Origin of the sequence: Nostoc sp. JL31, assembly GCF_017114965.1 — a bacterium.
GTDB classification, from domain to species: domain Bacteria; phylum Cyanobacteriota; class Cyanobacteriia; order Cyanobacteriales; family Nostocaceae; genus Nostoc; species Nostoc punctiforme_A.
On sequence record NZ_JABXKO010000076.1, the window covers coordinates 1 to 42144 of the forward strand.

Below are 42144 nucleotides of genomic sequence, written 5' to 3' on the forward strand. Positions count from 1 at the left end.
AGTTTACTTTGACGCATTCATTGACCTTGCTACAATTCATATCTGGATTAACAAAATATTATTAGTGGGATAGGTTCATAGTTTCTACACGAACCGAATCGGCTCCATTGAAAGCCACTTCCCATCTGCTCAGGTCGAGGGTTGACCGCTCGGAAGGAGCAATTTTGCTTACACACAAGTCATAAGCAAAATTTGGGCCCCCACTAGTAGTAGCTTTGTAGTACGAAATTGCTTGCAACCAACGCAGAGGACGTTGCAAAAAAGCTATCGGAGACATGAGAATGCATGGCACACCCAAATACAAAGGCTGAAGCACATTGCCAATCAAACCCATGTCATGGTAAAGAGGCAACCAGCCGAAAAATATCGTTTCTTGTGTATGTTGAAATGCTTTCTGTATTAATAATTGGTTGTATAGTAAATTTTTATGACTCACCATCACTCCTTTCGGTGTTGCAGTAGAGCCAGAAGTGTATTGAATAAATGCTAATGTGTCGCTGCTAACCTTGGGAGCCTGCCAATCAGAAGCAAGGTCATAATTAATATTGTCAATAGCTATGCAATATAACGCTGATAATTCTGATTCTTCTTTTAAGCTACGTTCAATATTATTAGTGAAAACAGATGTTGTGGTGAGTACAAAAGTTGCATCTGCATCAGCCATAATAGCTTGCAACCGGGTCATACGCTCCTTGCGTTGCACTAAAGGAACAGGAACGGCAACAACTCCTGCATACAGACACCCGAAAAAAGCAGTAATAAATTCTAGTCCAGGTGGATAAAGCAAGATTGCTCTTTTTCCATTAGCTTTTAAATTGTGTAGTACAACAGCAATAGCTCGTGCCTTTTGGTCTAGTTCAGAGTAAGTCAAGCTGATTTCTTCAGTTTCTCCATCTACTAGAAAGGTATAAGCCTTCTGTTCTGGCTGAATTTGTGTTCTGTAACGTAGTAGTTCTACGAAAGTTGAAAATTTATCTAGAGGATTTTTTAAATTGTCTAAACAAACACTCATAAACCAATATTTGGTTTTAAAACCTTTAAATTACTGTTGCCCCGTAAGCTGGAGGTGATCGGGTGATTCATAATTTAATTCAGCAACGCCAAAAAATCTGTTATTTGGCAAAGTGTAGTACGCTGTCACTAATGCACCCAACACATTAACAATTCAAAATTAAAGACATTTTACCTATGGCACGCTATGCAAATAGATAGGATTTAAACCCAAACTGAAAATGATACTACGTGTAATGGTTGAGGTCTTAAACCCTTTGATTTACAAGAATTACCGCTTATTAAGCAACATTTTTATCCTATTTTTAGGACGCACAAGAAAGGGATTGCACAGGGTTACTTTTTGATCTGGCACTAGCTTCAACCGGAACTGCTGGGCAATCGTCGCTAGCAGCAAAACTAGTTCCATCATTGCGAAAGATTTGCCAATGCAAATCATTGGCCCTCCACTAAAAGGAAAATAGGCAAATGCTGGTAACCGTTTTATCAAATCAGCTTCCCAGCGATCAGGGTTAAAGGCTTCGGGATTATTAAAATAACGTGGGTCATGATGCATCACCCACTGGCTCATCATAATAGTGTCACCTGCATGCACAGGATAACCAGCTACTTCGCAGTTTTGCAAGGCTGTGCGACCTACTGTCGCAACAGGCGGATACAACCGCATCACTTCCATAACCACTTTCTCGGTATAACGCAATTGAGGCAGGTCAGCAATTGTCGGTGCCTGTCCACCCAAAATTGTCTGCAATTCTTCCAACAACTTCGATTCGACTTCGGGATGCTGTGATAACAAATACCACGTCCAACACAAGACTAGGGCAGTGCTTTCACGACCCCCTATCAACATGCCTATCATTTCATCCCGGATCTGTTTGTCACTCATTTTTGTGCCATCTTCATCCTGGATTTGCAGCAGCATCGAAAGCAAATCACCCTTATCCTGACCGCTGGCTCGACGTTGGTTGAGTGTGGTATAAATTACATTATCTAACGATCGCACTGCTTTGAGATAATTCAGGTTTTTAGAAGTGGGAAACCAATCTGGAAGTAAAAATAAGAGCAAGTTATTTGAGGGAGCCTCAAAATACTCAATACTATTTTTCAGCGCCTTGCCTATCACTTCTACTGCTTCTTTTTCGTCAACCTGAAACAGGCTTTTAGCGATAATTTCCAGTGTCAGCGCCAACATATCTGCATAAACATCACGAGTTTCGCCATCTTCCCAGGAATTAAGTAGCTGTTGGGTATAGTCAACCATAACCTGCCCATAAGCAAAAATGCGCTCTCGCTGAAAAGCTGGTTGTATTAGTCGTCGTTGGCGCTGCCAAAACTCTCCTTCACTTGTCAATATCCCGTTGCCTAATAGCCGCCGAGTCCATTCCCACCTGGGGGATTTGCCAAATTGATTGCTCTTTGTTCCCAGCACTTCCTGAATGTAGTCTGGATGGTTGAGCAGATAAAATGAAAACAATGAACCCTTGCAGAAGACTACATCACCGTACTCTTGGGCACACTTACTTAGAAAGTTTAGCGAATCGCTGTTGTACTCGAAAAGAGAACCCAAAAGGAAGTGACCTTTTGGCCCTGGTGGATAGCTGCCAGAGTTTTTAGCTTGAGATGCGGAAATTATAGTCATTTTTTATCAAAACCTTTACTAGACTGACATACCGATAAACCTATAAATTGGGACAATTAGATACCACAAATCTTATATGAAATTTCGACTTTCAACTAGTCTTTTCAAACCATTTAAAATAATAGCTGAATAATGAATTTAACCCTTATTAGACTCATCTTGATCTGTAATTAATATCTGTAATCAAGCAATTTTCTGCTCTCCATATTATCCGATATCAACATTAAAATAAAGGCTGTATTCTATGATTGCCATTGATTCTACATCACTCAATTTATTCAAACAGGATGATTTTAAATTCAGTAATTTTGATATTTGTTATAGCAATCCAATTTGATTTCTGAATCACTCTTAGAGGTAAGGGACTGGGGACTGGGAAGAAGGAATAAAGGTGTACTGAGTTTTTTTCAAGAATCAAATATGAGTCCTATATAAGTTTTCTGTTAATCAAGGAACCTTTATTATCTACCACTATTTGAATTGACCATCTACTAACCACTAATTTAAACCTTATTAACAGGATAATCAAGGGTTACTAGAAAAGATCATACTTTTCCCACTTTTCCCACTTTTCTCATTTGACCAAATAGCTCAAGGTAGGCGCATGTAATTTTGCCGCTAAAATTACAGATTATTTTGCATAATTGTAAACTTTTAGAGATAATTTAAGTATTCAAGGGTTTTGTTGCATGAAAGTAAAAACTAGAGCGGCAAAGTTTGCTAGATAAAATCAAATATTTCGGTAAACTAGGAAACGTATAGAATATGTGGTCTATGAATCGCAAGAAAAAGCCCTCAACCAAAAGCGACATTATTTGAAGTACTAGAATGCGTTCAAGCAGTGAATGAACTAGTAGGAAAAATCTCTATTAAAGAAACTCAGTTAAAAATAGCCCAAGAGTCGAATCTCCTTCAGACTGCTGAAGCGTTAGAAAATCAACTATCCCAATTGCAGCAAGAATTGGGAGATAATTCAGACACACAATTGCAGTCACTAATGAGCTTGTAAAATGCTTACGATGGTCACTAAGATTTGTAGAAGTGTGGGCTACACCTACGCTAAAATATAATGCCTGCATTTTGAAATAGTGGCAATTGAATTACTTGGGTTTGTTTGGCGTTATCCAGATTGGACAATGCAATTCCCAGCAACCTAATACTGCGATTCTCCAGGTCAATCGGCTCAAACAGCGCTTTGGCTATCTCAAAAATCATAGAGAGTTCACTGATGGGAGCAAGCATTGTCTTACTACGGGTTATCTGCTGATAGTCAGAAAACTTGACTTTCAGAGTTAATGTGCGGCCTCGCGTTTCCTGCTGCTCTAGGCGTTGCTCGACAATTTGAGCAATCTGTTCAAGTTCTTGCAACATCTGGCTGATATCGCTTAAGTCTTGTGCAAACGAGGTTTCTGCACCAATCGATTTGCGAACCCGATTTGCTTCAACTGGGCGATCATCCTCTGCCCTGGCAATTTTGTAGTAATAATGACCAGCTTTCCCAAAATGGTGTGTTAGCTCAGTCAGCGATCGCTCCTTTAAGTCTGCGCCAGTGTGAATGCCGAGTGAGTGCATTTTCGCTGCTGTAACTTCTCCTATCCCGTGGAATTTTTCAATCGCTAGCTGTTCTACAAAGGCGATCGCTTGCTCCGGTAAAATCACCGTTAGTCCATTCGGCTTATTCTGTCCTGATGCCATTTTTGCAAGAAACTTGTTAATTGACACGCCTGCGGTTGCCGTCAATTTCGTTTCCTGGAAAATCGCAGTTTTGATGTGTCTTGCGATAGTAGAGGCGTAGGGGATGTTTTGCTTATTCTCAGTAACATCAAGGTATGCTTCATCTAGTGCAACCCCTTCCACCAAGTCAGTATAGCGTTTGAATATGGCGTGGATTGAAGTGGAAATATCTCGGTAAACGTCGAATCTTGGTCTGACAAAGATAAGCCCAGGGCATTTTGCAAAAGCTGTTACTGAGGGCATTGCAGAGTGAATGCCAAATTTTCTAGCTTCATAACTGGCTGCTGCAACCACACCTCGCTGATTCGGACTGCCACCGACAACTAACGGTTTGCCTCGGTAGCTAGGGTTGTCCCTCTGTTCCACCGATGCATAAAAGGCATCCATATCAACGTGAACTATTTTCCTGGTTCTATCGACAGATTCTTGTCCCAAGGGTAGCTCCACCACAAACAGTCTCGCTTTTCACACCATCTTCAAGCAAATTAAATCCTAAATTAGAAATCCTATAGTACACTAGCACTAGTCTCTTGTTCTAAGTCCCTCACCATTTAGTAGAACCCTTTGGTGACAATTCTTTATCCCCCATTAACGCAAAAATAATTGATAATTTTTTAACAGTACTGTCTGTTTGCCCCATCTCCTCAATATTCTCAATATGAATATCGACCGATTGCAAGAACTTAAGCAGAAACTGACGAATGACGCAGACTTGTCCGATATATGGCTATTTTACATGGATCATTTTGCGGATCTGCCGGAATTCACTGACCTGGGTGAGCCTGCCGATAATGAATATCTAGATGCTGTCCTTCAAAAAACTTGTCAGCAGATGTTTGATAGCGCAATAAAGATTAGTGACTGTTTGCTAATCCACATTGCTCCGTATCATTTATTTCATGGAGCTTTTCAAATCAAAGGACGTATTGGGGGTGTGATTTATTTCGAAGATATCAAAATTGGGTTAATTGCAGTGTCGGCAGATTATCCCCCTACCAATGCGGTTAAGTATTCACGTTTTTCGGAGGTAATTCAACTGTCTGCTCCTAATCGCAACGATTACAATTGAGAGAAGCACAACTTATAGATGTTATCTTATGCTTTTTGCCCTGAGCAAAACTAGTAGTCTAATAGTAAAAGGCTGTTCAGACTGGAGACTGTTGCTAAAATAACGTGCAATTCTATGTCACAACTTTATATAATCCCTAGTAGAGGACTAACGAAAGTAATATGAGCGATACGCCTGAGTATTTCCCTAGCAGACTAGACCGACTTGAAGTTGGGGATTGGGGCTTGCTGAGAGACAATCCAATACTCAACAGCAATTAGACTCACTTATCGAAAATGTAAATCGTGTATTAGCCAGAAGTGCAATTTTAGATGATGTACTACTTGAGTTACGCGATAGCCACGAAATACATCAACGTAACTTTGAAGAACATCAACCCAGGGAGTTGACGAAATTGCTCCTTCTAGCATTAAAGGTCAGCCAGTCTTAGTCACATCAACAGGGCTAGCCGAGTATCCAGACCAACAACAAGTTGAACTTTTGGCTTGTGTTAAATGTGGCTCTGAAAATATAATTCCAAACGTTCGTATTGTCACCCACACAGAAGAGTTTAAAAAGGATCTGCAAGTAGAAATTTACGAGAATCCAAAAGCGCTCATATTTAAAGGAAGTCACATTGGGACATTAACAGCATATATTTGTGGTCAGTGCGGTTATACAGAGATGTACATCAGCAATCCCCAACACTTACTCAATCAGTACAGGAAGAATAAGAAAATTTAATTGCGACACATGCCCCTCGAAACGGGGGCGTAGTGTTAACGACTGACGGGATTCCAGATCAGCAATGTATTTACTACTGTCGTCAAGGGTGCTGGACTAGGCTGTTGACTCTGTACCCTTTAGCCCACAAGACTTCATGCAGAAATTGTGTTTTTTATTTTGGCGTAAAGATGGCTGTTGCGGGCGCTTTCACACAAGCAAAAACCAGCACAAATAATTTTTCGGTAATTCCCCAAAAAATAGCCAAAGTCAACAGCCTAGTGCTGGACTGCACCGTTGCTAGTTTGACAGGAACAGCAACGGGTTGTGCGCCGGCAGCAGAGTCAGTCTAACGGCAAGCGTTTAATGCAGTAATTTGTTTGTAAATCCACTCGCGTTCATCGTTACGCTCTTAATTCATGCGAATCAGAGTTAAGAGAACTGCAAACGATTTTGCCCTTGCTAACGCAATTCCACTGAATCACTTGTTCAGGGCAGGAGTCGGGGTAATGGCGTAGAGACCATCCTTGGTGAAGGCTTCCTTGTTGGCATTCACGTAGTCCTCGACGGTCATCGGAGTCCTGTTTCCGATGACCTCGATGAAGTTGTTAGTTCCGGCGAAGATCCCTTTCTGGTAGTCAATGGCGACATTGCTGAGGTGCTGGATGAGGTGAGATGGAAATTGCTTTGCCTTTAACCCTTCTGCAAACGTGGCAACATCGATAGGTTCATACCGCACGGGAATGCCGAGTGTCTGTGAGATCGCGTCGGCGATCTCGTTGTAGTTCATCTCGACTGGACCGTGGAGCGGGTATATCTGGCGATCGTGCGGCTCCGGGTTTTCCAGGATGGCAGCGATGACGTATGACTGGTCTTTTCCAGCGATCGGTGCGTGGCGACCGTTTCCGAGAGGAAGTCGCACAACACCCTCGTCACCACGGTAATTCCAGTACCAGGTCAACCATTCGGCAAAGAACGTCGGTCGTAGGTGTGTCGTCTGCATAGCGGTTCGATCCAATAGGCGTTCGCCAAGCCAGTGCTGGCGTGCGGCATCGCTATTCGCCTCCCGGCGTGCCGATATCTGGGACATGTTCACCACTGCCTTGACACCGGCTTCGCTGGCCGTCTGGGCGAAGATAGCGGTGGCGTCAAGCAGTCCGGGATTGATTGGGTAGCAGAAATACCCTCCTGTGACTCCTCGCATCGCGGCGCTGACGGCATGGAAATCGAGAAGATCACCGACAACAATCTCAGCCCCAGCTGCGGACAAGTTCTCGGAACGTGCATCGATACGGTGGACGAAGGCGCGGACACGGTGCCCCCGTTGAAGCAGCAGGCGCACCGTCGTCTCACCCGTGTTCCCGGTCGCTCCTGTGATTAGAAACAGCTTATCATTCTGCGTATTCATGAAAAAACCTCCTTGACGGCAGTTTGAGAAATAGAGTTAATCAAGACTTCTAAGGGTTGAGATCCCTTGAGCTTGTTCATGTGTTACCTGTTGAGAGTGCCTCGCTGCATAACAATGGAACCGACCTCACTCAATCACAGATGCATCTGTGATTGAGTGAGGTCCTCGGTCGAGTGGGAGTCCTTATGGATTAGCGCTGGCCTCCGGTAGCGAGCAGTTGTTCGCCTGTGAGCCAGCCAGCATCGTCTGATGCCAGGAAAACGGCAATAGAGGCAATGTCTCCGGGTCGTCCCGCGCGACCAAGCGGTGTCTGAGCAATGAATGCCTTCTCGAAATCAGAGCCGATGTAGCCAGCACTTACTGATCCCTCGGTTTCGACAATGCCGGGGTTAAGAGAGTTGACGCGGATCTGCCTCGGTCCGAGTTCCCTTGCGAGTACACCTGTGATAGCATCAACAGCGCCCTTGGTGCCGCTATAAACCGCGCTGTTTGCAGGTGTAATACGGCTGACACCAGAGCCGATGTTGATGATGCTGGCACCTTCGCCCAGGTGCTTGACGGCTGCCTGCGTTATGAGCAGAAGACCGAGTACGTTAATGTTGAATATCTTATGGAACTTGTCTTCGGTGATGTCCTCGAGCGGAGCGAACTCGTAGACGCCAGAGTTGTTGACGAGGATATCGAGATGTCCGTAGTGCTTGATGGCGGCGTCAATGATGCCCTGTGCCTCAGCAGTCTTGGAGACATCACCACCCACGGCGACAGCCTTGCCACCGGCTGCGGTGATCTCACTGACCGTTTTGTCTGCACCAGATTTGCTGGAGGCGTAGTTGACGACGACGACCGCGCCTTCGGCAGCGAGTGACTTGGCGATCGCAGCACCAATGCCCTTAGATGCGCCTGTAACGACTGCTACCTTACCTGTGAGCTTACTCATAGTCTTAATATCCTCAAATTAGTAAATTGCTTCTGCTTGGATTGGCGACTTTGATTAGCAACATTTGCTTATACTTCATTTTTTAGCGATCGCTCAATGCAGACCACTCAAGTTTTCTGATTTAAAACGCAATTTAATCGTGATGCATTAAAAGTAAGCAGCGGGAAGTGATTCGGGGACGGTTAAACCGATTTTCTTAATTGAGATGATTTGCTGATGCATTTGTATCAACAAAATCTTCGGTATGAGAACAACGCACGGTAGTATTGAGGGAAAGATTCATGCTGGCTTTTTGCACCATCAGCTTGCCTATGTATTCCGATGCGTCAAAATCTGGACAGGGGCGACCCGCTACTGGGCGAGTGCGAGGGGTCATCCTATCACCCCTGGGGTGGCAGCGGTTTCAAACGGCAAAACAGCAGGCGGAAACAAATGAAACCTGGGGGAAGCACTTCACCCAGGAAGATATCAGCGAGCGCACCGGACTCTCCCTCAATACCCTCATCCGAATTTTCAAGCGCGAACTGGGGGTTGATCGCCAGTCGTTGGAGCATCTCTTCCAAGCCTTTGGGTTGACATTAGCAAAAGCAGATTTTACATCCCCTGTTGCACTAAATGAAACGTCCCAAACCCGATGGGCAAATTTCCAACAGGACTGGGACACTGCGGTGGATGCCTCGGTATTTTATGGGCGCGAGGCAAAACTGACGCAAATGTGGCAGTGGGTCGTGTCTGAGCGCTGTCGCGTGGTTGGGGTGTTGGGCATTGGGGGCATTGGTAAAAGTACGATTGTGGTTAAAGCGGCGCTGCAAATGCAGATGGAATTTCAGAGCGTGGTGTGGCGATCGCTCGCCAACGCGCCACCATTAGATGAACTTCTCGCGAGTGTATTAAAATTTCTCATGCCTCTCCAGGGAGAAGATCCCGTCCTTCCCACCACGCTCGGTGAAAAGCTCTCGAAATTGATGCAGTCTCTGCGATCACGTCGGTGTTTATTGATGCTGGATAATGCTGAAATCATTTTGCACAATGAGCAGGTCGGGCAGTGGCGATCGGGCTATGAAGGCTACGGAGAGTTGCTCAGAACCATTGGCGAAACGCCGCACCTAAGCTGTTTATTGCTCACCAGTCGAGAAAAGCCACGAGAAATGGCGCTGATGGAAGGCGAACATACGCTGGTACGATCGCTGACATTGAGTGGACTCACACCCGCCGATGGACGTGCCATCTTTCGCCAAAAAGGAGCATTCACAGGTTCAGAAGCCGAATGGCAGAACTTGATCCATCACTATGGGGGTAATCCTCTAGCACTGAAGTTGGTGGCAGCCACAACTCAGGACTTGTTTAACAGCAGCGTTACAGAGTTGTTAACGTATCTCGATCAGGGGATTCCGGTGTTTGCCGACATCCGCGATCTGCTGGAGCGTCAGTTCAATCGCTTACCCCAGAATGAACAGCAGGTGATGTTCTGGCTGGCAATTTGTCGAGAGGCAGTCTCGATCACAGACCTACAAGAGAATGTGATTGATCCTGCTTGCCAAAAAGCTGTACCCAATCTGATCAACGCGCTGCTTCGGCGATCTCTCATCGAAAAAATGGATGGGTTATTCTTCTTGCAGCCAGTCGTGATGGAATATGTCACAGAACAATTTGTGCAGCAAGTTTGTGCCGAGTTCGAGACTGCTCAAATTAACTTTTTGCGAACCCATACCTTGATTCGAGTGCAGGCGAAAGATTATGTGCGAGAGATTCAAGCTCGATTAATTGTGCAACCCGTAATGGAGCAGCTTCTGTCTCGCTTTGGCAGTGTGGCAGCAATCGCGACGCAGGCACGGCAATTATTGACACAACAGGGAAAAAAGCCAGGGTACGTTGCAGGCAATCTGATCAACCTGTTGGTGCAGCTTCAGGTGGATTTGCGCGGCTCAGATTTTTCTGATCTCGTCGTGCAGCAAGCCGACTTACGGCAAGTTGATTTAGCTGGGGTCAATTTTCAGAATGCCAATTTAGCTAAATCCGTCTTTTCAGAAACACTCAGTCTTGCCATGTCCATCGACCTGAGTCCAGACGGTCAAGCGATCGCAGTGGGGGATTCCAGTGGCAGAATCTATCTCTGGAACATCACCACAACCCAACTCTTCGCCACCTTTGCCGGTCACACAGGCTGGGTCTGGTCGGTAGCCTTTAGTCCAGATGGCAAAATGTTAGCCAGCAGCAGTACTGATGGTTCGATACGCTTGTGGGATGTGCAGAACGGGCGCTGCTTGCAGGTGCTTACAGAGCATACAGACTGTGTTTGGTCAGTGAGTTTTAGTCCCGATGGTCAGCAACTAGCCAGCAGCAGTGAAGACAAAACCGTGCGCTTGTGGAATTTGGAAGGGCAGTGCCTTCATGTCTTGCAGGGGCACACCCAGAGTGTTTACGCCGTCCACTTCGCACCTGATCAGCCAACCCTAGCCAGTAGCAGTCACGATACAACCATTCGGATCTGGGATGTGCGCGATGGAAATTGCTTGAGTGTTTTACAAGGGCATACCAGCGGGGTTCAAAGTGTGCAATATAGCCCGGATGGTCAACTGCTAGCGAGCGGTAGCCGCGATGGATCGATTCGACTGTGGAGCCTTCATCGCTCTCACGATCGACCATCAAAGCCCAATTTCATCAATGCCAGTGTCAAGCTGCTGCGGGGACACACCGATTGGGTTTGGGATCTCGCCTTTAGCCCGAATGGTTGTTGGTTAGCCAGTGCCAGTCGCGATGGCACTCTGCGCCTGTGGAGTGTCCAGGACGAGCAAGCTATCCATGTACTCGACAGTCACATGCACGATGTTCACGGGCTTGTCATCAGTGCCGACGGTCAATGGTTAATCAGTGCTGGTCAAGATCATACAGTGCGGCTATGGGATTTGCAGAGTGGGCAAAACCTCAAAACGTTGCGCGGCTATACGGGTGGTATTCAATCCCTAAGTCTGAGTGCAGATGGTCAAAGGCTTGCCAGTAGCGGTCAGAATGAAACAATCCATCTGTGGCAATTGCAATTGGATGATAATCTGGCATCGCTTCACCGCTACAAAACGTTTTCCAGCCCGACCCGTTGGATTTCGTCATTAACTAATTTAAGCTTTAGTCCCGATGGTCAAACGCTGGCAAGCAGTCGGCATGATGACTCGATCGCCATGTGGCATATCCAAACCGGGCAGCTTGACCAGTGGTCAGCCCATAGCGCGGCTATCTGGACAGTGCTGTTTAGTCCAGATGGAAAAATTTTGGCCAGCAGCAGTGAAGATAGCACCATACAACTGTGGGATGTGCAGACGCATCACTGTTTGCGGGTGTTACGCGGACATGAGAGCGGTCTTCGTGCGATCGCGTTTGATCCGAGCGGTCAATGGTTAGCCAGTGGCAGCTATGATATCACCATACGCCTGTGGGAGGTGCAAACCGGAGCGTGTCTGAGAATCTTGCAGGGGCATACGAACGCCGTCTTCACAGTGGCGTTTGCTCCCAGTGGTCAACAACTGGCAAGTGGCAGTCATGACCAAACGATTCGCGTGTGGGACGTACAAACCGGGGTATGCTTGCAGACTTTGCGGGGGCATACAGGAGCCGTGTGGACGCTTGCCATAAGTCCCGATGGTCAAACCTTGGCAAGCGGCAGTAATGATCAAACCATCCGCCTCTGGGATCTGCAAACGGGGCATTGCCTCCACAGCTTGGGCGAACACACCAGTTGGGTCAAATCAGTAATATTCAGCTCCGATAGCCAAATCTTATTTAGTGGTAGTGACGATCGCACCATCAAACTCTGGGATGTGCAGACTGGACGCTGTATCAGCACACTGACGGTCGAGCGCCTGTATGAAGGCATGAAGATTCAAGGCGCAACCGGGTTAACAGTAGCTCAAAGAAGCACGCTTAAAGATTTAGGCGCGATTGAGCATTAATATCCTCATAGGGAGCAAAATACTACCGAAACCTAAGATTCATTCAGCACCTTCTCTTTTGATCGATCGCTTCTAACAATCGATCAAATGCGTTGAGCGATCGCGCCATTTCTTCACTCAAAAGTTGGTCAATCCATTCATCCAAACCAATCCCTTGCAATACCCTTGCCAGAGGCGTTTTAGCATTTTCACCATCAGTAAAACTGGTAAGTAGTAGAGAAACCTCACGATACCTTTCTAAGGTTAATGGCGATAGCAGCATAACGGTTTCAGGAACTACTAGAGCTTGAAGATAACGCCATGCCGATTCCGGCGAAACATCTGTGCAATCCCACACCAGACGCAGTGGTTTTGCCCTTCCAGGGAGCGAACGCCAGCGTTCACTTCGGCAGAGGTTTCGATAGTGCTGGTACAAAAGCTTGGCTTGCATCACGCCAAAAGATATCTCTGAGTTAGCGATGAATGGAGCAATTACTGCATCCAAACGACCAATAGCAACACTGACGAAACAAACAACCTCATTCACCGATTCTCCTTGCCGCATCAATCTCTCCAGCCCTCTGAGATAACTATCAAATATCTGCTCATACACGCTTGGAGAAAATACCAATGTTGCATTCACATTGATCCGATCACCAATCAATTGTGTAATCACTGGCAACATCAATTGCGTGGCTGGGATTTCCACCAACAAATTACTCCATCCGATTGACTGCCAGATGTTTTGAGCTGCGGCGATCGCGGTTGCAGCCTCAAACAGCGTGTCAGGTGGCAGATTAACCTGAGTATAGCCATCTCGCCCTTGTGTTTGCACATGCGTTTCTTTCAGTAAGTCAGCCGCTAATTGCATATCTCGCACAATTAAATACTCATAGGCCGCTCTTGCACTCCGACTCATCCCTTGCTGCGCCAATGTATTGAAGTCGCGATCGTACTCTTGTCCTTGAATTGCTGCAATTAAGCTTTGGAAATTTGATCGGACACCCCTCAAAGCATCCTCCTCAATGTACTGCTGCAATTCATCAGGACTAATCCAGCCTCGCTCAAATCCATCCAGCCAGACCGATTGTCCATAGCGACGAAGTGATTGCAACAGATTCATAGCTCACGTATCACGATTCAAACGTCCACTTAACTAGTCTGCAAAACTGCCTCAAGTTTCACCACTCAATATCTGCCAGTTAAAGCCCAATTTAAGTAAAGGATAGCCCAACGAGAGATTCCCAACATCATCACTCTCCCATTCATTGCTAGCATTGCATTTATGAGCCAGTACCGAATGGCACTAAGTTAAGCTGAATGGTAGGCAGCGTAAGGATTACAGAGGGGTAGGGGTGCAGGGGGGAATTTCTAAATATCCGTTCGTATAGCTAAAACTTCTTGTTTCTCCCCTGCTCCTTTGCTCCTCTGCACCCCTGCTGCCTCAACGATTTTCCCTTTTCTTAGTGCCATTCGATCTAGTACCTAAAGCCTCTAAATCTGCGGTGGCGTACCCGCCCGCCGTAGGCATCGCTCATCAGACCCATATATTAATATTAAGTTTCCTCTCTACGAGACGCGATCGCTTGAATCTTACGGAGAGCGATGAGAGCGGCGGTAAATTACGCTGACTGTAGTTTCTTTCTCAATCAACATTCCCCTTAAACTCCATTTGGGCAAAGTGGTCTTGCAGCAGTTTGTGGATGAAGCGGTAACGACCACCTACACGCTGGAGAAATAATCGCTCAGTGCAGTAGTCGAGGAAGCGGGCGTAGTTCCAAGGGTGAGTACCGCCGCATTTTAGGGTAGGGATATGGTAGAAAAACAATAGTGAGTTAGATACTGCTCATAAATTACGCCAACTACCGCGTCCTTATCAAAGTTAATTTCAGGCAATAACATGGGCAAAACCGAGTTCGATCTTGTGATTTTTGATTGTGATGGAGTTTTGGTTGATAGCGAACCAATTCTTAATCGCATTTTTGCAGAAACGCTCACTGAAGCTGGCTTTCCTATCACCTATGCAGAAGTAACTCAAAAATTTATTGGCAAGTCGTTAAAAACCTGTTTAGAGATTATCGAGACATCTTACAACAAACCATTGCCCAAAAACTTTGTGGAACTTTGTAAAGAGCGAGAAATCGCTCCCTTGCAGCAAGAACTAAAACCAATTCCACACATTAGCGAAGTCTTGGAGCAGATTACATTACCCAAATGTGTGGCATCAAATAGCAGCCACCGTCATATTCAAATGGTATTGAAATTAACGGGGATGCTGCATCAATTTGATAGCAATTTATATAGTGCTAATGATGTTTCGCGTCCCAAACCTTTTCCCGACGTGTATCTCTATGCAGCCAAGCAAATGAACACAAATCCAGAATATTGTGCTGTAATTGAAGATTCTGTACCGGGCGTACAAGCAGCATCCGCCGCAGGAATGACTGTTTTTGGCTATGCCCAACATAGTGATGGTGCAGCTTTAGCTGCTGCTGGAGCCAAGATTGTTTTTAATGATATGCGGCAGTTAGTTCAAGGATTACTGTCTTAAAATAATGATTCAAGGAATTAGTGTATCGGCTCAATAAGTAGGGGTAGCAGAGGAAAATAAGTGAAGCGAGATACACATAGTGTCATATTCATATCGTTTCTACAGGCATTGAAACCTCGTAAATTGGCAGAGGTATTGTTTAAGATTCCGTTTTTATGCGATCGCTAAAAATCACACCCAAATATTTCACTCAATTTAGCCGTTTTATCCTAACCCATATACTTGAGTTTTTGTCAATATATATTAGTGGACTGGCGCTCTAGAATGCAATCTCAGTATGGGATTAACGTGAGTTCGACAGAACTAAAAAATGGCAGAAGGTAGTGCAGGCAAATCTTTTGGGTAAATATCAATCGAAGGTTTTTTCGGCAAATAAGTATAAGCAGCTAAACCAGCCATCAAGTTAACTAAAAAGTTAAATGGACTACGGTGACGAGAATGTTCGATTTGACAAATGTTTTTCAGGTAAGGATTCAGGTGGCAGGGTATTGACAAAGGGGACACTTGAGGGGGAATATCGCAAATATGAACCAAAACCTGCCTCAAGAATTAGATCGAGAAAGCTTGAACCAGTTATCGAAAGAAGAACTGGTAAAGATAATTATTGAACAGAGCAAGGTAATAGGTGAGTTACAGAAAATCATTTTAGAACTACAGCAAGAAATAGAGCGTTTAAAAGTCAGCAGAGATTTGGATAGTTCTAATTCGTCGAAACCACCGTCTGGAGACATTCACAAGAAGAGTGAAAACAAAAAAGTTCCCCCACAAGAGGAATCAAATCAGCCAAAAAAGAAACCAGGTGGACAACCAGGGCATCAAGGCAAAACCCGTAAGGGCTTTGGGAGAGTAGATCGCTATGAAATTTTACGTCCTACGGATTGTGTTTACTGTGGTCAAAAAGGATTTACTCATGAGGCAGTAAAAGTAGAAAAACATGCGGTAGCGCAACTAGTAGAACGTCCCATAGAAATAGTGGAGTATCAACGCCAAACCTGCGTGTGTGAGTGTTGTGGCAATTTACAAGTAGCACACTGGCCGGAAAACATTATTCCAGGACAAGATTTAGGAATCTCTTTACAGGCACTTTTAGGATGGGTAAATAATTATGCACATATGCCCTATGAAAAACAGCAAGAAATGTTATGGGAATTAGGACAAGTTGAAATTGGGCTAGGAACTTTAGTAGCAACCAATGAACGAATTCAACAAGCAATTGAACCGAGCATTAATGAGTTAAGTAGTTGGGTAAAACAGACACAACCTAACGTTCATGTAGATGAAACGCCTTGGTCAGTTAAAGGGGTCAAAGAATGGTTGTGGGTAGTGGCCAATTCTGATTTCTGCCTGTTTACTGCGGCTGATACTCGTTCACGATCCGAACTAGAAACAATTTTAGGGGCTAAATATACAGGGGTACTCAGCAGTGACGATTTTAGCGTTTACAATGGCTATCAAGCTTTAGCCCAGCAGAAATGTTTGGCGCATCTACGCCGTCATTTCAAAAAATTAATTCAGCTTCCAGGTCTGCACAATCAAGCGATTGGTGAAGTGTTTGTTGATTTAATTGATGAAGCCTTTAGGGGCTATGCTCAATGGTTTGAGACTCTAGACTGCTTAAGCTATAACGAATTGGGTCAATCAATTCAAATCCAAGTTGCACTCCTCGCTCAATCAGTGGATTAACAAAGCAGGAGCTACAGCTGGCCACCTTTTACGTTCTTTGCGTGATAAAGCAAGTCAATGGTGGTATTTTCTTGACTATCCTGAAATCCCTCCTGATAACAATCAGGCCGAACGATCGCTGCGTTTGGCTGTGACAAAACGTAAAGTTAGTGGTGGTTCCCGTTCAATGCAGCGGTTTCAACATACTGCTAATTTGTTGACTGTGGTACAGACTTGTCGCCGTCAAGCTAGGTCTGTCATTGATTTTTTGCACAGGCTTTAATTGCTAATTCTAGTAAATGCCTGTCTCGCCCTTCTTTACTTCCTCAATATTAGACCTGAATCCTTACTTTTTCAGATGGTCATTGACCGACTCAATTACAGCACGTTTGCGTAACAGAATCTTATCAATCAGTTTTACCAAACGATTTTTCATTTTCTTCTTAGATTTTGTGACTAACTGCAACCCTCGCTCATACAACTCCTCAAATAGTTTTTGAGAGATGTATCCTCTGTCACCAAAAAGTTTACCAATTAAGTCCTTAGTCATTTCTGGGACTGGTTTTCGGTCATCTACGTTTGCTGGGGTTAGTGAAAATGCGAGTAATTCTCCACAATCATTAATAATTAAATGAAGCTTAAACCCAAAGTGCCAGCCCACAGAATTATTGCCCCATTTCACTAATCCTTTAAACACCTTGTGAGAATGTGCCCTACAGTTATGACAAACATTAATTGGGGTGGAATCAATAAAGCTAATCCCAGTAATTTCTCCTGTGCGTGTATGTAAAAAGCAGCATAATAACATTAAGCACCAGGGCATCAGTTCCACAAACCGAGTATAGCTAACTAAATTGGGAAATGCTTTATGCCATCCTGGAAGCACATGCATGGTATAGAATTCTTTGAAAGTCTTATATCCACTGCCATGAAATGCGATGACTATTGTCATCACTTCTGATAAATGCATCCGAGAACTGCTGCGCCGTTCTCCTTTTGTCGATGGTAATTGTGGTACTTGCCGCCAGAGATTTTCCCATTGGTTACAGAAATCATCTACATCGCAGAAAATTTGCGTGATATCCAGGCGAGATACAATGGTAGACATAGCTGAGACCTTGATTTTTCTTAGATATTTTTTAGTCTCGGCATTTTTTGTGACTTTTTACCCGATTCTCAATTAATCGTAGGATTGCCTCCACCACTGCCCACCCTCCGCGATCGCCTGAAGAATGCACCCTTGAGCAAATTCATACATAGCAGGCTTTTTGCGTTTTCCTATCCGTCGAACTCACGTGGGATTAATGCTCCGTCCACACCCACCTTTAATGAAAGTGGAGATAATAATCGGGGGGGTATGGACACAGAGCCAGAACTCAGTGATTCTTGGTGGGATAAAGTTAAATATTACGCTCGATTGGCGATTGAGCGGGTGGAGGATGGAGTTGACAAGGTTAAGGAATTACTCAGTACGCTAACGAGTGATGAACGGTGGGGGGTGATGCTCGAATTTGACGAGATTTGCCCAGACAGATTTGCTCAACTGGTAGATGGAGCGCCTGATTGGGTGGAATGGATGGCTAATTTCAGGCTTTTGGTTACGTAGTCAGCGCAAACACAGTCGGCATCGCCCTTGCTAGCGGGTTGATTTGTCTTGGCTAATGACTATCTAAAAAGCGTTATCTCGTCGTTGGTATTGACATTTACGACCTCATCCATAATTGGAGCTTTCAAGTGCGTGACAGCTAAAACTGATTCTGACTGGATACTAATTAAGCGAACGTATGCGATAGATTCTTTTGGGTTAAGTCCAGCCACAACAATTCTATCCATTGGCAGTAAATCATTACTAGTCGGTAATGCGTAGGTTGCTACTTTGAACAAATCACCTGTTGCCGGGTGAGCTAAATAATTAATCACAACGCAACCAACCCCATATTTTTGGGACATTAAGCGATAAAATTCCCCAATCCTTAATTGTTGAAATTGGCTTACTGCATACTTAAAGACTCCTCAAAATCACGATATTCTTGCCAAAATTCTGTCTCTAGTTGCGCTGGTAGAGTCATCATCCAGTCAATGAACCCGAATAAGTTAATAACATCTTCCTGTCTTAAGCCTTGTTCGTACAATCTACGCACTAAAACCAATTTCTGTTGCTTGCGCTTTATTCTATCATTGCGTGTCTCCATCGCCTTTAGATGTGCCATCACCACTGTCGCCAAAGGGTTTCGGCTGGCTTCTAATTCAGATTGACGTTGTTGATAGTCTAACAATTTGACAATTGAAAATGTGAACTCAACCGTACAGCCAAAAAGGTTGTAACCAAATTGATTCGGTCGCCAGTTTGAACGCTCATCACCCAAAACTGCCAACGATGCAACAGAGCGCTTATATCTATCGTAAATCCGGTAGTTATAAGTAAACATCCTAGCTGCAAAGTCGCTTGATTCTTGACTTTGAACTTCCAAATGTATCAGTATCCAGGATTCCTACCCACCAATGCGGTATATTTTTACGAGCTTATCTGCTAGTCTTTTCCCTAGTTCTGCATCACGCACCACCTGCTCTAATTCTTTGTCCAAAAACTCAGGCTGTTGTGTCCAGTCTATTTCTCCATGTACTTGGGGAAAGAAGAACAGCATGAACTCTTCAAAATACAGTTGGAGTAACTGTTTCCACGGGCTATCAAATTCTGTCTGCGGATTTTCATTAACCATATTGTCAAGCTGTAACTAAAACATTAATATAGTACATTATTACTAGAAAGCTGGAGCCAATTAATTATCATGTTGCAAGTAGTTAGACAAATTAAACAGCGCAGTAAAGTTAAGCTCAAATGGAAAGATATTACATACGAGCTTTGGCGTTTGGATGATGGCGAATTTAGAAAACTTCGGCAAAAAAGCCTTCCCATTAAAGATGACTATATGTTTTATATGCACTTTTATCTTTCCGAACGCGAGAACAAAAATAAACTCAATTTGGCTGAATTATATGTCTGCTTAACGCACTTGTTTGGTGATAGCAGCGATTGGATTGACGATTGGAAAGGTACTTTCTCTTTTCCAGTATTATTGGTTTTAGAAAAAGCACAAGGCAGATTCTTCTATTTAATTAATATTTATGATGATCGGGGTACACTGTATATTAGCTTTTACAGGGTTCTAGAAGCTGAAGTAGAAGGTTATGATACTCAAATACTTCGTGAACCTTTTGAAATAGAATTTTCTCGCCAAGAAATCAACTATTTTATCAGTTATTTTTCTGGTTATCTTGAGGGCTGTTTTCAAAGTAGAAGGCTCTTGATACCATCTGAGCAGTTTTTCAAGAAGATTAGCTCTGAGTATATCCTTTATGGCTATAAAGATGAGCATTATTTTGAGGAGAAATACCAATCTCAATCAGAATATCTTGCAGCTATTGAAAGTTTAGAGTCAATTGGTATTAGTTCCACAAGTTCGCAAAATATCAATAATATTTTGCGAACTATAACTAGCGAAATAATCGAAAATTGACTCATTACATTACGACAATACTGCGCTTTTAATGAATTAGAGCAAAATCTATGAAACAAGTAGTTAGACAAATTCGAGAACGTATTAAAGTTGAACTTGAATTAAATAATATTAAATTTGAACTTTGGAGACTAGACGATGCTGAATGCAGACTACTCAAAGTAAATAGTATTGATATTAAACATAATTTTACCCTTTATCAGGAGCTTTATTTCTCAGAAACTGATAACAAAGCTAATCTTAATCTGGCACAATTATTTATTACTTTAACTCGGCTGTTTGGCAATAGTAGTAATTTATTTGATAGCGATAAAGGCTCATTTATTTTCCCCCTATTACTAATAGTTAAAAAGTCAACAGGTAATTTTTTTTATTTAATACAAATTTTTGATTCTCGTGGATGGTTTGAATATAATACCTATAAATTATTTGAGAACGAAGCAGATACTTACAATAATCAAATGCCAGTTCAAGCATTTGAGTCATAATTTTCTCGGCAAGAAATTAAGGATTTTTAACTTACTTTTATATCTATCTAATTCAGCTATTTAATAATGCAAAATCTTTTGCTCAACCGGAACCTTTTATAAGAATGATTGATTCTAGTTTTATTCTTTATGGATATTACAATAATCAATACTTCGAGGAAGGGTACGATGATAAAAAATCATATCAACAAGCAATTCAAAGATTTAGTTCGGTTGGACTTAATGCTTTTCAGCCACAAAATATAAATTCTCTGTTGCAAACGATTATTAGTGAAGTCGCTCAAAATTATGAACAATAAATATATTATAAAGTACGTTGAAGTACAGAAATTATAATTACCGTTCTTGTTCAGTTGGGCGGATTAAGATTTCGTTGACGTTAATGTGTGGAGGCTGTGTGACGGCATAAACGATCGCATTGGCAATATCTTCACTCTCAAGATTTTTGACCGAACCGTAGAAGTTTTTTGCCTGCTCTTTTGCAGATGAATCCGTAATGTGCTGCGGTAATTCTGTTGCTACCAACCCTGGTTCAATAATCGTGACGCGGATGTTATTTTGATAAACCTCTTTGCGAAGTGCTTCACTAAACGCACCAACCGCCCATTTGCTAGCGTTATAGACACCGCTTCCAGCATTAGCAACTCTACCTGCAACTGATGAAATGTTGACGATGTGCCCAGCACCTTGTGCCTTCATCAAAGGTAAAACTTTGTGAGTAGCATACATCAATCCCAATACATTGAGATTGATCATGCGTCGCCAGTCTTCTGTATCTGCACCGTCAATCAGACCTAACAGCATCACCCCTGCATTATTGATGAGAATATCAACTCTGCCAAATTTTGCATGAGTTTGGTTCACCAAGGCTTCTACCTGCGCCTCATCTGAAACATCAGCAGTAATGGATAAGGCTTTTCCACCAGTGCCAGTAATCCGGGCTTCTAGGTCTTGCAAGCGATCGCTCCGACGGGCAGCAATTACTACCGTAGCGCCAACTGATGCCAGCGCTAGTGCTGTAGCCTCACCAATACCAGACGATGCCCCTGTTACAATTGCCACTTTGTCGATCAACTTACCAGCCATTGTTAGTTTCTCCGTTGTTGTTTTTTCGTTTTTTATCTAAAAGTTAATTGGCGGTTTGAGGGCTTTAGGCGCTCCGATGTATACTAAACAGCCAAACACCTTTGTGCCTTGAATTGCTTGCTCCTAGCTATTACAACTCAAAAAAAATTTTGGATACTTGCCCCTCTTCCCTTGAATCAAGAGTCGTCGCCTTGCCTGAAAGGGAGTTATCACAATCTCCTGTTTTGTTTGACGGTAGCATGAGAAAAGGTTGAACGATATGAATCAGAAGGTGGATTTGTCATCACTTGCCCTAATTCTCGAAAAAATCCTCGCTCTGATCGCCACCCATCTCAACGTTGAGCCAGTGCAGCTTGTGCTGATTACTACAGGCGAACTTGAAGAAGAATTCAGCTATTCTGAATTCAGGAGCAAAGCCGGAGACAAACGACAAGCTCCGGTCAAAATCAATTAGTGGGGGATTCAGACCCGCTACTTTAAAGGAAAGCAAATTGCTTTTTCTCAAAACGCTTTCATAGTTGACTTGTCCAGATTGGTGAGCCTTGAAAAAGACTTATCTGATGCCCGCTCCAATTTGGGGCTACCATCTTAGGACATCACTTTCCAGAGTTTTTTCATCGTTAGCAACACTTCAGACATCTTGCAGAAGTAACAAATGCCAAGATGTTGGAGAAAGGTAAAGGGGAAATTCCATCCCTATTCCCCTTTACCCCACAAATGCCAAGAAGTCCTTCGTATGTGCAAACTAAAAGCCAACACTTCCACCACAGTAGCGAACGCTCATCTAAAGATCCAAGTTCTTAGCAAAGCATCAAATATTACCAATATTTAACATCAAAAGCTTTCTTTTCACGTAGTCAAGCAACTAGCAATATCTTGAAATCATTTGTGATAAAAAAGACTTATTTAGCGAGTACTAAACACATGACAAAAGTACTGTAATTTCAGGGTTTCTGACAATCAAAGTAAAAAGCGACTGCCACTTAATAAGTAACAATCGCCACACTAAAACACTCTTGCATTTCTAGGATAACAAGAATGAAAGCGATAGTTACAGTAGCCCTTAAAAATCACATCATCAGTTTACATTCATCTGACTACTGGATTATCAAAAGCAGCAATTAAACAGCATATAACAGACCGCTATAACAGTGGAGAAATGTAAGCAAATTTGAACATTTTTCAAGTGGATTTTGAATCAATCAGCACTCTTGTTGTCAAACAAGCGAATGATAACCCTCTAATCACCACCTCACAAATTAAGGGTGATTTGCAAGATATACAAACTCGTTGCGGGTCAGTCAGTTTGGTGATTGTGGACTATGTGCAGTTGATTGAACCAATGCGCCGTGAACGTGGCGAAAATCGTGTACAAGAAATCGACTCCATCTTGAAACAACTCAGGGCGATCGCTAAACAATTCAATTGCACTGTCTTGGGTTTAGCACAGTTAAAAAGAGAAGTTGATTCACGTTCCGAAAAGCGTCCAACCAAAGCAGATTTTCGGGAATCGGGAGGATTTGAACAGGAGGCTGCTGTGATGTTGGGTTTGTACCCTTGAAGATTACTACGATAAGCAGACTACCCAAAAAGGCATTTTTGAAGTTTCAGTTTTGAAAAGTCGATTTAGTAGTGAGACAACTGTTAATCTCTTGTTTGATGAACGATTTGGACAGTTTAAGAATTTGGCTAAGTCTCAATATTAAATACAACAGGAGTTAACCTGAGCATTGTAAGTGTTCGTACAAGAAGCATTCCAGCGATGGAATCAGCCAAAAGGTATAACAATTAAAAAAGTAATGTTGCTTTAGTCTAAAATCCAAAAGGAGGAGAAGATTATGATGAAGATGAATTTTCTAACCATTGATAAAGTAAACAAAATCATTGAACTTGCTAAGTTAGTTTATGGTGCAAAAACTCCCCAATCAGTATCTGATATGAAATTAACGGATTCCAATACACAAGCCAAGGAACTAATCGAATTTTTGATTGAGCGTCAAACGTTAAATACTCCCATAAATACATTGTCTGAATATATAAATAATCTTTCTTCAGAGGAAACCGCAGAAGCTATAGCATTGATGGTGCTTGGTCGTGGAGATTCTGGAAGACAACCATCGGATTTTCTTGAGTTAGTAAAAGAGGCTCAAGGAGTTGAAAGACATTATCTAGTTGAAAAGTCTTTATTAGCTAAATACCTACATTCTGGATTGGAAAAACTAAATTTTAATTGAAATAAGGGTGAAAAAATTGAGTTACGATAATACTGCCAAGTACTTAGCTGAATTGTATCCAGCCGAGTTTGCCAAGTGGTTGCTACCAGATAAAGATACAGAAGTTACAGTACTTAAAACTGAACTTTCAATAGATCCAATCCGCGCAGATTATGTCACATTTTTGCAAACAAGTAGTCGGATTTTGCATATTGAGTTTCAGACTCTCCCCAAATCTAATCCGCCAATTCCTTTGCGGGTATTAGACTATTACGTGAGATTGAAACGGCAATATAACACACCAGTAACCCAAGTCGTGATCTTCTTGCAACAAAGTAGTGACCCCATTGCATTTACTGAAGAATACACGGATGAGTTCACAATTCACCGTTATCGAGTTATACGGTTATGGGAACAAGATTCAGCTTTTTTTCTGGATAATCCAGCGCTATTGCCTCTTGCACCTTTAACTCGAACTGATTCACCAACAACTTTATTATCCCAAGTAGCTCAAAACATCGCTAAAATTCCAGATAGGGATGAAAGGCAGAACATTGCTGGATGTACAGAGATATTTGCAGGGTTAAGGTTTGAAAAAGATTTAATTCGTCAATTTTTACGGGAGGATATTATGCAGGAATCTGTTATCTATCAGGATATTTTGCAGAAAGGGGAATTCAAGTTTTTCTATCGCCAGCTAAATCGCCGTTTTGGGGAAATTGATATATCAATAATTGAACGAGTTCGAGAATTATCTACGGAGCAATTAGAGGCATTAGGAGAAGCATTTTTAGATTTTTCATCAGTTGAAGATTTAGTAGCTTGGTTAGACCAATTAGGATAATAAGGATAAAAGCGGAGGAAATCAGATCAAAACCTCCGCTTCCCAGTTTACTATTTCTCTGTCTTTATCATTCCACACTCTACAGATAACTAAAGACTTGAGTAAATTTGTAACTGCTAAAAATAACAACAAAATAAATGTGGAAACCAGCGCATGATACTTTCCACTTTATACCAAAATGAACAGCTTTTATTTTCTCAGGTTCTATCAATAATGATCTTTCAAAACCTATAAATAAGAAGTTATTAGGCAGTTGCACAGTTGCATCTATATCTCTGGTAATTGCCGCATCAGACGCTTATGTTCAGTCATTGGAGTTTTAAAACTCATGAAAGCGCTATCTGTTCGTCAGCCTTGGGCATGGGCAATTATTTATGCTCTAAAAAATGTTGAAACCCGTGGCTGGCCTATCAATTATCGCGGCGACATTCTGATTCACGCAGCCAAGACTTGTACCAAGAAAGAGTACCAGCTAGCGAGAGAATTTTGCCAAGGGATGGGGGTAGTAATCCCAGAGTTAATCTCTCTACGTCGTGGACAAGTTATTGGCATTGTCACAATAGTTGATTGCCGATTCTCACAAGTTGCGTCTGGTTGGGGAATGCCTGGGCAGTACCACTGGAAGCTGGAGAATCCACGCGAGATTACACCGATTCCTTACATTGGGCAACTGGGGATTTTTGAAGTACCCGATGATTTGGTCATGGAGGTGGCTGCATGATTAAAACAGCCCGAAGTCATACGCTATCTCCAAAGCCAAAATCAGTAATAGTTGAGTTATCTGCAACACCCGAAAAATTCTTAGAGAAAGGGGTCAAAGCCTCACAAAGGGAACCAGTCGGATGTCTTTATCCGTACCTCGAAATTAAAAAGCTACTCGATGGCTCAACCGTTTTTTATCCCCGTCTGATTGGTGAACGTGACTCAAATGACCCCTTTTGTTGGCGATGGGGATTTAATTGGAAAGAGAAAATAAACGGGGCATGGAAAAGCAAAAGTATAGGCTCAATTCCCCCTGGCGCTGTCCACATGATTCGTCTAATGCAACAGCAGGGGGCAACTAGGGAAGATATTATCGCCTTTATCAAAAAAGCGAAAACCAAAAAGCCATCACCAAAATCAGATGTCTGCAAAAATTTTGATAACACAAAAATAAAACCAGTTCTTCCAGATAATGCCCCGATCGCTGTAGTACTTTTCGCGGGTGGCGGCGGGATTGAAGCTGGGATGGTACAAGCTGGGATTCGCCCGGTCATTGCAGTAGAATTTGACCCAAGTAAACCAGAACTAAGTCAGGCGATTGCCAAAACCCATCACCACAACTTTAGCGAATACGGGTGTAGAGTCGTACAGCTAACAGTCCAAGAAGTAGCGCAGTCAGGATTTCTAGGTTTTCCCCGCCACCCCGACTACCTTCATGCCTCCCCGGTGTGCGCCAACTTCAGCCAAGCCCACACAGCTAAAGCGGGTAAAGGCGGCGAAACTACCGATGATCTGACGGCTGCGATCGCAGTTGCTGAAGCCATCCGACAGTTGCAACCACGGGTGTTTACGCTGGAGAATGTGCCGCGCTATCAGAACAGTCAGAGTTTTGCCATCATTCTGGATGCTTTGGAACTTGAGGGGTACTCGGTTACTTACAGTGTGGTGAATATGGCTGATTTTGGACTACCCCAGGCGCGGCGGCGGTTAGTCCTGATTGCAAGCAAGGGTTTTCACGTTGCCTTACCAACTCGCAGAAAACCAATAGGATGGTACGAGGCGATCGCGCATCTCATCCCCACAATACCTGATTCACAGCTGCTACCTAAACAGCAACAAGCTTTAGAGAAATTTTTAGCCGGGAATGCGCCAACACCATTGTTGATTGAACGGGTTGGGGGACGCAAGTTACCCAAGTACAAGCCAGGGTCGCACCCCGCTAACACCATTCTGCGGTCGCATTTCACAGATCACAAAGGTTGCAACCGAAGTAAGTTCGCTGATATCTGGTTGCCGGATGGTACGGTCAAATCCTTGTCTATTGAAGGGGCTGCAATCTTGCAAGGGTTTCCCAGTTGGTACAAATTCCCCAACGAAACTGCTACGGCTGGGTCAATTATCGGCTATTCTGTGCCACCCAGTTTTGCCGCGCAGTTATTTACTGACATACAGAAACAATTATCAGGAGGATTTTTATGACAAACCAAAAGCAACTCACTTGAAATGTGTTGGTACAGGTAAGGAAGAGGACAACCAACAAGCAGGGGACAGAAAAGAGAAGCACAGAGGTTGTGCGGTGGAAGCGAATTTCCGCCTGCTTTAATGGTTTTCTTTCCTTAGCGACAGTTCACATCTGGGTTCGCATAATTTAATTTTATTAGTGGGATAGATTCATAGCTGCCTTCAGCAAGAACTGCCCTCTGCCTTTCTCAATGAGTTATCTCAAAAAGATTAAGGGTAAGTAATTTGGATTAACTACCAACAGTTTTGAAATCATTTTAGTTAAAATGCCCTAATTAAAGTGCCTAGAGTTGGCGTACCTAAAACTGAAGAGGCTAAATTACCTGGGATATTCCCATCAATTATCCAGCAGTCAATCCCTAAACTAGAAATAGTCAAAAACTCCTCAACTTTCTTAGCCATCCCGCCAGTAACATCTACTGATTTGCTCTTGCCCAAGAAAGGTTTAATCCGAGAATAGTTAGCTTGAGTAATATTGGAAACTACTTGCCCATCTTGGTCATATACACCTGCATAATTCCCAACATTTATTAGTCTAACTTTAAACTTACCTTGAAGATAGAAGTATTTCGCTAGTTCTGCAAGCATTGCATCTGTCGAAAATACAGTACCACCAATAGCTTGATCTAGAACTACATCACCGAAAACTAAAGGAATTAAACCTGCTTGTAGACTACTTTCTATCACACTAAAGTCACTCCTCAATAGTTTTTTGTTGTGAGTGATTATCATAGTAATAGGTGGCAAACTTACCACTGGCAACCCTGCCTGTAAAAATTTTTTAGCTAGGAGAAAATTTAAATCTAAAGCATCTTGGTGAACTAAGCAGAACCCGAGTTTTTCTTCATCACATGAAAAACCATTAATTGTATTATATTTATTCGCTGATTGGTGGGCGAAAGAACCAGCACCGTTACCAATAATCAGTTTCAGATTAGGATTCTCATGTTTGATTAGGCTCACTTGCTCAACCAGTTGTGTTATAATTTCTCTTCGAGCAGTATAAGGTTTATCCTTGTCAGTAATTAAGGAACCTCCTAGCTTCACTAATACTAATTCCATAATCAAATATTAAATGAGGAAAGACAAAAACTTATAAGAAACTAATCCTAAACAAAAAAAATCAAAAGTTGATTACAGCTACTTAGCTAAAAGTTTTCAATGACTACAGGCTCGACTGGTTGGGCAATTTCAAAATTGAAAATTCGTGAATAAAAGTAAAGTTCTGCTGACAAAGAACGTTTGATGTTTGCGGCTTTGCGGAAACCATGTTGTTCACCCTCAAAAGCAACATAAGCCACAGGTACACCTTTTGTTCTTAGCGCTGTAACCATTGCTTCAGTTTGATTGGGCGGAACTACTCGATCTTCTAATCCCTGAAAAAAAATCATTGGGCAGGCTAGACGCTCACTAAAGTTAATTGGCGAACGCTGTTGATAAATCTGACGCTGTTGTGGATAAGGGCCAACCAGACCATCCAAGTACCGTGATTCAAACTTATGTGTATCCCGAACTAAAGCTTCCAAGTCACTGACACCAAAATAGCTGGCTCCTGCTTTAAAAGTATCTCGGAAAGTTAAGGCACAAAGCGTTGTGTAACCACCTGCACTCCCACCGGAAATGGTTAGACGAGCGCCGTCTACATCTCCCCGTGACACTAAGTAACGCGCACCAAAAACACAATCATCCACATCTACAATTCCCCAGTTCCCAGAAAGCCGTTGCCGATACTCCCGCCCGTACCCTGTACTGCCACCATAATTTACATCCAAAACCGCTATTCCTCGGCTAGTCCAATACTGAATGTTAAAATTGAGGCTACTAGAAGTTGCTGCGGTGGGGCCACCGTGACTTTTGACAATCAAGGGCGGTTTTTCAGTCTCAGGAGCCGTATAGTCACGGTTTCGAGGTGAGTAGAAAAGGGCGTATGCTGTTTTGCCATCAGATGTTTCGTACTCAATAGCTTCAGGTAAAGAAAGATAACTAGCATCAATAGTTACATCACTAGAACACCGTAGTACTTCTAGCTCTTTAGTTGTCAGATCCAAACGGACAATTGCTGCTAATTGAGTTGGCGAGCTTGCGCGAAAAACTACCTGTTTAGAGGTGGCGTGGAGAGAGCTAATATCTGTGTAGGGCGTATTTATTAATTCTAAGTTACATGTTAGTGTATCAAGGCTTGCTAAATACCAAATGCCTTGCTGGGTATAAGTACAAATAATCTGGTTGGCAGACCCAAAAGCATAAGTGGACATCCCAAAATTCCATTGCGGCTGACCAAATTCTGCTTCCATTTGAGTTAGCGCTTCTACATTTTCATCTTGCCAACGATATATATTCCACCAACCTGTACGGTCAGAAACAAAATACAACTTACCATCTGGCGACCACTGTGGCTGAAAAATAGACTCATCTAAACCCCCAGCAATTTTTTGAGTATTTCCTAGAGAACCATCTGCCTTTAATTCCCCTACCCATAGTTCAGTCCCATCCCAAGGCATATTAGGATGGTTCCAAGTCAGCCAAGCTAAACGTGAACCATCCGGGCTAAGGCGAGGCGAAGCATAAAAGTCATTTCCAGATACTAATAGTTGGATTTTATGATCTCCGTCTAGTTCCACGCCGATTAAACTATTACTCGCCTCCTTTGTCACATCTGTGTGGTCTTCGTACACACAAATAATTCGGTTGTTTTGACGATCAAAAACACCGTCTGCATAGCGTGTGGAAGCTTTTGGGGTGATGGCTTGCGGCTCTTGATCGCTCTGTTGATAATATAGGCGTTGATCAATAAAGTTGGAAAAGTAAACAGTGCCATTCACCACAAGAAAGGAACTGCCACCATATTCATGCACACGAGTACGCACATTGAAGCCACTAGGCGTGAGGGACTGGATTTCACCATTTGCACCCCGCCGCACTATGACATTTCTACCTGACTCTGACGGTCGTAGCTCACTCCAGTAAATCTCTTCGCCACAGAGGGCAATTTGTCCCAACCCAATTGTACTTGCAGTAATTAAGTCTGTTGTTATCGGCGATCGCCAACATCCGTAAGACGCTACTTCTGCTTTTATCACGCTTTATTCTGCTCCCTGTTCCCAAGAATCATACATTGTCTGTAAAGGCAAAACTCTGACACACCCACTTATACTAATCCGTAATTCGTAATCCTAGCCTCTAGCTAGCAGCAAGCTACGTAATTGAAAGTTCTTTAATATAAATATTTTAGGCAACCAGATCATTGGCGTAAGCTCTCACTGCCGGACAACGGGTGCAAGACTCAAAGGAGGCCACTTGTATAAGAAAAACTGCCCTGAGCAAGGAGTTCAGGGCAGCACTTGAAAAGCGAAATAAAATTGGGGACTTTTAAAGCGTTGTCTCTTGGTTTATACATAATTCGTTTGGTATGTAATATTCTTCTTCTTTTGTTTTGTGTTTTATGCAAAACTAACCAAAAATCTTGAAACTGCTGTCACCAAGAGTTAGCTGCCAGCATCAACACCATCCCAGATATAAGCAAGTCAAATGTCAAATGCGTATTTCGTTACATACATTAATTACATAGCGTAAGAAGCGTACTGCTTCAACAGCGCGGCTCACTTTGCTGCGATAAGAGGAACCATGCCGAATTTCACGGAGGTTAATTGCCTCTTGAATAAGTTGATGCCACTTTGGTGGAAGATGCACCAAAGCATATCGACCAGCCTCCGTTTTCGAGAGGATTTCATGCTCTCTCAACACGTAAAACAGACGCAGAACGCCAAGCACAGCCCACTGAATACCACTATCTGTTAATAAATATGCTAATTTACTTGGCGATCGCGTCCAACTCACCCAATAGCTGTTCAGATTTTCCTTCATCTTTCTTTGCAGCAGATTCCAATCAACTGTAAATGCAAGGTTTTCTGGTGGAAGTCCAATCAGACAAATGCCTCGATGTTTCAGCACCCACCAAGTGGTTTGGTTTATGTCATGGTATCCAGCAGAGTGCAGAGCGCTGTCATGATAGTAGGGGTAAGGAGCAATTTCTGGTTGCTCCCGCCCGATATCTTCAAGAAGCAAATAACTTCCTTCTAGTTTCCACTGTGGGTAGCTCAGTTCTAGTTTTTTATGGACTGCTTTTAGTTTTTTTACCTCGGATGTTGTAGCCCGTCGTATGAAAATAGTAATAAAATCAATGTCACTCAAGTATGGGTTAAAAGCATTAAGTGCAATAGATCCATGAATATAAAAGCCTTCTATCAGACCCGGAAGTTCGATTTGTAATGACAACAAATAATCATTTAATACTGGACGAATACATTCTGGGATACGAGTATCCATATTTTATAAACCGCATTACCTTTATTTTTAATCTTGCGTTCCCATTTAATAATAAGACCACCTTCATTGGCGTTAATGCATCGGGATCAACAGGCTTTCGGATAACTCCATGCACCTTCACATCAAATTCTTTCTGAAAAAATGCCTTTTCATCAGCTGTGATCAACACAATAGGTAAAGATTCTATAGCAATTTCTAGTCTGGTGAGGTACAGTAACAACAATGAGTGAACCAAGCACGGATATTATTTAAAGAGACTTTACTAAAGGCTTTTTCAATAGCTAAAGCTAAGTCTGGATAATTTCTGGCACCAAGAGAACGAAGTATACTCTTAATTTTTGACCAACAATTTTCAAGCTTGTGAAAAATCAGGAGAATATGGTGGTAAATAAATTAGTTTAGCTCCGGCTGCTTCAATTAAAGCCTCAATTTCTTGACCTTTATGGCTCGAACAGTTATCCATGATTACACAAGCACCTTTCCAAAGTTTTGGAACTAGCTTTTGGGAAATAAATGCTTCAAATCTTAGCCCATCTGTCGTCCCAAGGAGGCTAACTTAAGTAATCACACCTTTAAGAGCAATGGCACCTATTAAAGAGACGTTTTTGTGGACGAGGTGCATACGCTCGTTTTCCTTTTGGAGCACGTGCAAATAATCTTACTAAAGATAAATTTACGCCGGATTCATCAATAAAAATGAGGTTTTCGGCAAGAATACCTTGAACTAATTGCCAAAATTCTACCCGTAGTAATTGGACTCGCTCACTTTCTTTATCGCTGGCGTGCAGTATTTTTTTACTTTGATGATATTCATCATTCGTAACATTCTATCCATTGTCGTTTGCCCAATTTGAACTCCTGTTTTTTGTTCTAAATGACTACGAAGTTCATTCAATGTTCCATCCTTATTAGCTGACACGATTTCTTCAAGAATTCTTAATTGCTGGGAATTTAACTTCGTTGGTGTTTGTTGTATGCGAACCTTGGGAGCAATACTTCCAATTTCCCTATACTGCTTAAGTAACTTTTCCACAAAACTTAAAGCCACTCGGAATCTCTTTGCTAGTTGACGCTGAGATATTCCACCTTCAAAGTATGTATCGATAATCTTTTGACGTAAGTCAAGCGAGTATGCCTTCATTTCTACCTGGGTAAAATGCACAACCTAATTTACCAAGCGTATCTCACTAGACCGGAAAAGGCTATAAAAGAGGATTGTTTTTAATGCGGCGAACTACTTCGTATTCATTCATAACAGGCATCATTATATCCAGTAGAAGTAAGGCAGGTCTTTTAAATTCCAGAAAAGTAAGTGCTGCTGCTCCCAAATCGACAGTTTCAACTTCATAACCCTCAATTTCTAAAAGAGTTTGGAAGAAAAAGCAGTTGTCTGCAACATCATTGCAGACAAGGATAAGCTTATTACTACTATCTTGTTTGACTCCTGTTTTAATTACCATGTTGAAATAGGGAACATAGATTTGTAAGCAATACTTTTCGGTTAAGCCTAAAAGCAGGTAAATTAGGAGTTATACCTGAAAATCGGCAGCTAAATGCAACTCAAAAATTTTTTCTATTATCAATACTGCTTAATTCTTAACCGAAAAGTATTGAGTGTATGAACACGATTAGCATGGGTCTAATAGCCAAAATAAAGCCTAATCCGTAAAGACTGGGCTTTGAGTATTGGGTATTAGTCATTGGTCATTGAGCGATCGCTGGCAACGGGTTACTGGGTTAAACAGTCTTGGCTATTCAACAGGTATTAGACATTAGACACTGGTTTAAATCATTTAATCAGCACACTGTACCAAGCCCATTACAATGTGCTAAACATTTATGTCTATTGAACGAACACCGGATAAACCAATAAAAAACGCCCTATCGACTGATAGAGCGCTAATTTATAAACTAGTAAATTGATTTTGATTTACTATCTGTATTCAATTCTGATTTTTTCGGATTTTCCAAATATGCACCGATATCAGATATTTCTGAAGGAATATTGATTATTTTTGGCTTTGTTTCGTCCATGATTATTTTTTTAGTAATTTAAACAGTTGGTGCAACTAGAAATCTTTCAATGTAAAGGTTTTTACTTATATCACAATAATATTCGTTATCATGTTCCATTTCAATTTCTATAATTACACCGTCGCTAAAAGTTACAATTTGACAAGTGTACGCATCGATATTTACTATAGTTGTTAAAAAGATTGTTTTTATTCTTGGGTGTATTTCTCTGTTTCTAGCAATATTGGCGTATTCTGATAAAGTTAGCATTTTATTCGCGTGCCTACTTAAATTTATTTTTTTTGTTCAATAACTCGTGGCTTTTAATTCATTACACACTTTATTTGTAAAAGTGTCCACTTTATTTTTGCTACGAGGAATTTCAATGTATTCTGTGGCATTTTTCATTTTAAATTAATTTACTCTTGTTCTTTGACTCTTGGTTTCAAGCCAAGAATACGATATTTTAATTCGTTACAGGTTTTTTCTGTAAAAGTCATTCGTTTTTCTTCATTACTCTTAGGTTTGTTGGTCGGGTCGATTACCAAATAGCCTTGACCCGTTAAAAAAGTAATAGCAGAATTAACAGACATTGATTTACTGAGCAAATGCATAATATATGCTGGTGTTGGCAGGATTGTCGTTTAGGAGCATCTCACTTTTTGAAGTGGCTCAAACCGACAATAATCCATTGAGGTAAGCAGAGCGATGAGCCAGGATTTGAGGGACATTTTCTCGTTTCCATTGTGCGCCTGAAATCTTTGTTCGACGGTCAATCTGTTTAACGGCAGATTCAACCAAACTAGAACCAATTGAACAAATTTGTTCTACTTGATAATATTCGTAATTAATAATGCGAGCGCGATGTTTATCCAGATAATGGCAAAACTTTTGTGCCTGTTTACCTTTACAATTAGTGAATAGGGCAATAGTTGCGTCAACTTGACCTTTCCATAATAGACCCTGCGCTTGTTTCAAGCATTTTAGCGAACCCCCACCTTTATGAAGGTTTTCTATCAAATGGAACAAATCTTGCACTTCCCGACGTTGTACATCGGGGGCTAGTTGGTCAATGATATTCCAAATGCCATCATGTCCATCATCGATACAAGTAACTGTTGATCATTCACCCAATCAATCACAACCTGATTACCTTGAAAGGACGATCTAACCATTCCATTGTCATGTAAGCTAATTGCTTTATAGCCAAGCCACGCACTTATTTCACCTTCAGTAGTGCGATCGCGTTTGTTTCCACCATCGACGCTTAATTCTTCAATCGTATCTTCTAGTATGGGTTAAGCAGTTTGCAATTGTTTTCGTAATTCATACCGGGGTTTCGTCATCAAGAGGTAAATTTTGGGGCGACGTTTACAGCCTTGTGAGCAATAACTTTTAGCTTCATTGCGATAAATTCGCAGGCTTTGGTTGTAGCGGTAAGCGAACGCAGAGCGTATCTAAGAGTTGCCATTCCGTAGGCTTATCGTCTGCTCAATAGCCGTTGATGTGATAGCTGTATCCTGTCATAGCTTTTTTAAACCCCTTATTTAGGTTAAAAAGTCAATCCCATAAACGAAGTATTTATTTAGAGGTATATTTGGGATTTCAGCTAACAAGAAAAGTTTACTTCTTATTAATAAATAAAAAAGCTCCTGTTCTTAATCATAAATATCCCTGACGGGGGGATTGTAAATTATTAAATATTATGATTTTAATTATTTAACACCTGATTTAGGAATATTTAGATGCTAATTAAAAGATGGAAAGAATTACTATTAGCAGTGACAATGTTACCCTTGTTTATTCAACCAGTTTCAGCACATATTATTTGGTTTGACTATGATAATGGAGAATATAACCTCTTGTTTGGGCATCCAGAAGACGGGCCAGAACCTTACCAGACATCTAAATTTAAGCAAGCTACAGCTTATGATTCTAATAGGCAAATACTTCCGTTTGATATCAATCAAAAAAAAGACGGACTATCTCTAACTTCTAATAGTGAAATCGCCGGATTAACTGCGTTTTTTGATAATGGCTATTATGCTAATGTAGGCGGGGAATCTCGCAGTATTTCCGAACAAGAAATTGGACAATATCAAGATGTTAGCCATTATCTGAAGTATACTAAAGCTCTTTACGATTGGTCTGACACTCTGGCTCAACCATTCAACTTGCCTTTAGAAATCATCTCATTAGAAAATCCTCTTGTAGTCAAACCAGGAGAAAACTTGAAAGTTCAAGTTCTTTATCAAGGAAAGCAAATTCCAGATGTGACAGTAGAATATTTAGGCAAAAAATTAACTGGCGACCAAGATAGTACTTATTTGGTTCCGATTGGTGATGAAGGATTACAACAAATAGAGGCTAGTTACAGAGTTGCTTCAGCTACTAGCCCTAGTATTTCTTACGAAACTGGCTTTACAGCACAAAAAACTTCTGTACCCGATCCATCGGCATTACTTGGTCTTAGCATAGTTGGATTGCTGGGATTATACAAAAAAAGGTTTTTCGCCTAAAGCTTAATTACGAATTAGTCTCAATGCGCTTGGTTGTCATTCGTCCTTCAAGCGCTGCCCCATTACCCCAAGCTGGCAATCGCAGGCTGTGGAGGGGCGGTTGTAACAAGGGCACAGGAGAGGCGATCGCTTACGGTAGACGCACTTTCACAAAAATACTCTACCGAGTTATTCACATCAATAGAGTATATACATTACTTCATATTACAGTGGACAAATCATAAACGAGGGCATCTCAATATCGCTGTACCCTCCTAAAAACTGGAAAGGCAAACACCTTCCCCTGTTCGCGCCAACTCCTGAACTTTTAAAATGGTGGAAAGCCTCTACCAAAGATACTGAAGCTGAAAAAAGAGTACGAGCGTCAGTTTCTACTGCTTCTTCACTCTTCGGCAGCAGCTGATTGAGCTTTGGGTGCGGAAACAGCAGCAGTCCAGCGAGGACATTACATTACTGTGCTTCGAGAAGATCAGGGATTTCTGCCCAATAGCACATCGCCTTGCGGGAGGTGGTTGGCGATCGTCTCATTTAGAAGAAGACAATCGCAGAATTTTTCGGTCTACTGACGGGAGCAAGAAGTGCTTTGAAATTGCAACAAGGGTGAAATTGCAACAGACTGCACTTGCTTGACAATGCCATCTCCCTGAATAATCACCTGGGAACGTGACTGAATTAATTCCCGTATCTGCGGACAACCTAGAAATTGAGTCAGTTCTGTTAAAGCAAAAAGAAACTCTGTATTTAATTTATCTAAAGATGGTCGCAATATCAGGTTTAAGTCTGGCACGTGAGGAAAAGATTTAATGCCTTGCTTTTGCCAGTTTTGAAAATCAACTGCTTGGATAAGTTTTCCTGCTTCTATTTGTGCTTGAAAAAATGCTGCAACTGTATCGGGTTCTAGGCTATGGATTGTTGCTTGTTGCCTAACCTTTAATAATAACTCTTGTTCACGCTTTCGATCCTCGATAGGACGTTTGTGATTCCATTTCCATCGGGCTACATCATGTGCAATTAGCAATCTTTGCTGGATCAATTTTAGTAATTTATCTACACGTAATTGTTGCTCTGCACTTGTAATACCTTGAGGATTTGCTGATTGTAACAACCCAGAGTTCTTGGCAGCAAATTCTAATTTGAAGCTAGCAGCAACTACTCTACTACTGAAAAAAAGCTCAAAGAAAATTATGATGATAAACAGAAGTGGATGCTTTGTCAAAAAACTTAATTTCATATCAAAAAACTTATGCAGCCTGCTAATTATTAGTGTTTTACAGTAAGTTGATAGGAATATAGTATTTAAATCTCAAGCAAAATATCTCATAGTTACTCACAAAAAGCAAGCCCATTACAAAACAAAAAGCTATTGCGTATGCAGGATTGAAATACAATTACAGACCGAAGAAGTAGCATTTAATCAAATGCAGATATTCTTAAATCTCGTGCAGAGTCCCTGCTGCAAGCTATCTGTGCTGGCTAATCCTAGTACCTGAACTTGAGTATGAGCGTCGGTTCCGAGAGGTTCTTCACTCTTCGGCAGCAGTTGATTGACCTTTGGGTACGGAAACAACAGCATGCGAGTGCAGATATTACCTTGTTGTGTTTCGAGAAGACTGGAGATTTCTGCCCAATGGCATATCGTCGGCTGTGGAGGGAATGGCACGCTTATAAACTTGAAACTCTTGCTGTGACCGGATACAGGGGTGTAGGCAATACTTTTCGGATAAACCCAACAACCTCTCTTTTAGTCTGGAAAAGGTTAAAGGGCAAGGGATAAAGGTAAATTCAAACCCTTTCCCTTTTCCCCTTAACCGAAAAGTATTGGGGGTGTAGGGGAGAGTTGATCTATAAAGTCGTCTTGTTTAATTCTTAATTCTTGACCAATATCCCCTACCCCTTTACACCCAATCATCCTGCCATATTAAGGATTTGCGCTTTACAAGCGTATTATTCTGTGTTGATTCCAAAATCCGTTTGCTAAAAGGCTGTGCTTCTTGCTACAGCTTAATACAAACTAGACAGTAACACCTACGTACAAGCGATTAAAGCTACGATAGTTTGTACAAGTATCTCTGGGTCGATTGGTTTAGAAATATGCCGTTGAAATCCAGCTTCTACTGCCTGCTTAGAGTTAATCTCTCCAGCATAAGCAGTGAGTGCGAGCGCTGGAATTGGCTTATTGAGTGACATCGCCCGAATTTTACGTATTAGCATATAACCATCCATTTCTGGCATTCCAATATCACTGACCAGCACATCAGGTTTGAACTCGACTAAAACTGACAATGCTGCACTCGCCGATGGTACAGAGGTAACAATTGCTCCTGCCTGCTCAAAAACAAAGACAACTAACTCGCGGGTGTCGAATTCATCGTCAACGACAAGTATTTTCACATTCAGCAACGGCAAAGTAAAAGACGTAAGCGTATCGTCAATTGGTTGATTGCTTATTCGGTAATCATTATGCTTGGGCAAGGGCAACTTCACGGTGAAAGTTGTCCCTTGTTCAATACCTAAACTCTCGGCTTGAATACTGCCTCCGTGCAGTTCGACAATTTGCCGTGCCATCGCTAGTCCCAATCCCAATCCGCCAAATTTACGGGTCGTTGCCCCATCCTCTTGCCGGAAATGTTCAAAGATGTAGGGGATAAAGTCAGGATTAATACCTTTTCCAGTGTCGCTGACAGTAATTTGGGCATCAGTTCCAGCTATTTTTAAAGCAACTGTAATCTCACCGTCATTCGGCGTAAATTTGACTGCATTTGATAACAGATTCCACAGCACCTGCTGCAACCTGACCGCATCTCCGCTAATCGTGACAAGCGTGGATGGAATTGTTGTCTGAATTCGCAGTGACTTGGCTACTGCTGCTAATCGAACAGTTTCTAGAGCGGCTCGGATCACTGCACCCAGCTCTACGGGCATCACATTCAAACTCAGTTTACCCTGTAAAATGCGAGAAATATCCAACAAATCTTCAATTAATTGCACCTGGAGTTTAGCATTACGCTCAATGGTTTCCACTGCATAAGCAGTTTTGCTCTTGTCTAAAGAGCCTTTGCGAAGCAAACTCGTCCAACCCAAAATCGGGTTAAGGGGCGAGCGCAATTCATGGGATAGCACTGCCAAGAACTCATCTTTAATTCGATTCGCTGTCTGAGCTTGCTGACGAGCAGCTTGCTCACGCTCAAGCAGTTGTTCGCGTTCAGTTTCGGCAAACTTTTGCTTGGTGATATCTCGTGAGATTGACAAGAGTTGGACAACTTGCCCTGATGCATCTCGAATTGGCGTGACAATGACATCCCACCATTTCGGCTTGCCTTTTGCCGTGGGGCAGTAGCCTTGAAATTGACCGATATTGCCCAATGAAGCGGCGGCAAGTGCAACCAAAGCATTTTCTTGGTCTTCGCCTTGCCAAAAATTAATCCACTCAGCGTTAAATAAAGACGCAGGATCATCAATTTCTAAAAGGTTCAGCCCGCCTTGATTCAAGTAGATTAGCTACCCGTCTAAGGTTAAAACTTTGATGCAGTCTTGGCTGCTCTCTAAAATTCGTTCCTTTAGCTCTTCACTTTCTCGCAGGGCTGATTCGGCAAATTTGCGATCGCTAATGTCTTTGAAAAGGACACCAACTTTTCGGTGTTTCGGCTGCCCAATACGAAATGCGTAAACATCAAACCAACGGTCTAAGGCAACAGCTTGATTCTCGAAGCGAATGGGTTCGCCCGTTATAGCGACTTGCCCGTAAATTTCAAACCAATACTTTTCATGATTCGGAGCAAGCTGGCATATCCTTTTGCCAAGTGCATCCTTGAGTCCGGTTTGTTTTTCAAACGACGGACTGATTTCTAAAAAGCGGTAATCGTTCGGCGTGCCGTTTTCATTAAACAGCATTTCGATCGCGCAAAAGCCTTCATCAATGGACTCAAACAGCGTTCGATAGCGTTCTTCAGAGCGACGCAAGGCTGACTCTGCAAGTTTTCGCTCACTGATGTCTGTGCAAGTACCATACCAGCGAATGATTTGATTGTTTTCACCCAGCATTGGTAAAGCACGGGTGAGATGCCAACAATAGGTTCCATCAGCCTGTCTCAAGCGATGTTCAACCTCGTAGCTCTTCATCGTCTCAACTGCTTGAGTCCACACCGAGATAGTGTGTTCTCGATCCTCTGGATGGATCAGGTCTTGCCAGCCGAACCCGTGGATTTGCAAAAGGCTCAATCCGGTGTAGTCACACCACCGAGGGCTACAATAATCCACCTGCCCGATGGCATCAGCCGTCCAAACCATTTGGGGAATGGATTCAGCCAAGAAGCGAAAGCGCTGCTGACTGGCCCCAAGGCGCACTCGTCCCAATTCTAGATTCGCGGCAACCCGCGCTAGCAATTCGCGTCGGCTGAATGGCTTCACCAAATAATCATCTGCTCCAGCTTCTAAGCCTTCGACTGCCGATTCTTCTCCAGCACGGGCAGACAACAGCAATATTGGAATTTCACGTGTTCTAGAATCACCTCGTAACTGCCGCAACAACTCAAAGCCATCCATTCTTGGCATCATTACATCGCTGAGGATTAGATCCGGCAAGGTATTGTATGCAACGGCTAGAGCAGTTTCACCGTCAACAGCTACGTCCACTGTGTAGTACTCGCTAAGAATCCGTTGCAAATAATCGCGCATATCTGCGTTATCATCCACCAGGAGAATTCGGGCAAAAGAAGTAGGGGGGCTATCTGAGGCAGAAGAGAAATCTTGCTCAACAGCTTCTTTCGGAAGCCAACCTAAAGCTTCTTCAACATAAGACGTTGCACCAGCAACGCTATAAACACTGTTTTGGTCAGTCTTGAGACGATCTTGCGGTAAGTGAGCCGTTCCAGTTGACAATTGCACAGTAAAGGTACTTCCTTGACCTAACGTGCTGTCAACCGTAATCGTCCCACCATGTAGATGGACTAATTCTTTGACTAGCGACAGCCCAATACCCGTACCCTCAAAGGTGCGTCCTTTATCACCTTCAACTCGATGAAACCGCTCAAATAACCGGGGAACCTCTTGTGCTGGAATACCAGTACCCGTATCCCACACCACCAATGACACTATATTCCCAAGCAAGTGCAAAGAAACTGTAATCTTTCCTTCAAATGTGAACTTTAATGCATTCGAGAGCAAATTTAATAAAATCTTCTCCCACATTTGCCGATCCACGTAGACAAATTCTGCTATATGAGGGCAATCTACAATTAATTCTAATCCCGCAGACTCAGCAGCAGATTGGAAAATGCTTGCTAGTTCTGCGGTGTATTTAGCTAAATCGATTGGTTCATAGCTAGCTATCGTGCGTCCGGCTTCAATGCGTGAGAAATCTAACAGAGTATTCACCAGCTTGAGCAGTCGTATTCCATTACGCTGCACCATCTCTAATTGCGCTCGTGCTTTAGCTGGAAGAATTCCGTCTAATTCGGTTAACGTTTCTTTAAGCGGCGACAGCATCAGCGTTAGAGGAGTGCGAAATTCATGGCTGATATTATTGAAGAAGGTCGTTTTAGCTCGATCCAGTTCTGCTAGTGCCTCAAGGCGTTTGCGTTCTTCTTCATAAGCATCGGCATTGGCGATCGCGCTTGTCACATTCCCTACTACCAAATCGAAAAACTTTCGGTACTCCTGCTCGAAAGCGCGGTGTGGATTGATGCCCAATACCAGCAATCCAACTATTTGTTGTTGTCCAGATGGGATCAGCGGCACGACCCAAGCTTCCGAGGCAGGTTTGTCCCAAGCTCCTTTGGGCAAAGCCCCAAACCGAGTTGTCAAATCATCAATGATTGCTGCTTCCCTGGTCTGATAAACTTGGTTGAGTTTCCACGCATCACTCTGCTGAGTTAAGTTCACTCTTGATGGTATTGCTTCTATTTGCTCGATTGCAGTAGTAGTTCCAACCAGCTTTGCATTACTGCCGTCTGCCTCCACCTGATACAGCATGGCAAATGGAATATCATAAGAATTTGTTGCTAGAGATTGAATTGCACTCAAGCAAGCTGCTTCTACAGTTTTTGCTTGAGCCGTTTCGCTCGCCAGTAAGCTCAGAGTTTGTAAACGCCGATCTCCCAGGACGCGTCCTGTTGTTTCACTTACAATGCAAAATACTCCCCCCACGCTCCCGCTCTCGTCTCGCACAGGGTCGTAGGAGATATCGAAGTAAGTTTCCTCTATGAACCTATCCCACTAATAATATTTTGTTAATCCAGATATGAATTGTAGCAAGGTCAATGAATGCGTCAAAGTAAACT

At 42.5% G+C, this 42144-nt stretch carries 40 protein-coding genes and 4 pseudogenes; 19 read left to right on the forward strand and 25 right to left on the reverse strand.

The features are described 5' to 3' along the window. Positions 1 to 61: 61 nt before the first annotated feature. Together HWQ43_RS17710 and HWQ43_RS17715 are read right to left on the reverse strand one after the other, a co-directional pair. Positions 62 to 1012, reverse strand: a complete 951-nt coding sequence (locus HWQ43_RS17710; RefSeq protein WP_366932851.1) for an AMP-binding protein — start codon at positions 1010 to 1012, stop codon at positions 62 to 64. A gap of 270 nt (positions 1013 to 1282) precedes the next feature. Further along, positions 1283 to 2650, reverse strand: coding sequence for a cytochrome P450 (locus HWQ43_RS17715; RefSeq protein ID WP_292736436.1), 1368 nt, complete (start codon positions 2648 to 2650; stop codon positions 1283 to 1285). Positions 2651 to 3491: 841 nt separating this feature from the next. Between HWQ43_RS17715 and HWQ43_RS17720 the strand changes: the two genes are divergently transcribed. Further along, complete coding sequence (locus HWQ43_RS17720; RefSeq protein WP_292736438.1) at positions 3492 to 3659, forward strand: hypothetical protein; 168 nt, start codon at positions 3492 to 3494, stop codon at positions 3657 to 3659. Positions 3660 to 3709: 50 nt separating this feature from the next. On the opposite strand, the gene dinB is transcribed toward HWQ43_RS17720, so the two are convergent. Continuing rightward, complete coding sequence (gene dinB, locus HWQ43_RS17725) at positions 3710 to 4834, reverse strand: DNA polymerase IV (RefSeq protein ID WP_292736440.1); 1125 nt, start codon at positions 4832 to 4834, stop codon at positions 3710 to 3712. 208 nt (positions 4835 to 5042) lie between these two features. Between dinB and HWQ43_RS17730 the strand changes: the two genes are divergently transcribed. The 3 genes from HWQ43_RS17730 (at position 5043) to HWQ43_RS17740 (ending at position 6508) form a co-directional block, all read left to right on the forward strand. Continuing rightward, positions 5043 to 5453 carry a hypothetical protein gene (locus tag HWQ43_RS17730; RefSeq protein WP_292736442.1) on the forward strand — a complete coding sequence of 137 codons (411 nt, stop codon included), beginning with the start codon at positions 5043 to 5045 and terminating at the stop codon, positions 5451 to 5453. A 217-nt stretch (positions 5454 to 5670) separates the two neighbouring features. Next, positions 5671 to 5883: a hypothetical protein gene (locus HWQ43_RS17735; RefSeq protein ID WP_292736444.1), complete on the forward strand. Its 213-nt coding sequence runs from the start codon at positions 5671 to 5673 to the stop codon at positions 5881 to 5883. Positions 5884 to 6346: 463 nt separating this feature from the next. Further along, on the forward strand, positions 6347 to 6508 hold the full coding sequence (locus HWQ43_RS17740; protein ID WP_292736446.1) for a hypothetical protein: 162 nt from the start codon (positions 6347 to 6349) through the stop codon (positions 6506 to 6508). A 128-nt stretch (positions 6509 to 6636) separates the two neighbouring features. Here HWQ43_RS17740 and HWQ43_RS17745 read toward each other — a convergent pair whose 3' ends face one another. Continuing rightward, complete coding sequence (locus tag HWQ43_RS17745; protein ID WP_292736447.1) at positions 6637 to 7563, reverse strand: NmrA family NAD(P)-binding protein; 927 nt, start codon at positions 7561 to 7563, stop codon at positions 6637 to 6639. A gap of 190 nt (positions 7564 to 7753) precedes the next feature. Continuing rightward, on the reverse strand, positions 7754 to 8500 hold the full coding sequence (locus HWQ43_RS17750; protein WP_292736449.1) for a glucose 1-dehydrogenase: 747 nt from the start codon (positions 8498 to 8500) through the stop codon (positions 7754 to 7756). Between the two features lie 281 nt (positions 8501 to 8781). Here HWQ43_RS17750 and HWQ43_RS17755 point away from each other — a divergent pair, with 281 nt between their 5' ends. Then, a complete protein-coding gene (locus HWQ43_RS17755) occupies positions 8782 to 12444 on the forward strand; it encodes an NB-ARC domain-containing protein (RefSeq protein WP_292736451.1) in 3663 nt (1220 codons plus the stop codon). Between the two features lie 43 nt (positions 12445 to 12487). Here the strand turns inward: HWQ43_RS17755 and HWQ43_RS17760 are convergent, their stop codons facing one another. After that, entirely contained in the window at positions 12488 to 13546 is a 1059-nt protein-coding gene (locus HWQ43_RS17760; RefSeq protein WP_292736453.1) for a transaldolase family protein, read from the reverse strand. Positions 13547 to 14068: 522 nt separating this feature from the next. After that, positions 14069 to 14251, reverse strand: coding sequence for a hypothetical protein (locus tag HWQ43_RS17765; RefSeq protein WP_292736455.1), 183 nt, complete (start codon positions 14249 to 14251; stop codon positions 14069 to 14071). Positions 14252 to 14323: 72 nt separating this feature from the next. Here HWQ43_RS17765 and HWQ43_RS17770 point away from each other — a divergent pair, with 72 nt between their 5' ends. Then, a complete protein-coding gene (locus tag HWQ43_RS17770) occupies positions 14324 to 14974 on the forward strand; it encodes an HAD family hydrolase (RefSeq protein ID WP_292736457.1) in 651 nt (216 codons plus the stop codon). A 303-nt stretch (positions 14975 to 15277) separates the two neighbouring features. Here the strand turns inward: HWQ43_RS17770 and HWQ43_RS17775 are convergent. Then, positions 15278 to 15439 (reverse strand): annotated as a pseudogene (locus tag HWQ43_RS17775) (IS982 family transposase); the annotation flags it as partial. A gap of 60 nt (positions 15440 to 15499) precedes the next feature. Between HWQ43_RS17775 and HWQ43_RS17780 the strand changes: the two are divergent. Further along, positions 15500 to 16972: pseudogene (locus HWQ43_RS17780) on the forward strand (IS66 family transposase). A gap of 10 nt (positions 16973 to 16982) precedes the next feature. Here the strand turns inward: HWQ43_RS17780 and HWQ43_RS17785 are convergent. Next, complete coding sequence (locus HWQ43_RS17785; RefSeq protein ID WP_292736506.1) at positions 16983 to 17723, reverse strand: IS982 family transposase; 741 nt, start codon at positions 17721 to 17723, stop codon at positions 16983 to 16985. A 105-nt stretch (positions 17724 to 17828) separates the two neighbouring features. On the opposite strand from HWQ43_RS17785, the gene HWQ43_RS17790 reads away from it, so the two are divergent. Next, the gene (locus HWQ43_RS17790; protein WP_292736459.1) at positions 17829 to 18242 is read left to right on the forward strand and encodes a hypothetical protein; all 414 of its coding nucleotides are present in this window, start codon (positions 17829 to 17831) and stop codon (positions 18240 to 18242) included. A gap of 59 nt (positions 18243 to 18301) precedes the next feature. On the opposite strand, the gene HWQ43_RS17795 is transcribed toward HWQ43_RS17790, so the two are convergent. The 3 genes from HWQ43_RS17795 to HWQ43_RS33825 all read right to left on the reverse strand — a co-directional run bounded on the left by HWQ43_RS17795 (position 18302) and on the right by HWQ43_RS33825 (position 19356). Further along, positions 18302 to 18586: a hypothetical protein gene (locus HWQ43_RS17795; RefSeq protein WP_292736461.1), complete on the reverse strand. Its 285-nt coding sequence runs from the start codon at positions 18584 to 18586 to the stop codon at positions 18302 to 18304. 41 nt (positions 18587 to 18627) lie between these two features. Then, on the reverse strand, positions 18628 to 19065 hold the full coding sequence (locus HWQ43_RS33820; protein WP_366932852.1) for a hypothetical protein: 438 nt from the start codon (positions 19063 to 19065) through the stop codon (positions 18628 to 18630). Positions 19066 to 19128: 63 nt separating this feature from the next. Beyond that, the gene (locus tag HWQ43_RS33825; RefSeq protein ID WP_366932853.1) at positions 19129 to 19356 is read right to left on the reverse strand and encodes a hypothetical protein; all 228 of its coding nucleotides are present in this window, start codon (positions 19354 to 19356) and stop codon (positions 19129 to 19131) included. A 69-nt stretch (positions 19357 to 19425) separates the two neighbouring features. On the opposite strand from HWQ43_RS33825, the gene HWQ43_RS17805 reads away from it, so the two are divergent. The 3 genes from HWQ43_RS17805 to HWQ43_RS17815 all read left to right on the forward strand — a co-directional run bounded on the left by HWQ43_RS17805 (position 19426) and on the right by HWQ43_RS17815 (position 20941). Further along, a complete protein-coding gene (locus HWQ43_RS17805) occupies positions 19426 to 20154 on the forward strand; it encodes a hypothetical protein (RefSeq protein ID WP_292736463.1) in 729 nt (242 codons plus the stop codon). A gap of 50 nt (positions 20155 to 20204) precedes the next feature. Beyond that, a complete protein-coding gene (locus tag HWQ43_RS17810) occupies positions 20205 to 20642 on the forward strand; it encodes a hypothetical protein (RefSeq protein ID WP_292736464.1) in 438 nt (145 codons plus the stop codon). A 104-nt stretch (positions 20643 to 20746) separates the two neighbouring features. Continuing rightward, positions 20747 to 20941 carry a hypothetical protein gene (locus tag HWQ43_RS17815; protein ID WP_292736466.1) on the forward strand — a complete coding sequence of 65 codons (195 nt, stop codon included), beginning with the start codon at positions 20747 to 20749 and terminating at the stop codon, positions 20939 to 20941. A 37-nt stretch (positions 20942 to 20978) separates the two neighbouring features. On the opposite strand, the gene HWQ43_RS17820 is transcribed toward HWQ43_RS17815, so the two are convergent. After that, positions 20979 to 21728 carry an SDR family NAD(P)-dependent oxidoreductase gene (locus HWQ43_RS17820; protein WP_292736468.1) on the reverse strand — a complete coding sequence of 250 codons (750 nt, stop codon included), beginning with the start codon at positions 21726 to 21728 and terminating at the stop codon, positions 20979 to 20981. A 259-nt stretch (positions 21729 to 21987) separates the two neighbouring features. On the opposite strand from HWQ43_RS17820, the gene HWQ43_RS17825 reads away from it, so the two are divergent. The 6 genes from HWQ43_RS17825 (at position 21988) to HWQ43_RS17850 (ending at position 26966) form a co-directional block, all read left to right on the forward strand. Beyond that, complete coding sequence (locus HWQ43_RS17825) at positions 21988 to 22182, forward strand: hypothetical protein (RefSeq protein ID WP_292736470.1); 195 nt, start codon at positions 21988 to 21990, stop codon at positions 22180 to 22182. Positions 22183 to 22914: 732 nt separating this feature from the next. Then, positions 22915 to 23289 carry a DnaB-like helicase C-terminal domain-containing protein gene (locus HWQ43_RS17830; protein ID WP_292736472.1) on the forward strand — a complete coding sequence of 125 codons (375 nt, stop codon included), beginning with the start codon at positions 22915 to 22917 and terminating at the stop codon, positions 23287 to 23289. Positions 23290 to 23566: 277 nt separating this feature from the next. Further along, complete coding sequence (locus tag HWQ43_RS17835; RefSeq protein WP_292736474.1) at positions 23567 to 23962, forward strand: DUF3775 domain-containing protein; 396 nt, start codon at positions 23567 to 23569, stop codon at positions 23960 to 23962. Positions 23963 to 23978: 16 nt separating this feature from the next. Beyond that, the gene (locus HWQ43_RS17840; RefSeq protein ID WP_292736476.1) at positions 23979 to 24785 is read left to right on the forward strand and encodes an Rpn family recombination-promoting nuclease/putative transposase; all 807 of its coding nucleotides are present in this window, start codon (positions 23979 to 23981) and stop codon (positions 24783 to 24785) included. Between the two features lie 328 nt (positions 24786 to 25113). After that, on the forward strand, positions 25114 to 25506 hold the full coding sequence (locus HWQ43_RS17845) for an ASCH domain-containing protein (protein WP_292736478.1): 393 nt from the start codon (positions 25114 to 25116) through the stop codon (positions 25504 to 25506). Then, complete coding sequence (locus HWQ43_RS17850; protein WP_292736480.1) at positions 25503 to 26966, forward strand: DNA cytosine methyltransferase; 1464 nt, start codon at positions 25503 to 25505, stop codon at positions 26964 to 26966. Before HWQ43_RS17845 ends, HWQ43_RS17850 begins: the two co-directional genes overlap by 4 nt. 303 nt (positions 26967 to 27269) lie before the next feature. On the opposite strand, the gene HWQ43_RS17855 is transcribed toward HWQ43_RS17850, so the two are convergent. The 8 genes and pseudogenes from HWQ43_RS17855 to HWQ43_RS17890 form a co-directional block, all read right to left on the reverse strand. Then, on the reverse strand, positions 27270 to 28070 hold the full coding sequence (locus HWQ43_RS17855) for an isopentenyl phosphate kinase (protein WP_292736482.1): 801 nt from the start codon (positions 28068 to 28070) through the stop codon (positions 27270 to 27272). 86 nt (positions 28071 to 28156) lie between these two features. Further along, positions 28157 to 30088 (reverse strand): S9 family peptidase, encoded by a 1932-nt coding sequence (locus HWQ43_RS17860; RefSeq protein WP_292736484.1) that lies wholly within the window; start codon positions 30086 to 30088, stop codon positions 28157 to 28159. A gap of 451 nt (positions 30089 to 30539) precedes the next feature. Next, positions 30540 to 31334: an aminoglycoside adenylyltransferase domain-containing protein gene (locus HWQ43_RS17865; RefSeq protein WP_292736486.1), complete on the reverse strand. Its 795-nt coding sequence runs from the start codon at positions 31332 to 31334 to the stop codon at positions 30540 to 30542. A 195-nt stretch (positions 31335 to 31529) separates the two neighbouring features. Further along, positions 31530 to 32475, reverse strand: a pseudogene (locus HWQ43_RS17870) (IS630 family transposase). A gap of 61 nt (positions 32476 to 32536) precedes the next feature. Beyond that, positions 32537 to 32794 carry a response regulator gene (locus HWQ43_RS17875; RefSeq protein WP_292736488.1) on the reverse strand — a complete coding sequence of 86 codons (258 nt, stop codon included), beginning with the start codon at positions 32792 to 32794 and terminating at the stop codon, positions 32537 to 32539. Between the two features lie 451 nt (positions 32795 to 33245). After that, the gene (locus tag HWQ43_RS17880) at positions 33246 to 33368 is read right to left on the reverse strand and encodes a hypothetical protein (RefSeq protein ID WP_292736490.1); all 123 of its coding nucleotides are present in this window, start codon (positions 33366 to 33368) and stop codon (positions 33246 to 33248) included. 398 nt (positions 33369 to 33766) lie between these two features. Then, positions 33767 to 33940, reverse strand: coding sequence for a hypothetical protein (locus tag HWQ43_RS17885; RefSeq protein ID WP_292736491.1), 174 nt, complete (start codon positions 33938 to 33940; stop codon positions 33767 to 33769). A 79-nt stretch (positions 33941 to 34019) separates the two neighbouring features. After that, positions 34020 to 34636 (reverse strand): annotated as a pseudogene (locus tag HWQ43_RS17890) (ISKra4 family transposase); the annotation flags it as partial. A gap of 456 nt (positions 34637 to 35092) precedes the next feature. On the opposite strand from HWQ43_RS17890, the gene HWQ43_RS17895 reads away from it, so the two are divergent. Continuing rightward, positions 35093 to 35866 carry a DUF4198 domain-containing protein gene (locus HWQ43_RS17895; protein ID WP_292736493.1) on the forward strand — a complete coding sequence of 258 codons (774 nt, stop codon included), beginning with the start codon at positions 35093 to 35095 and terminating at the stop codon, positions 35864 to 35866. Positions 35867 to 35889: 23 nt separating this feature from the next. After that, positions 35890 to 36090, forward strand: coding sequence for a hypothetical protein (locus HWQ43_RS17900; RefSeq protein WP_292736495.1), 201 nt, complete (start codon positions 35890 to 35892; stop codon positions 36088 to 36090). A gap of 335 nt (positions 36091 to 36425) precedes the next feature. On the opposite strand, the gene aroQ is transcribed toward HWQ43_RS17900, so the two are convergent. The 4 genes from aroQ to HWQ43_RS17920 form a co-directional block, all read right to left on the reverse strand. Next, a complete protein-coding gene (gene aroQ, locus HWQ43_RS17905; RefSeq protein ID WP_292736497.1) occupies positions 36426 to 37097 on the reverse strand; it encodes a gamma subclass chorismate mutase AroQ in 672 nt (223 codons plus the stop codon). A 183-nt stretch (positions 37098 to 37280) separates the two neighbouring features. Beyond that, complete coding sequence (locus tag HWQ43_RS17910) at positions 37281 to 37439, reverse strand: hypothetical protein (protein ID WP_292736500.1); 159 nt, start codon at positions 37437 to 37439, stop codon at positions 37281 to 37283. A gap of 452 nt (positions 37440 to 37891) precedes the next feature. Further along, the gene (locus HWQ43_RS17915) at positions 37892 to 39355 is read right to left on the reverse strand and encodes an ATP-binding protein (protein ID WP_292736502.1); all 1464 of its coding nucleotides are present in this window, start codon (positions 39353 to 39355) and stop codon (positions 37892 to 37894) included. 9 nt (positions 39356 to 39364) lie between these two features. Next, positions 39365 to 42010: an ATP-binding protein gene (locus HWQ43_RS17920; protein ID WP_292736504.1), complete on the reverse strand. Its 2646-nt coding sequence runs from the start codon at positions 42008 to 42010 to the stop codon at positions 39365 to 39367. Positions 42011 to 42144 lie beyond the last annotated feature (134 nt).

Excerpts from the sequence above, each read along its gene's own strand:
- HWQ43_RS17710 (WP_366932851.1), bottom strand. The coding sequence starts at position 1,012 with ATGAGTGTTTGTTTAGACAATTTAAAAAATCCTCTAGATAAATTTTCA.
- HWQ43_RS17715 (WP_292736436.1), bottom strand. The coding sequence starts at position 2,650 with ATGACTATAATTTCCGCATCTCAAGCTAAAAACTCTGGCAGCTATCCA.
- HWQ43_RS17730 (WP_292736442.1), top strand. The coding sequence starts at position 5,043 with ATGAATATCGACCGATTGCAAGAACTTAAGCAGAAACTGACGAATGAC.
- HWQ43_RS17740 (WP_292736446.1), top strand. The coding sequence starts at position 6,347 with ATGGCTGTTGCGGGCGCTTTCACACAAGCAAAAACCAGCACAAATAAT.
- HWQ43_RS17745 (WP_292736447.1), bottom strand. The coding sequence starts at position 7,563 with ATGAATACGCAGAATGATAAGCTGTTTCTAATCACAGGAGCGACCGGG.
- HWQ43_RS17750 (WP_292736449.1), bottom strand. The coding sequence starts at position 8,500 with ATGAGTAAGCTCACAGGTAAGGTAGCAGTCGTTACAGGCGCATCTAAG.
- HWQ43_RS17755 (WP_292736451.1), top strand. The coding sequence starts at position 8,782 with ATGCTGGCTTTTTGCACCATCAGCTTGCCTATGTATTCCGATGCGTCA.
- HWQ43_RS17760 (WP_292736453.1), bottom strand. The coding sequence starts at position 13,546 with ATGAATCTGTTGCAATCACTTCGTCGCTATGGACAATCGGTCTGGCTG.
- HWQ43_RS17770 (WP_292736457.1), top strand. The coding sequence starts at position 14,324 with ATGGGCAAAACCGAGTTCGATCTTGTGATTTTTGATTGTGATGGAGTT.
- HWQ43_RS17795 (WP_292736461.1), bottom strand. The coding sequence starts at position 18,586 with ATGTCCCAAAAATATGGGGTTGGTTGCGTTGTGATTAATTATTTAGCT.
- HWQ43_RS33820 (WP_366932852.1), bottom strand. The coding sequence starts at position 19,065 with ATGTTTACTTATAACTACCGGATTTACGATAGATATAAGCGCTCTGTT.
- HWQ43_RS33825 (WP_366932853.1), bottom strand. The coding sequence starts at position 19,356 with ATGGTTAATGAAAATCCGCAGACAGAATTTGATAGCCCGTGGAAACAG.
- HWQ43_RS17805 (WP_292736463.1), top strand. The coding sequence starts at position 19,426 with ATGTTGCAAGTAGTTAGACAAATTAAACAGCGCAGTAAAGTTAAGCTC.
- HWQ43_RS17810 (WP_292736464.1), top strand. The coding sequence starts at position 20,205 with ATGAAACAAGTAGTTAGACAAATTCGAGAACGTATTAAAGTTGAACTT.
- HWQ43_RS17815 (WP_292736466.1), top strand. The coding sequence starts at position 20,747 with ATGATTGATTCTAGTTTTATTCTTTATGGATATTACAATAATCAATAC.
- HWQ43_RS17820 (WP_292736468.1), bottom strand. The coding sequence starts at position 21,728 with ATGGCTGGTAAGTTGATCGACAAAGTGGCAATTGTAACAGGGGCATCG.
- HWQ43_RS17825 (WP_292736470.1), top strand. The coding sequence starts at position 21,988 with ATGAATCAGAAGGTGGATTTGTCATCACTTGCCCTAATTCTCGAAAAA.
- HWQ43_RS17835 (WP_292736474.1), top strand. The coding sequence starts at position 23,567 with ATGATGAAGATGAATTTTCTAACCATTGATAAAGTAAACAAAATCATT.
- HWQ43_RS17845 (WP_292736478.1), top strand. The coding sequence starts at position 25,114 with ATGAAAGCGCTATCTGTTCGTCAGCCTTGGGCATGGGCAATTATTTAT.
- HWQ43_RS17850 (WP_292736480.1), top strand. The coding sequence starts at position 25,503 with ATGATTAAAACAGCCCGAAGTCATACGCTATCTCCAAAGCCAAAATCA.
- HWQ43_RS17855 (WP_292736482.1), bottom strand. The coding sequence starts at position 28,070 with ATGGAATTAGTATTAGTGAAGCTAGGAGGTTCCTTAATTACTGACAAG.
- HWQ43_RS17865 (WP_292736486.1), bottom strand. The coding sequence starts at position 31,334 with ATGGATACTCGTATCCCAGAATGTATTCGTCCAGTATTAAATGATTAT.
- HWQ43_RS17875 (WP_292736488.1), bottom strand. The coding sequence starts at position 32,794 with ATGGTAATTAAAACAGGAGTCAAACAAGATAGTAGTAATAAGCTTATC.
- HWQ43_RS17880 (WP_292736490.1), bottom strand. The coding sequence starts at position 33,368 with ATGGACGAAACAAAGCCAAAAATAATCAATATTCCTTCAGAAATATCT.
- HWQ43_RS17885 (WP_292736491.1), bottom strand. The coding sequence starts at position 33,940 with ATGTCTGTTAATTCTGCTATTACTTTTTTAACGGGTCAAGGCTATTTG.
- HWQ43_RS17895 (WP_292736493.1), top strand. The coding sequence starts at position 35,093 with ATGCTAATTAAAAGATGGAAAGAATTACTATTAGCAGTGACAATGTTA.
- HWQ43_RS17900 (WP_292736495.1), top strand. The coding sequence starts at position 35,890 with ATGCGCTTGGTTGTCATTCGTCCTTCAAGCGCTGCCCCATTACCCCAA.
- aroQ (WP_292736497.1), bottom strand. The coding sequence starts at position 37,097 with ATGAAATTAAGTTTTTTGACAAAGCATCCACTTCTGTTTATCATCATA.
- HWQ43_RS17910 (WP_292736500.1), bottom strand. The coding sequence starts at position 37,439 with ATGCTGTTGTTTCCGTACCCAAAGGTCAATCAACTGCTGCCGAAGAGT.